Raw genomic sequence first — 56,870 nt, forward strand, 5'->3', positions numbered from 1 at the left:
GCGAACTCCATGAAGCGTTCCTGCCCATGGATGTGCTCCAGCACGTCCCGCATGATGATGATGTCGAACTGCCCGATGTCCTTCGTGTCGTAGATGTTCGACACGATCAGCTCCAAGTTGCCCTGGTTCGGATGCCCTGCGAAATAGGCCTTCGCGTTCGCGACCTTTCCCGGGGCCATGTCCACGCCCACCACGCGTTCGCACCCCAGGTCCATGAAGGGCTTCAGGTTGCCTCCCTCGCCACAGCCGATCTCCAGCACTGAGCTCTGGGCATTGATCTCCAGCACTTCGGAGATGAACGGTAGCACATGGTTGCGCACCGTGGTCTCTTGCTCCCGGAAATACTTCTCCCGGTCTATATGGCGCTCTTGCATGTAGTGGTCGGCCGCTTACAGCAGGTTCACTTTCTGCGCTTCTTTGCGGCGTGGCTCCTTCGGCATGGTGCCGAAAATGTAGTCCCAGAAGGGCGTGCTCACCCCGAAGGCACCGTCATCACCCACGTAATGGTGGAGGTTGTGGTGTTTCCAAATGATGCCGAGGAAGTTTTTGGGCTGCTTGTAGATGTGGATGGCGTAATGCGCGAGCAGGTACGTGCTGTAGCCGAAGAGGAAGCCGCCTCCGAAAGCATATCCGTTGGGACCGATCAACAGCCGGAAGAGGCTGATGAACAAGATCGAGAGCACGATGCTCACCAGTGGGGGCATGGCCAAGCGGGCCTTGTCGCGGGGATGTTCATGGTGTATCCCATGGATCACGTACTGGAAGCGCTTCCGCTTTTCGGACTGTGCGGGAATGTGGTAGAGGTAGCGGTGCATCACATATTCCACTAAGGTGAACAGCACAATGCCTCCGAGGAAGAAGACCAGGACCGTTTGCCAGGATATGGCCAGTTTGGCCATGGAATACCACAGGGTGATAATGCCCACCGACCAGAACAGGGCGAGCGGGATGGCGATGTGCGTTTTGGTGAACGCCTCAAGCACCGGGTTCTTAAAGATCCGACCGGCACCGGTTTGTGGTTTATTTACCATGATCGTCGTCCGCAAAATTAAGCATCAGGATATGCTCCGTGCCGATGATGCCGATATCCGCGGATCGAAGGTGAAGCTGAGCCCCCCGAAATAGCTGCGCCCCGGTGCCGGGTTGTAGTATCGTCCGCCGGGATCGTTCAGCTGGATGAATGAGGTGTACCGCGCATCGAGCACGTTCTCCACCAGCAGGAACGCCTCCAAGCGCATTCCTCTCCATTGCCATACGTGTTCGATCCGGAAATGCATCGTTCCATACCCGGGAACACGGTCGCCGTTCATACTGTTCGCTACCACGGAGGAATTGGTCCGGTACCCGAGCTCGGCGGCATCACGGCTCTTGGTGGACAGGCGTATCCGCGCACCCCCGGACCAGCGGGGCACGCCCGGGACATCCACATGGGCGGCGTTGTCCGGCGGATGCAGCCGGTGGTTTTGCCAGGCTCCGCCCAGTAGCGCAGTGAGCCGGCTTTCTCCCGGGAGTTCGCGCCGGGTTTGGGCGGTCAGTTCCACACCGTTCTGCCGGGCATCACCGGCGTTTGTGAACACCTCTTCGGTCCCGCCGTTCACCCGCTGCGGCAGGATCAGGCCTTGCGTGCGGCGTAGGTAGGCGTTCATGGTGAGCGAGATGCCTTTACGATCGAAGACCATTCCTGCCTCGGACTCCCGCACGCGCTCGGCGGCCAGATCGGTATTGGGCATGCCTGTTGAACCGAGCACCTCCCAGATCGTGGGGCGCGACGTACTTTCCGTGTAGCGCAGGTGGGCAGTGACATGATGCGAGAGCACACGTTCAACGCCGAGCATCGGATAGAACTGCGAGGCCGGCACGTCCTTGGTCTCCACCGCGCGCAACTTATCCTGATGGCGGAAGGCCGTTGCCTCGGAGCCGATATCCGCAAAGAAGGTGGTGTGATCGCCGAGAAGCAAACGGGTGGAAAGGAAGCCGTTGATGTTGCTGGTCCGTGTGTCAGCATCGGTCCGTACATCCGCAGGGACGGCGTTGACGAAGTTCCGTTCGTTCAGTTGGTCGCGTTCCAAGAGCGCCTCCAGACCCAGTTCCCAAGCGAACGAAACGGTATTGCGGTGGATCACCCTTCCTAAGGATAGACGCGTGCCGGCGGACCGCACTTGTTCGTCCTTGTAGCCGCTGAACCCCGGAGAGGTGCCGTACGGGTTGAGCTTGTCGATCGCATGCACGTGCAAGGATGAGCGCATCAGCAGCCCTTGCCACACCCGCTGTTCCACGGCGATCCCGGCGAAGACCTGGGATTTCTCCACCCGTGCATCGATCAGTTGCGAAAAAGGACGTGCAGCGCGCGGGTCATGCAGCGCGGTGAGGCTGTCGAGGCTTCCGGGCAGGCCCCACGCGGCTTTTTGCGCCGTGAGGTAGATGCTCGCGCTGCCGTTCTTAAGGGGGAAACGCTGGGTGAGGAAGGCCTGGTCCCGCCGTGCATATTCCTGTTCGCGGTAGCCGTCATTGCCCATGCGGAGCAGCCCTGCGCTCAGCGTTCCCCCGTTGTTCTGCCGTACGCGGGTGGTCGCAGAAAGCCTGAAGTATCCATCGCTACCGCCGATGGTGGACAACGTGGCATCGAAACCCGTGTCCGGACGCTCCGGGGCCGCAGCGAGGATGAGGCCCGACGGTGCGCTGCCGTACACAGGCCCGCCAATGCTCCGGACCGCATCGACAGAGCCGATCAGTGCGGGGTCCAGCAGTTCCAGCGGAGTTGATCCATCGGCCAGGGTAAGTGAGAAGGGGCCCCAGTACACCTTCACCCCGCGTACCCCGTACGGCGAGCGGAGCAGGCTGCCCCGGATGCTGAGCCGCGTGCTTCCGCCGTGGCCGCGTTCGTCCATCTGCACACCGGGCACCCAGAGCAATGCGCTTCGCATGGACGAGCCTTCATAAGCGGAAAGGTCCGTACTGTCCACGGTGCTGACGGCCGCCAATGCGCGCCGCTCATGCGGAGATGGCCAGGGCGTCACCGCCACGGACCGGAGCTCGATCTCCTTCCGCAGCGTACGCAGTTCGATCCGCCCGGTGCGGAGGGCATCATCCCAGGCGACCCGCAGCGCGTGCAGGTCCTTGCCGAAGAACACCACGGTGTCCGATCGGATATCCGGACAGAGCCTGCCGAAAGCGTCCACAGTGCCGATGGTAGCCCCGGTGCGGTCGCGGACCATCAGCCCGGCGGCGGAGCGGCCATCGTCCCGGGCCACCATCACACAGGACTGGCCGTGTGCGGAAAGCAGGAGGATGGTCCCGGTCAGGAAGGATCCAAGGCGCGCAAGCATATGGGCCGAAAGTACCTTCAGGTGGTCCGCTGAAAGAGCGGCGGAAGATGCCCGGTCGCCCTTTTGAAGCCGGATCTGCAGTAACGATTACATTTGCGCCCCATTATCCGGAGAATACTTGGTTCCGGGCGTTTAGCTCAGCTGGTTTAGAGCACTACCTCGACAAGGTAGGGGTCGCTGGTTCGAATCCGGCAACGCCCACTTCCACTTCCTGTCGCGACAGGAAAATGACCCGCCAGATCGGTACCGCGCAAGTGCTCTCCTCATCAAAAGATCGGTCAAGCCCAACGCGACTTCGCTCCTGCACACCGAACAACTGAGCCTTTCGGATCCTTTAACGTCATAATTCCGGTGCAGAAGGCGCCACTACAACCCCGTAACATGAAGAAGACCTCGATCTCATTGACCTTTCTTTTGATCTTCGCGATCACGGCGAACGCGCAGGAGGACAAGGCACAACGCGATGCCGCAGCCGCCGAAATGCAGGCGAAGACCGCTGCGGACACCACCGGCAAGATCTGGACAAAAGGCGGTACCATCCAGCTGAACATGAGCCAAGTGAGCCTCACCAACTGGTCCGCAGGCGGTTTCAGTTCGGTCAGCGGCATCGCCCAGTTCAATGCTTTTGCCAACCGCAAGAAAGGCCGTTTCGCATGGGACAACAGCGTGGCCTTGGCATACGGTCTGCTCGCGCAGGACGGCCAGGACGCGGTGAAGACGGACGACCGCATCGAGTTGAACACCAAGTACGGTTATGAGCTGAAAAAGTCCTGGTATCTCGCGATGCTGGCCCAATTCAAGACCCAGTTCACCGAGGGCAAGGACGCTGCCACCGGAGCCCGCATCTCGGACTTCATGGCGCCCGGCTACTTGATCCTGGGCCTCGGTGTCGATTACAAGCCGAACGATCACTTTTCCGCGTTCATCTCACCGGCCACGGCGAAGATCACCTTCGTGAACGATCAGGACCTGGCCGACGCCGGTGCTTTCGGTGTAGATCCCGCCACCTATGATACCCTCGGCGCCAGACTCACCATGGGCAAGAACAGCGAGTTCGAGTTCGGCGGCTATGTGAAACTGATGTATACGCACGACCTGGCAAAGAACATCAACTTCCTCACCCGTGCCGACTTCTTCAGCAACTATCTGAAGAACCCGCAGAACATCGATGTGAACTGGGAGACCCTCTTCACTTTCAAGGTGAACTCCTGGTTCTCGGCCACGCTCAGCACCTTGCTGATCTATGATCACGACACGCAGATCATGAAACCTTGGGAGGACACGCCTCAGCAGTATGTGGGCAAGGGTACCCAGTTCAAGGAGGCCATCGGTCTGGGTATCATGCTGAAGCTCTGATACCCGGTTCTTTGAGAAAAGCCCGTCCCGAATGCTTCGGGGCGGGCTTTTTTGCCATCTCTTTCATTGGGTTCTCATTTGCATGGCCATGCAAATGAGAACGGCTTTGCGCGCACGACCTTGATCATGTTGGAGTGTCTGCTTTTCAATGTCAGAGCAGGATCTCCGTGTGTTTTGATGTGGATCAGGACAGTCTGAGTCTTTTGCGGAGGTGTGAGGCCAATTGTTAAATCGACGTTTGCATGGCCATGCAAATGGGTAGGCGGTCCATTGCGGTAACCGGTTCCGAAAAATGGAACACTGCATCCTGAATGTCAGGTCTATCACTTCGTCCGTAGGATCCCGTCAGCAAGTGCAGCGTGTTCGGCAAGCGACCTGGCCTCCCCTTCGCCGAGTAAAAGCGAATATGCGATACGCAGCTTCTCCCATGCACTTGTCGCTTCAGCAGCCTTGCGCGTGCCTTCCATGGTGAGGAACACCTCGACAATACGGTCTTGACCGTTGCGGACGATCAGGCTTTCCGATGCCAGTTTATCCAGTGTTCGCGAGATCGTGGAGGCGTCCAGCTGATGGACGTAGGCCAAGTCGGTGATGTTGATGCCGGGGGCTGTCTTGGCGGACATCAGTACAAAGCCCATGGTCGGCGTGATCTCGATGTGTCGAAAATGCGCTTCCGCCATGCGGGTAAGGGATCGCCCCAAGGCGGCTCCGGCATGATATAGGCACGAGTTGTAGTGACTTCGGAGGTCGGACATGGTTGATGCAAGATAGCATTTGCATGGCCATGCAAATGAGCCATCGTCATGTGCCCCGGCAGCCTTCGGCTTGATACGAAACCCTCAAGGAAACCGTAGCGGCCCCTTCAATGGCTGGAACAGGCCGTACAGCCAAGGGTTGCCTTCCCGTACATGCACCGCGATGGAGGACACCTGCGCCGCCTTTCCGCCAGGGTTCCAGAGGTAGACCCTAAGCCGTGCTCCATGACCGTGCTCCGGCAGGTCTGACAACGGGATGGCCGTGAAGAGCGAGGACCGGCCGAGTTCGGGGCCATCACCGCTGGTGCGGTAAAAGGTCGAGCGGTCCCCCTCCTTCAACTCCATCACCAGCTTCAGCTCGCTGCCGGGTGCGGCGCTCATTACGTCCATCCGGGCCTCCAGGATGTCGTTGTCAGCCGAAGAGAGCTCGAAGACAGCGCGTTCGAATACGGCACCGAACTCCCGGCCGGCCACGTCCCAGCCCTTGGGGGCCGAGCCATAGGCTCCCGATGTATCGCGTGATAAAGGCAGGTCCGCGTCCACGTTCCACCCTTCGCCTTTCAGCGCTTCCGGGGTCACTACGCTGACATGCGAGCGGTCGTCCAAGTGTGTTCCGTTCGGCATGCCGGAGAACAGAAAGGTCTGGCCTTCCTCCATGTCATGCCGTTCCACCATGAAAGGGAAAGCCTGCTGGATGCGGACGAGGTTTTCGGGATCGGCACCGGCGGAAGCGCCATAGAATATCTCGGCCGCGGAGGTGGCGCTCAGCAGGCTGTCCACGAATTGCGATGTTCGTTCGTGCAAGTTGATGTAGGGTGCCGAAGCACTGTCCACGTGCCATTGCTTGAAATAGAAGCCGGGGATCTCTTCCGGCAGGTCCACCAGTGCCATCCGGTCCGGTCTTTTGGAAGCCGCTATGATACCACGGACGGAAGCCTCATACTTCGAGCGATAGAAGATCTCATAGTGCTTGCGCTGCTCCACCAGACCGAAAACGGAGGTGGCCGCGATCAACGCGACCAGCGGGAGCAAGAGGGCAGTGCTTGGGGATCGCCAGCCTGCGAACAATGGAAAGACAAGGAAGGGGAATGAAAAGAGGACCACGGAATATTGGAGCACCGGCGCGTGCAACACCGAATAACCGTATCCAACAACCAAAGGGACCAGCCCGAGCACCAGGCAGAGCGGGATGAAAGGTGAGGCTCCTTCGGTTTTGGAGCGGAAGGCCTGCGCCCATCCCAGAAGCGCAATGCCGGTAACCACCACTGCGAGCGGGATGCTGTACTGGAAGATCCAAGCGGCATGACCCGGCAGCCAGGAGGGCGTGGGCGGGGATAACCATTGGCCCACGCCGCCATAGCCCAATTGGCGCCAGGTGATGGGCAGTTCGGGCAAGTACAGCAACAGCGCCAAGCCACCGGCCAATAACACACGTTTGCGTTGCAGCGGTGCGGCGAGGAACAAAAGACAAAGTCCGGCCAGCAAGGCGAACAGCAGCGCGAAATGATGGACGTAGCCGCAAAGCGCGGCGGACAGTGCCACGCCGGCCCACGCCCATTTCCGGCCGCCCAAGGCGCGGGTGATCTGGTCCATCAAAAGGGCACAAGTGAAGAAGCCCGCCGCATAGGGACGTGCGATCTGTGCATACATCACCGTGTATTGCACCGTGCCGATAAAGGCCATCGAAAGCAGTGCCGCAGCGGGTGAGGTCCACGCTGCCGCAAAGCGGTACAGAAAAAAAAGTGCCGCGACGCCCATCACGATGAAGGGCAACTTCACCACCGATCCGCTTGTGCCGAAGAGGCCGGTCCAGATCCACTCGAACACCTGTACGCCCGAGGGGTGAGCATCGATGGCCACGCCCTTCGCTATCAGCTCGCTGAACGAGCTGAAGCGCACGCGCAACAACGCGCTGATCTCGTCGTGGGTGAACGGGATGTGCGGCAAGTCCCACAGACGCAGCGCACTGGCAAGCAACAACAGGGACAGTAGCGCCCAACGATGCACCGGGCCGCCGGGGATGCGGAGGGCGGCCGCTTCTTCCAGCCGCTTGCGCCAATGCGGTTGTTCAGTTGCCACGTTCCAGGTCGCGTTTAAGGTCCTTTTCCTTCAAGCTTTCCCGTTTGTCGTAAGTCTTCTTGCCCTTGGCCAGCGCGATCTCCACCTTCACCATGCCGTTCTTGGCGAAGAAGGAGCGTACCGGAACGATCGTCATTCCTTGGTCCTTCAGTTTGCGTTGCAGCTTCTTCAATTCCGTCCGGTGCAACAACAATTTGCGGTCGCGGATCGGTTCATGCGCGAAGCTCTTCGCCTTCTCGAACGGCTGTATGCGCATGTTCCGCAGGTACAGCTCATCGCCGATGAAGGTGCAGAAGGCCTCGGTGATGCTGGCGTCCCCGAGGCGCAGGCTCTTCACCTCACTGCCCACCAGCATGATGCCGCACTCGTGCGTTTCGAGAAAGAAATACTCGAACGCCGCACGGCGGTTCTTGATCTCGGGCATCACTAGGGCGGCCATGGCGCGAAGATGGGACGGATCCCCGGACTAACCGGAAATCACCGTGCAGTGCGATCGTGCATTCATGGATACCGGGGACGATCCTTTGTGGAGGGTGTGCGTAGGTTTGTTCTACGGTCCTTCGCGCGGCCTATCCTCCCTTCTTGTCGCCGAAGTATCCCTTCTCCTTGCCCATCCGGAAGAAGCCGATGAAGAGCAGGATATAGCTCAGGTAGAATAACGACTGGAGCGATGCCAGCGCCTTGCCGGCCGCCGTCACCGGATACAGGTCGCCGTAGCCGATGGTGCTGGTGGTCATGAAGCTGTAGTAGACCGGGTCGAACCAGTGGCTGAAGGGGACGTTGAGAAGGTCACCGGCCGAATAGATCGCCGCAAAGGCGAAGACGACCTCTAAGTAGTTGAGGAAGATCAAGATCTTGGAACGGCGGAAGGAGCGGGGCGTCGGAAAGGTGTCAGAGGCGAAGATCAACGTGGGGATGTAGGTCACTGTTTCCAGCATGAACCAGACCACCAACGCCACTATCCAAGGTTGATGGGTCCAGCCGAAATAGATCCCCACCAAGGGAAGGAAGGTTTTTGCCAGCACGAACACCTCAATGGCGAAGTCCTGCATCAACGGGCCCTTTCGCCAGAATAAATGCCGGATGTAGGTGCCGGGGAACAGGAACTGCACAGCGGCCAGGAACAACCTCACGGCCTTCTCCAATCCGGCGTCCTCCTGATAGGCGTTGTTCCAAATGGCCACCAGGTTGTCCCGACGTTTGCGCAGGGTGGGATGCAGGCCCGTATTCCTCGGCAAGCCTTTTCCGAAGATCAATTGGGACAGGGCTTTGCGGACCATGATCGTGTTTTAGTCGCGGAAAAGTACTGTGCACGGCTTTCGTGAAGATGATGTGGCCCAAGTCCGATCCCCGGAATCAGGCCTGGTGGCGAGGTACGACTATGTGCGCTCCACTTCACCCACCCACACGATGCCCTGCTCCTCGATCCGCACCTTGCGCTCCTTATACAGCGCCCCTAATGCTTTCTTGAAGGCCTTCTTGCTGATGCCGAACACCCGGTAGATCTCCTCCGGCGAACTCTTGTCCGTCAACGGAAGGAAGCCCTCGTGCTGCTTCAGTCGTCTGGCCAGTAGCACGACGTTGGCATCGTTATAGTGATCGTAACCGATCGGCTGCAGCGTGATGTCCAGCTTGTTGTCGGTGCGCACTGTTTTTACGAAGCCGCTGATGCGATCGCCCATGGAGATCGGCTTGAAAACGTCGTTGGCGTGTACCAGACCTTGGTGCTTGTCATTCACGATCACCGACCAGCCCATCTCGCTGCGACCGAAGACCAGGAGCTCCACTGCATCACCTTCTGCCACGGACAGTTCCGAATTGTCAAGGTGCTTATCGATGCGCGTGCTGCCGTAGAGCCGGTCGGTCTGCTCATCCAAGGCCATGTAGGTAACGTACCATCGACCTTCCTCCAATTTCTTCTGTTGTTCTTTGAACGGCACCAACAAATGCTTCTCCATGCCCCAGTCCATGAAGGCGCCAAGGCGGTCCACTGCAAATGTGCGCAGGCTGGCGAAGCCGTTCAATTGGATCCTCGGCTCCAGCGTGGTGGCCACCTGCCGGTCCTCGGAATCGCGGTAGACGAACACGCTGAGCGTGCTGCCTTGGTCGTGTTCGGCCGGGACGTATTTATTCGGTAGCAACACCTCGTTCCCTTCGCCATCACCAAGGAAAAGACCTACGCTGGTGTTGCGCAGAATGACGAGGTCCTGGGTCTGGCCGGTGTGGATCATCCGGCGAAAGGTAGGCCGTGCGTTGCCGTGCTTATTGTACGAAGTGGAACACCAGCAGCAGGATGATCGCCGCGATGCCGAGCAGGGAGACGATGAAAAAGTAGTCGGCTACCTTCTCCATCCGCATTTCCCGCTCCGGGTGGACCGTCCGGATGGAAGTGTAGGAAAAGAACGTGGAGATCGTGAGCAGCAACGCGATCACCGAAGTGAATTCGTCTATCAGGGTCGATTCGGCTGAATCGGAAACATGCAACGAAGTGATCACGAACAGGCAAAATCCCAGCAGGTTCGCCGAGGTGCCCAAGATGTGCTGCGAGGTGCTCTTCGCCATGTTTCGGTGGCGAATTTAGCGCGGTGCAGAGCGGGCGGAAGGAATATGGACGCCCGCCCGCGTTAAAACTGCGCAATAATCTGCTGACAGGCTCACCGACCAGTTCCGGCACCGCCTATTCCCGCGCCAGCACCACCTGCCGCACAATGCTGTTCCCGCCGTTGCTGAAGTGGATGAAGTAGCTGCCGCCATACAGACGCTGCGTGTCCAGGTGCCAGATGGTGCTGCCCTTCGCCAGCTTGGAGGTGTCCACCAGTTTGCCGTCGGCGCTGTACACCTGCACTTGGAGATCTTCTTTCAGCAAACCACCGACCTGCACCACGATGAGGTCCGTGGCCGGGTTCGGAAAGATCGAAAGGTGCAGTGCGTTCAGGTCGTTCCCTGAGACGTCGGTCGTGACATCGTACACGGTGGTCCCCTCACCTATGGAAGTGACGATGCGGTTCGCGAACGTGCCATGGAACGTGGGGCCCACCACGTATGGATAGGCCGAGTTCCAATTCGCCTTCACCGTGGCGAAGTAGGCGTAGGTGCCTTCGGGATATTCCGGGGTCACACAGAAGCGCCCGTTGTGGACATCCAAGTACTCTTCCTCTCCGGGGTGCGTGAGGAATTCGTAGTCCTCCCGGAAGTAGCCTAATGGATAGGTGCTGCTCACAGCGGGGCCGTCCGCGACATCGGTGCCGTCGGCCCAAACTGTCCGGGTAGTGATGTTGCGCATTTGGTACCCGGACTCGATCCTCGTGATGCCACCGCTGCCGTCCGCATTCATGAAGCCGTATGCCCCGTAGATCGGAAAGCCGTCGAAGGCGAAGCCGATAAGCGGCGAATGTTGCGTGCTGTCAATGCTGTATAGCCCGTCGGCATCGTAGAGGTCGCAGATGGTGGAGATCACGTTCAGGTCCAGCTTGAAGGCTGAAGGGTTCTGGTGGTGGTGGTAGTTGCCCATCGCCGGGTGCGCCTTTGAGCAATCAAAGCCGCCCTTCTCGGCCAGCACCGCGTCACGGTTCCAAGAGGAAGTGGCTCCCGGTCCGCCGGGGCAGGGTGGGTTACCGGGACCGCCACAAAGCGCGTTTGTGTTCGAGTTCCATCCGGTGCCGTCGCGGTAGTCGAAGAGCGCTACGCCGTTGATGAACACGCCGCAGTCTCCGCCGACGGTCGTGCTGGCTGTGCCGGTATTCTCCACCGGGTGCCGGGGCAGTTTCACGATCTTGCTTTGGTTTGTGGCGATGGACGGATTGCCGTCGAGGAACGGGCCGGTGGGGTAGGCCGGGATCCCGGTGGCGGTGACGTACACGAAGTTGTCCGAATATTCCACCTGCTGACAGTTCACCAGGATGCCGTTGGGGATCGCCGTGGAATTGCCGGACATGTAATAGGTGCCGGTCTGGCTGGTGTTCTGCAACCACGATGTGATCTCCGGGCCGGTCTGTGCATGGCTAGTGATCGCGACGCAGGCCAACAGGGCCATTAGGGAAGTTCGGTCCATCATCATCGTGTTTCGTCCGGGTTAGTGGTGTTGGACGACATCGTTGCATCATTCCTTCGAACGGCCGTTTCTTTTCGGGGGAAAGCATGTTCCGGCGCGAAGAGGAACGGTTCGTCGGTGAGCGTGAGCAAAAAAGCCACGAGATCCACCTTGTCCTCCGAGCCAAGGTCGATCTTTTGCTCAAGTACCGGCGCGAGCGTGGGCCCGTGCTGGATGCCGTCGCTATAGTGCGCCACTACTTGCGCAAGCTTCTTGAAACGACCGTCGTGCATATAGGGTCCGGAGAATTCCACGTTGCGCAGCGAAGGGACCTTGAACTTCAACGAATCCTGCGGATCACCGGTGATGTGCATCCGGCCGGTATCCTTCAGGAGCGTGTCGATCGGCAGTCCGTTGTTGGCAAAGGCGCCGCTGGTGAACAGAGGCTCGCGATGGCAGCTGTTGCAATGGGCTTGGAACAAGGCGTAACCGTGTTGCTCCTGCACATTGAACACCGCGCCCTCTTCATGGCGCATCATTTGGTCGTATTTGGAACCGGAGGAGATCAACGTCAGTTCGAATTGCGCCATGGCCTTCAGCACGGTCTCGCCGCTCACCTTTTTCCCGAACACCGCTTGAAATCGCTCCCGGTATTCAGGCGACCGTTCCAGCTTCTTCACCACGCCCGCCATGCTTTCGCCCAATTCCGCACGGTTCGAGATCGGCGCCAGCGCTTGCATGTCAAGGTGGTTCACCGCGCCGTCCCACATGAAGGACTTGGACCATGCGAGGTTCACCAACGTCATGGAATTGCGCGTGCCGATGCTGTCGTGGATGCCGTGGCTCAACGCGTGGTCAACATGAGTGAAGGCGGTGTAGGAGAGGTGGCAGTTCGCGCAGGATTTGGTGCTGTCCGCAGAGAGTATCGGATCGTAGAAGAGCTGTCGACCAAGCGCGATACCTTCCTCGGAAAGCGGGTTCCGGGTGAAGTCATACGTCGGCTTGGGCCAACCCTCCGGGACCTGCAGTTTCACGAAATGCGGCCCCGTGCCGGAAGCGGTGATCGCGATGTAGGTCGCGGCGATCAGGATGAATGGGACCACTTTATTTCGCATTGTCGCAACGAAAGATCGTGGCAGCGGTCCCGCCCAGTTCATGCGCTGCTTCACCGGGCGACATCACGTTGTAGCGTGTCCGCAGGTCGATGGCGCTGAGGAAGGCATCCAGGTCGATCGTGATGTTCTGCTCCCCGGCGCTGAACATCGCCAGGTCGATCGTCCGGAAGAATGCGAACGGCGGGAGATAGCCGCCCAAGTGGAAGAGGAAGCCCCCGTTCGGCCCCGCCGAACTTGGGCTGTGGCCTTCCAGCTTCATGCAGATATAACCGCTGTTCCATTCCCAATACATGCCTTTCGTTGGATCGAGATCACCGCCCAACGCACCGGATACCGAAGTCAGGCTGTCGATGCCTAACAAGAATTCCACATGGTCCCACGCCATCCTCAGCGGGACGGTGAGATGCACTTCCAAGGTCTTCGGATCTGAGGCATCGAGGAGGTGATAGCTGTCCGTCTCCTCCCAGACCACCTTCCCGTCGGCGATCAGCTTGAACGCACTGAGGTAGCACTTGAACGTCTCTATGTACGAGGATGATGTTGGCTCACCATCCTCGTACGGGACCAGTGCTTTGCCTTGGTACAACGGTGTGAAGTGCAAGTGCACCGGCTCCGACTTCTGTGCAGCCAAGGTGAGGCTCATGCAAAGCGCAGGGACGAAAAAAAGCGGCCGTGTCATGGCCTTTCTTGTCGTGGTGGCGGCCCACGGAACAGCTGCGTCAATTCTTGGCTCAGTGCGATGAAGTCCGCACGTTGTTCCGGTCGGCAGATGGCTTCGATCGCTTCGAAGTGCTTGAAGTGTATCAACTCGATCTGCGCCTGCACCACACCGATGGCCGTGGCGATCGAATCCGCGCCTTCACGGCCGGGTTTCTGCAACAAGGCGTACAGCTCTTCCCGTAAGCGCTTCTGCTGAGCCGTCTTTCCGTCCACCCATCCCTGATGTTCTCCGATGGTCTGCTCGTAGGCACTGATCTGCTTGGCATCGAAATGGAGCCGCTCGATGATGCTCCGTTTCGGACCCTCCTGCTGGGGCGGAGGTCCATGGCTGAGGAGGAACGCGACCAAGGCGACATTCAATAGGACCAAGGCCACCACGGCGAGGATCAATATGCGGACCTTGGTCATCGGTAGAGTTGTTCGGAGGGTGAAAGGGAAAGGTCCGTGGCTAACTGTTGGACATCACTGGTGGTATGATCGCCGGCACCGGCCTGATGATGGTACGCCACAGCGTTCGCAGTCACCAGTAGAAGCAACGTCAGGGCCATGCCCACGGCCCACGTCAGGGGCATTTTCTCCGCACGGACAGCGGCGATGCGCGCCTCGATGCGCGTCAGCAGGAACGGCGGCGGATCCACCATCCCGACGCGTCCTAAGGATCCAAATTCGTTCGTTCCCATCAGCTGCTTGGTTGCTTGGACGACGTTCCGGGGGGTCTTCCTTCGCTGTCCATCATTTTCTGTTTCAAATTGGCCTTGGCGCGCGAGAGCAGCGATTCCACCGCCTTCACGGAAAGCCCCAGGATCGCTGCGATCTCCTGCTGCTCCAGCCCGTCCACGGCCTTCAGGATCAAGATGCTCCGTTGGCGGGGTGGCAGCGTATCGATCAAGGTGAACAAGGAATGCACCGCCTCCCGGTCCTCCAGCAGCACGCCGGGGTGATCGTAGTCGGGAAGTGCAGCGGCGGGATCGCGTTCTTCTTCGCCGAAGAACCGCAGATGGAAGCCCGCGCGTTTCTGCCGTTTCCGGGCCTTCAGCCGATCGAGGCATTGGTTCACCGTGATCCGGAAGATCCACGTCCGGATGCTTGACCGCCCGGAGAAGCCCGCCAATTTCGCATGCACTTTCACGAAAACGTCCTGGGTCACCTCCTCCGCTTCCTCCCACTGCTGCAAATGGTTCAGCGCGATGTTGAAGACCATCTTGCCATGGTCGGCATACAGTTGTGCTATGGTGTCGGAGGCTTTCAAGGATCAGGCGGGGCGTAGGGTAATGATAGCGCCCGTTCGTTGAAGCGGATCAAAACATGCCGTTCCCCTTCGCGGGCACCATCGGCACCCGCTGGATCGGATCCCAATGTAGGCGGCATGCTCCCTGGTAAAGTCCGAATGGCCCGTTATTCTCCAGTGATCGTTTCCTCCTGTTCCGCGTCGTGCGGACCGGCTTCGGCCCTTTTCCTCCGCATGTCCATCTTCCGCTTGATCCAGTCGGGATGATCGCTCGCATCCTCCGCCTCGTAAATGTGTACGGTTGTAGGACCATCGGTCTTCAGCAGCTCCTCCGGGCGGCATCCGAGGATGACCGCCGCGGTCTGCACGCCGGAATACCCGGCATCCGCGACACCATGGGACTGGATGCTGGCGCCGTAGAGGTAGAGGTCGGCGATCTCGGCCTTTGGCCGGAAGGCGAAGGGCCCGATCTGCTTGAGCACCTTCTCCGTGCCGTAGACCGAACCGTTGGTGGAATTGATGTAGAACTCGTTCGTCAACGGCGTTCCGAGCTCCTTCTGCACCACGTGTTCGCTGATGCCCGGGACCACCCTTTCCAGGGTCTTCATCATCTTCCTCATCAGCAGGTCCTTGAGGGCTTGGTAGGCCGGGGAGCGGTCCGGTCCTTCTTCCGCGAAGTCCTTGAAGGCCCGGTGGTCCACGTAGGTGATGGCCTCGATGCAATGGTGCCTGCCGTCGAAGCTGGAGGGGTCCTTCAACGTGGTGCAACTGATGAACATACCGGGGAACTCCGCCCCGATCGTAAGGTCCGGCCCCATGAGCTGGGCATAGAGCTCGTCAGCATCGAGGTTTTCCGGGGCGATCCAGATGTTGCCGGAATCCAGGCCCGCCTTGCGCAGGTCCATGTCCACCGTGAGGAAGAGCATCAGCGAGGTGCAGGAGTAGGTCGTCCGGTCCAGCTTCTTCACCAATTTGGGGCTCAGGTGCTGCTCGCCCACCAAGTGCCGATAGGTGGTGGTGGGGTCCGCATTGCTGATCACCCGTTTGGCCCGGATCTGCTCGCCGTTTTCCAGCTCAACCCCGACGGCATGCTTCTTCTTCGTCCCTTCCACCAGAATGCGCCGCACCCGCTGCGAGGTGCGCACTTCGCCACCTTGGCGTTTGATCGCATTGGTCATGGCTTTTACCATGGCACCACCGCCGCCCATCGGATAGTAGGCGCCCTCGAAGTAGTGTGCCATCACCGCGCAGTGCAGGGGAAAACTGGCCCGTCCCGGCGGTAATCCATGGTCGCCGCACTGGATGTTCAGGATGTTCTTCAGCAAGGGGTCTTTGATGTACCAGCCGATCACCCGCTTCAGGCTGAACAAGGCATACTTGCCCATGTACCGGGTGCGCCAAGGGATGGTGACATTGTCCCAGAATCCGCTCATCTTGGGGATCAGCATCAGCTGCGCGGCCACGGTGCGCACCATGTTCAGGTATTCGGTCAAGTTCTTGCGCTCCTTCGGAAAGCGGGCCGACAAGTGCTCGATCAGTTCATCGTGTCCCGCAGGCAGGTGGAAGCGCTCATCGCCGATCCAGCAGTGCTCATAGCCTGCCGGGTTCATACGGAAGAACACGAGGTCGTCCGCGATCCCAAGGCCTTCGTACAACTCACTGGTAGACTCCCCTTTGCCCAGAAGCCCGACGTAATGCACACCCGGTGTGAAACGATGCCCGTTCAGGTAGAAGCTGTGGCACCAGCCGCCGGGCACATCGTGCTGCTCCAGCACCACCACGCGTTGGCCCGCGCGGGAGAGGCAAATGGCCGCGGCCAGGCTGCCTGCGCCCGAACCGATGATGATGGTATCGATCTCTGCGTTGTTGTGCATGTGCTGTTCAGCTCTTTCCCGGCCATGGTCCATAGCGAAGCAACAACAGTTGCGGCGCTGGGTTTGCTTACCCGGCAAAGATGCTCCCTATTCCGTGGCGGCTCCAGTGAAGCGCAGGCAGAAATGTCAGCGCCCAATGATCGATCATACCCGCAACACCCCCCGAAAGCCCCGCACCCCATAGTACGACTGTGCCCCGTTGTGGTAGGTGAACACCTGGTCGTAGCGGCGATCGCAGAAGAGCGCGCCGCCAAGCTTGCGTACTGCAGGTGACGTCAGCACCCAGCTTGATGTCTTCAGGTCGAACTCACCGAGTTTTTGCAACTCCAGGTATTGCTCTTCGGTCAAGATCTCGATGCTCATCTCAGCGGCCATGTCCATCGCGCTATTCGCCGGCCGGTGTTCCTTTCGGCTCTCCAAGCTTTCGCGGTCGTAGCAAACACTGCGGCGGCCTTTCGGGCTTTCCGCGGAGCAATCCATGAAGATGAACGCACCGCTCTTCTTGTCCCGGCCCACCACGTCCGGCTCGCCTCCGGTCTCTTCCATGGCATCCAGCGCACGCAGCTTTTCCGGATGCGCCTTCAGCCGGGCTACCACGTCAGCCCATTTCAGGTCCTTGTGCCGGGGCATGTTCTTGTCAAAACGGGCTTGCAATGCGCTGAGCAATGCATCCCGCTGATCCACTGAAAGTTGTTTGTCCATTCGATCCGTTGATCCGCTCTTCGTGAGGACTTACTACCATCCGCCGCCACCGCCGCCACCGCCGCCGCCGCCGGAGAACCCACCACCGCCGGAACCCCCGCTGCTGCTGGAAGGCGGTGTGCTCGAGGACCGGACACTGCTGGAAAGTGAGGAGTTCATATGCTGGGAGAACATGCCGTAATTCATAATGGAACCACTGTACCAGCCGGGATGGTAGCTCTTGTCGATAAGGGCCTTGCCGATCATGTCTTGGAACCGGTCGCCCCAGATCTTTTCCACCTTGAACGCAATGGCATAGGGGAGGTATTTCTCAAAGACCTCGGGCGTCATCGTGGGCGGGTTGAAGTGCTGGATCTGCTTTTCCTCCGCCGCGCCCAAGTACATCTTGAACCCCAGCAGCCTCGACCGCAAGGCCTGCTTTTCAAGGCTGGGCTTCTTGATGAGAATAATGTAGATCAGGAACAGGATGAAATTCACCGCCACGAAAGCGATCATGTACACTGCGTCATATCCGTCCCAACGTTCGCTGTGCAGGAAAAAAATGGCCACTACACAAGCGATGACGGTGAGGATCGGGATCAGCCAGAATTTCAAATTGTTGCCCTTATTGAGGAATGCGTTCCACTGCGATGTGAGCGAGGATTTGAACTCGGCGGCCATGCTTTGCACACGCGGGTCATACGTGCCGTCGAAAACAAAGCCTTCCGGGCCTGAGTTGAACAACCGGCCATAGAGCTCCTGCTCCTCCTTGGGCAGGCCCGTGCCTCCCTTCAACCTCACGATAGTATAGATCTCCTTGGTGATCAGGCCCAGTAGCTGTTCCTCTTTTCGCTCATCGATCCGGATCAGTCCCTTCACGGCAAGGTCGATCATGGCAGGGGTGATCAAGTAGTTCTGGAACTTTCCTTCCATCACCATGCCTACCGAGGCCGGTGACATGGCATCAGGTGGCTCGAAGAGCGGGATCACGGTCGGCAGGTCCGGGTCCCGGCCGAACCGGATCCACGTCACGATGTAGTAAAGCAGGAGCAGTAGTGTGATGATACCGCCGATGATCGGCACGGCATACTGCTCGAAAAAAGTCGGTGGCGGCGGTTCGGCCACCACGCCTTTCTGGAAGCCCACGGCTACGGTCAATCCTTCGTAGTTCTGCAAGGCGCGCCCTTGGAAGTTGACCGTGTGTCCATTGATGATGGAATCCGTGCAAGCGCTTTCCGTGGAGCCGTATTCCCCCGTGTAGCATGCGGTCTGTTTCACTTGGGCCGCAGGGGGCAAATGAATGCTCGCCGAAACGCTGTCTATCCGGAAGTCCCAGCCATTGCCATTGACGTTCCAGTAGATCTCATCGTAGCTGGGGAAGAAACCGACCTGGCCCTTTGTGGAATAGGTGATCCGGTAGCGGTAGTCCCCGGGTTCCAGCAAGGTGTTCTTTTCGCCTATGTAAATGACGAACTGCCCGGCTTCCTTTTCGGTGTGGTAAGTCGCAGCCTCACCGTTCACTTGGATATCGCTGATGTCATACCGCACATGGATCTCCTTGCCGCTGTGGTCCACGAAGGAAAGCGGCAACGTCCGGACGATACCGCGTTTGAAGTCGATGCCCTCCACATGCGCATTGATGTCCTCCGTCACCGTTAACCGGCCATCGGGTGCGACCGTCAGGTCCGTGTGGAACGAATTGATCTTCTCGGTCTGTCCGAAGGCGGACAACACGCCCAGCACCGATGCCAGCAGGAGCCAGCGCCGCATCACGAGAACTTTACCGAAGGAGCCTTCTTCTCTGCTTGGTCGTCCAGCTCGAAGAACGCGGACTTGGCGAAGCCGAACGAATTGGCGATCACGTTGCTCGGGAATGTCTCGATCAGCGTGTTCTGGTCGCGCACATTGCCGTTATAGTAACGCCGCGCCTTCTCGATATCGCTTTCCACTTCGGTCAATTTGTTCTGCAGGTCCAGGAAGTTAGCGTTCGCCTTCAAGTCCGGATAGCGTTCCGCCACCGCCATGAGGTTCACCAGCGAGCCTTTTAGCGCGTTCTCCGCAGCCTGCTGCCCTTCCACCGTGGTGGCCTGCTGCGCTGCGGCCCGGGCGCGGGTCACGTTCTCGAAGGTCTCCTTCTCGTGCGTGGCATAGCCCTTAACCGTTTCCACCAAATTGGGGATCAGGTCATAGCGCTTCTTCAGTTGCACATCGATGCCGCTCCACGCCTCGGCCACCAGGTTCTTCAACTTTACCAACTGGTTGTAGATCCCGATGGCATAGAATGCTACGATCACTACAAGGGCAACGAGAATGGCTGCGACGATCATGTGGTGGGATTTTGGGTGGAAGGAAGGTCGAATATAGCGCGATGCGGACTTGCCCGAGCGCTTTGGCAATGATCCCCTCAAGCGAAAACCGCATACAGCCCCCAGTAGGCGAACAAGGCGACCAACGCCACATAGATCGTACTGTTGAGGGTGAACAGCCATCTGGATGTGCCTCGCCAGGCCTTCTCCTTCACCACCTTCCGGTTGATCAGGAGCAAGGGGATGATCGCAAGCAGGATCACGAAGGGGAGGTAACCCGCAAGGGTCAATAGCATGGATCCGGGATCCCGGTAAGGGGCAGGGAAATAGAAGATGCCCATCTCCGTAGCTAATTTGAAAACGTAATACATCAAGACCAAGCTCACCGCCGCTAGCATCCATTTGTACCCGGCATAGGGCGCCGTTCTGTTGCGGAAATAGCTCAAGGGAAAGTAGATCGCTGAAAGCAGGAACAGGATGAAGCAGAAGCGTAAAAACCCGTCCAGGGCGGAACTGTTCAACGGTGTTTTGAAACGCAGCAGTTGCTGGTACTCCTTGTTCGGGGGGAACAAGGACGATATTTCATAGGAGTGGTCACCTCGTGCAAGTTCCGCGGCCAGATCGAATTGAACAGGATGCGCGTAGTCATGATAGAAGAACAGGTCTACGTTCCCCTTCTGCAAGTCCCAGATCGACGTCAGCAGGGTGCCGTCCCCGTGCTTCGCGCGGCAGACGTGCATGGTGTCCGAAAGCGCGGTGCAGAAGGCAAGTGAAGTATCGATCTTGTATTGCAGGAAAGCGGTCCCGTTGATGTAGCGTTGTTGCGTGATGCTATGGAAGTCACTGACGGTGGAAGGACAGAAATTCGCGATCACATAGGAGGCATCATCGCCGAGTGTCAGCGTGTAGGGTTCCACCACGAGGTACCTTCCTGAGCGGTCGGTGTAGAGGAACACATCGTTGCTGAGCACACTATGATCGTATTGCTCGATGTAGGCTTTTACCTCCTCCACCGTCCTGCACGCGTGCAGGATGTCCTTCAGGTATTGCACTCGTCCGGGGATCGGCTTTTTGCCCACGGCGGGTGCGCCGTTGTCAGGCGTTCGCGTGGCAAGGGTTCCGAATGAAAGGCCGTACACGTTCATGCCGGCCTGCGGGGAGAAGCCTGCCGCACCCATGTCGTTCGCGCCCGTGAAAGCCGCCCCGAATCCGGTTGTTTCGAACCAGATGCGCGGGTGTTCGAACCACGTATCGTAATTCATGCCATAACGGGTGGCTCCCCCGACGGTGACTTTGTATGCGCTGCACGCAGGAACCCGGTCAACGGAGAAAAACAACACGATCGCCAGCAGCGATACCTTGATGATCTTGGATCTGTTCATGGAGCGATCGGGAACGATGTTCCAACGGGATCATGAAGGAAAGATTATCAAAGGCCTGTCGATCTACTCACTGTCGCTCGGTTCCCACAGCTCCACCTTGTTGCCTTCAGCATCCAGGATGTGTACGAACTTGCCGTAGTCGGATGCCTCGATCTTGTCCACGATCGTCACGCCTTCCTTTTTCAGTTGCTCCACCAATCCTTCCAGGTCTTCCACCCGGTAGTTGATCATAAAGTCTTTGGTGGAAGGTTCAAAGTAGGTCGTGTTTTCGGCGAACGTGCTCCATTGCGTCACCCCTTTTTTGCTCGGGTCGGCTTCCTCTCTCCACTCAAAGCTCGCCCCGTACTGGCCCGCGTCCAATCCCAGGTGCGTGTTGTACCACTCATTCATCTTCTTGGGGTCTTTGCACTTGAAGAAGACGCCGCCGATGCCCGTTACTTTTTTCATGGTTGCCTGTTGGTTGGGTGGTTCAGTCGTGACGGTTTTGGATGCGAAGCCAAGTCCGAAAGTAACGGCACATGCCAGCGTTATCAAGAGCGGCTTTTTCATGTCTAGAAGATGGACTTGTTCTGTGTTGCATTCCTCCTCGCTGCCAGATAGAAGGACACGTCGAATATAGACGTCACTTGTCTTCGCAGATAAGAGATGTACCCGAAATGGTCTGAGGACATGGGAAGCCTTTGCTCCGTTGATCACCGGCCCACGGCCAATGTCGTACCTTGGATGTGTCATTAGCAAACCGTTCAATCCTGCAACTGAAATGAAAGCCATGATCTGGATCGCCGCACTGCTATTCCTCACCGTGGATGCCACTGCCCAAACGCCTGCGGGCGCCCCTTCCAGCGCGGTGCTGCAGAGCTGCTTCATGGGCACGCCCGCGGCCACTTGGACCAAGTTGAAGCTCACCAGCGATCAGATGGAGCGCTTAGGCCGGGTGCAGGAGGCCTGCAAAACGGAATGCGACCTGCCGAACGTGAAGAAGGAGGAGGACCCGATCTCCCATTCGGGTGGCGACATGATCATGACCGAGGTGAAGAACATCTTGACGATGGACCAGTATGCGGCTTGGTTGGCCTATTGCGAAGGGGGCGGCGGGGCGGCCCCGAAGTGAAGGACGCAGTGCAACAGTCTGAAGAGTGCCGGAAGCGTTTTCGTTTTGAGCGATCGCTCAGCATGCCCCCACAAGTCCTACCGGCCTGTTTCTGTCAGGAGCGCCCTTTAGTATAGGGGTCCGAAGGACTTGCGGGAGCGGGGTCTATCTTCGGCGGACCAATGGGTACTACGCACAAGATCATTACCGGGGACAGCCGGACGATGGGCCACCTTCCGGACGCTTCTGTCCAATTAGTCGTCACCTCACCGCCGTACTGGCAATTAAAGGACTATGGCTCAGTCGACCAGATCGGTTATCATGGCAGTTATGAGGAGTACATTAACGACCTAAACTTGGTTTGGCAGGAATCCGATCGTGTGCTCTCTCCGGGCTGCCGTCTGTGCGTCAACATCGGCGACCAGTTCGCACGCACGGTTTACTATGGACGTTACAAGGTGATCCCGATCCGCACGGAGATCATCCGATTTTGCGAAGCGTTGGGCTTGGATTACATGGGCGCGGTGATCTGGCAGAAGGTCACCACCACCAACACCACCGGCGGAGCGGCCATAATGGGCAGCTTCCCGAATCCACGGAACGGAATTTTGAAAATCGACTACGAGTTCATCCTGATCTTCAAAAAGCCCGGTACCGCGCCCAAGCCGACGCCGGAGCAGAAGCAGCTTTCCGCAATGACCACCGAACAGTGGAACCAATACTTCGCCGGCCATTGGAGTTTTGCAGGGGCCAAGCAGGATGGGCACTTGGCGATGTTCCCAGAAGAGCTGCCGGCTCGGTTGATCCGCATGTTTTCCTTCCACGGCGAAACGGTGATGGACCCTTTCCTAGGCAGTGGCACCACGGCCATGGCTGCAAGAAACCTCGGCCGTTCCTCGGTTGGGTATGAGATCAATCCGGACTTCATCCCGGTGATCAAGAACAAGTTGAACGTGGCTCAAGGCGACTTGGCGGGAAGCCGCTATGAATTTCTTCACGAAGAACGCGCCGCAGTTTCCGAAGAACGGACGGCCCGCTTGCCATACGTCTTCACCGATCCGCATAGGATGGACAAAAAGATAGATGCGCGGAAATTGACCTTCGGGTCGAAGATCGCCGAAGGCAACGCTGCCCGGGAGGAGTTCTTCACAGTGAAGGAAGTGCTTTCGCCCGAAATGGTGCGCCTGAGCAACGATTTGGTTATCCGCTTGATAGGCGTGAAGCAACGTCCTGAAGATGCATCCGCTGCGAAAGTTTGGTTGGAAGAAAGCACTAAAGGCCAGCGAGTGTACTTGCGGTACGACAAGGACAAGCACGACGAACAGGACCGTTTGCTTGGCTACCTCTACTTGAAAAATAAGACCTTTCTCAACGCCCACCTGATTAAGAAAGGTTTCGTGGACGTTGATCCCATTCGTGATTTCAAATACAAGGAACGATTTGAACGCTATGCCGAAGAAGTTGAAGCATAATTCCAAACATTACTCGTTGGAGTTCGGCAAGAAGGAAAAGGTGCTCAACTATACGAGCCAGACCTACCAGCTTACACGTCCGGCGAAAGTGGGTGCAGTGATGTCACTAATTCGCGAATGTCAACCAGCGACCATCGAAGAATGGAAGGACTGGTTCTTCGAGCACGCGAGCACAGCGGCTAAACAACCTACGCGAGTAACGGAGGATAGCCTGAGAGAGCTTGGAGAACGCCTGTACGAGAAAATCGTGGAAGTGGTAATCCCGGACTGGACCATGGCCTTCCAACAGGTGACCAAGCAGGATTGCATCGACTACGTGTACAACCTCACTATCAATCGCACCTATGACGGCTACCTGCGGGAGAAATCCGTCGTGTTTGATGAATTGGCGGATCGCTTTCCATTTGTTAGGTTCGAGGAATCTGACGCGGAACTGGACCACGCTGGGGACATCGACTTCCTCGGTCATGTGGGTGAGCGTGCGTTCGGCCTGCAGATCAAACCCGTAACCGCAAAGGCCAACTTCGGCAACTATTCTCCGAGCGATCGCATGCGGGCCAGCTTCAGCGAATTCACGCAGCACTTCGGCGGCAAGGTGTTCATCATTTACAGCTTGGGCGGTGAAGTGGCGAACGAGGATGTTGTCGAGTTGATCGAGGCGGAGGTGGGGCGGTTAAGCGCATGACGACTCGTTTGTTGGACCGTGCCATTTGTTGAGGATAGTCCCGAACACGAGCATTATCACCGGAAGGAAATAATGGTCAAAACGCACACTTTTGAGTGTCCCCAACAGCTCGCCAATTGTATCGTGGCAGCTGATCACTTCACCACCAGCACTGGCACCTTCACCCTATGCCTTACCGCATCCACGGTAGCGCCGAAGAGCAGGTCCTTCAGGCCGCGGTGGCCGTGCGAGCCCATTACCAGGAGTTCGGCCTCGCTCTTGTTCACCAATGTGGCGATCGCTTCCACCGGGCTGCCTTGCCCCACCACGGCCTTAGCGGTATAGCCGGCTTCGCGGAGCTTTATGGCATAGTGCTCCAGGTTGGTGGCATCGTCCACGGCCTCGCGGTCGCTGGTGAGTTCGCCTAGGTAGCGCGCGGCAGCGCTCTCGGTGATGTGGATCAGGATGTACTCGGCCACCTTTCCGCCTTGGGCGATGGCCGCGTTCAGCACGCGCTCGTCCAACGGCTTGAACTCCACGGTGATGGCGATGCGTTGCGGTGGGCGCTGCTCCTGCACCTTCAGCTCGGGCAAAGTGCCGTCGATATGTCGCTTGGCGGGTCTCAGTTTCACAAAGAACGGCTTCACGGTGATGTAAAGCAGCAGGATCCCGGACAGTACGATGATCGGGATCACGAGGAACTTCACCCAGATCACATGTGAGCCACCTTCTTTCAGCCAGCCTTGCACCTTCTGTACCACTAACTGGGCGTTCAGTACCACGATGATGAGCGCGGTGCTCCACGCCAGCAGTTGCACCCAGGGCTTGATGGCGAAGGTGCCCATGCGCTTTTTGTCCGAGGTGAAGTGGATCAGCGGGATCACGGCGAAGCCTAATTGCAGGCTGAGCACCACTTGGCTGAATACCAGAAGTTCGCCCAAGGATCCCGGACCGAAATAGATGATGCTGACGATGGCGGGAATGATGGCAAGCAAGCGGGTGATGAGCCGTCGCAGCCACGGGCGGATGCGCAGATCGAGGTAGCCTTCCATCACGATCTGCCCGGCGAGCGTGCCGGTGATGGTGCTGCTCTGCCCCGCGCCGATGAGGGCGATGGCGAAGAGGGCCGGCGCCATGGTGCCGAAGAGCTCGCCCAGCAGTTCGTGCGCCTGGTCGATCTCGGCGACATCGAAATGGCCTGCGGTGTGGAAGGCGGCGGCGGCGAGGATGAGGATGGCGGCGTTGACGAAGAAGGCGAGGTTGAGCGCGATGGTGGTGTCGAAGAAGTTGAAGCGAATGGCTTCGCGCATGCCCTTGTCGGTGCGCTCGAAGCGGCGCGTCTGCACCAGCGAGCTGTGGAGGTAGAGGTTGTGCGGCATCACGGTGGCGCCGATGATGCCGATGGCGATGTAGAGCGCCTTGTCGGAGAGTGTGGAAGGGATCAGGCCTTGGAGCACATCGCCCACGACGGGTTCCACGATGAACATTTCAGCAAGGAAGGAGAAGCCGATGAGCGCGACGAGCGAGAGGATGAAGACCTCCATTAAGCGCATGCCCTTGTTCATCAGGAAGAGGATGAGCAACGTGTCGAGGCCGGAGATCAGCACGCCCCAGAGCACGGGGAGGCCGAAGAGGAGGTTGAGGCCGATGGCCATGCCGATCACCTCGGCGAGGTCGCAGGCGGCGATGGCGATCTCGGCGAGCACGTATAGCGGGATGTTCACCAGTGGCGGATAGGTGTGCCTGCTGGCCTGTGCGAGGTCGAGGCCGCGCACGATGCCGAGCCGGGCACTGAGGCTTTGCAGCAGCAGCGCCATGAGGTTGCTCATCAGCAGCACCCAGATGAGCTGGTATCCGAAGGCGGATCCGCCGGCGATGTCAGTGGCCCAATTACCGGGGTCCATGTAGCCCACGCTCACCAAGTAGGCCGGTCCGAGAAAGGCGAGAAGCCGGCGCCAGCCCTTCGCCACGGGAATGGCCACGCTGGAATGCACGTTGCCTAAGGAGCGCCGGTCGTGCGTCATGGCTTCCGGTTTTTCCCCGTGGGAAGGATCTCCACCAGCAGGTGCGCGGCCACTAGCGCCGAGAGGGTGAGGTGAAGCGCTTTTCCGCCTTGCAGTTCCACGCTGTCATCGAAGGCATGGCGGGCGACCACCTCGAAGCGCATACCGATGCCGACGCCTTTTTGGTCAAGCAGGTGCAGCAGGGTGTCGCTGCCGTCCTTCACGGCGGCGATGCGGACGTGCGTACCTGAGGCGCACTCCATGAGCGAGGTGGTGTCGCGCGTATGCATGCGCCCATTACGATCAGGGATGGGGTCGCCGTGCGGGTCGAAGGCCGGGTCGCCGAGGTAGCCGGCCAGTTTATCGGTGAGCTTTTCGCTGTGGACGTGCTCCAACTGTTCGGCCACTTCATGCACTTCGTTCCACTTGAATCCGAGCCGTTCAACTAAGAAGGTCTCCCAAAGGCGGTGCTTGCGGACGAGCTTCAACGCGGCGACCTTGCCTTTGGCGGTGAGCTTCACACCGTAGTAGGGCTCATGCTTCAAGAGGCCCTTCTCGGCGAGCTTCTTCAGCATCACAGTGACGCTGCTGGCCTTGATGTTCAAGCGTTCCGCGAGGTCCTTGGTGCCTGCGGTGGCACCATCCTGCAGAAGGGTATGCACGGCCTTGATGTGGTCCTCCTCGCTGCGGGTGAGCATGGCGACAAATGTATGGTGAAATAAAATAATTAGATAAAGCTAAATTGATGATCAGTGATCGGGGCTCCGTAGGTCACAGGGATAGCCGCCATTTTCCATTCAGTAGCGTACTGCTCCGCGCACAGTGCGAGATCCTGTCAATCCTGAAATCCTGTCATTCTCTTGTCGGCAGGCCCGGTCGGCAGTAGGCAGCAGCAGGTGGCAGTGAGCGTTGGCAGTACCCGGTACCCTGTACCCTGTACCAAAACTCCGATCATCCTTCTCCAATAGCATTCTCTGCGCCTCCGCGCCTCTGCGGCCCCTCAACATCCACTGATCACCACAAGCAGAAACTCCGTCAACCTCCCCACCCGCACCACCGGCTACTTTTGCGGGCCGATGTACAAACTGCTCCGCCCATTCCTCTTCCGCCTGTCGCCGGAGCGTGCGCACCACCTCACGTTCGCAGCATTGGAAATGGCGAAGCACATCCCCGGTGCGCTGGCACTGGTGGGTGGTGAACGTCCTTCGGCGGAAGCCGCCGTGGAAGTGATGGGATTGAAATTTCCCGGTCCCGTGGGCCTTGCCGCCGGCATGGACAAGGATGCCACGCACGTGGACGCGTTTTCGCGGATCGGCTTTGGATCCGTGGAGATCGGCACGTTGACGCCCGTGGCACAGCCCGGCAATGAGCGACCGCGGCTCTTCCGGCTGAAGGCCGATCACGCATTGATCAACCGCATGGGCTTCAACAACGGCGGCGTGCAGGCGGCAGTGGAGCGCTTGAAAAAGCGCAGCCCCGGCATCATCGTGGGCGGCAACATCGGCAAGAACAAGGTGACACCGAACGAGCAGGCCATCGACGACTACGTGAAATGCTTCGAGGCATTGCATGCCGTGGTGGATTACTTCGTGGTGAATGTGAGCAGCCCGAACACGCCTGGTCTGCGCGCGCTCCAGGAGAAAGGTCCGTTGTTGGCCATTTTGAACGAATTGAAAAGGCGCGATGCCGCAAAGCCCGTGCATCGTCCGATCTTGTTGAAGATCGCGCCGGACCTCACGGACGAACAGTTGGACGACATTGTTTCCGTAGTGAAGAAAAGTGGAATCGCGGGCGTGATCGCCACCAACACCACCATCTCGCGTGAAGGCTTGCAAATGCCGAAAAGTGAGGTGGACGCCATAGGTGCGGGCGGTGTGAGCGGCAGGCCCGTTCGGCAGCGCAGCACGAAGGTGGTGAAGTATTTGCGGCAGCGCTTGCCGAAGCCGCTCGTCATCATCGGCGTGGGCGGCATCGACAGCGCCGAGGCCGCGATGGAAAAGCTGGACGCCGGTGCGGACCTTGTGCAGGTCTACACGGGCCTGATCTATGAAGGTCCCGGGCTGCTGAAGCGCATCAATGCAGCCTTCGCTTTGCGAAAGCTGAATTCTTAAACCACGGATGGACACGGATACACACGGATCAGCCTAGGGATAAAGATGCTGCTGAACACGGATGGCAATGCTGAAAATGTGAGATGGAAAGCTTCGTTTTGCGAAAGCTGAATGCTTGAACCACGGATAAACACGGATCGGCCTAAGGATAAAGATGCTGATGAACACGGATGGCAATGCTGAAATGGGAGATGGAAAGCTCCTCTTTGCTGCGGATACCGAAGCGATCATTGGTGCGGCCATGGAGGTCTTGAATGTGCTTGGTCATGGTCTGCTGGAGAAGCCTTATGAAAATGCCTTGGCCGTGGAATTCCGTCTTCGGGGCATCGGGTTCGAGCAGCAACCGCAATTCGATGTGATGTACAAGGAGGTGCGGGTGGGACTCTATGTTCCTGACCTCATCGTTCGTGGTAATATTGTCGTGGATACCAAGACGATCGACAAGATCGGTGACCACGAGAAAGGCCAGATGCTGAACTACCTTGGCCTTACCGGTTTGAGGGTGGGTCTCATTCTGAATTTCAAACGTGCCAAACTTGAATGGAAAAGAGTTGTTCTATGAGTTTATCCGTGTCGATCCGTGTCCATCCGTGGTTCAAAACGACCCGAGGTTGAAATGACCGAAGTGAAACTGATCGAATGCCCGCGTGATGCCATGCAGGGCATCCACGAATTCATCCCCACGGAAGTGAAGGTGAACTACCTCAACGGGCTGCTGCGCGTGGGCTATGATACCATTGACATCGGCAGCTTCGTAAGCCCGAAAGCCATTCCGCAGATGGCCGACACCGCCGTGGTGCTTCAGCGCATCGACCTCAGCGCCACAAAGAGCAAGCTGCTGGTGATCGTGGCGAACGAGCGCGGCGCGGAGGATGCGGTGAAACAGGAAAGCGTGCACTACTTGGGCTATCCCTTCAGCATCAGCGAGACTTTCCAGCAGCGCAACACGAACACCAGCATCGAAGGCAGTTGGGCACGCACGGCGCACATAGCGGAACTGGCGCGGAAGGCGGGGAAGGAGCTGGTGGTCTACATCAGCATGGCCTTCGGGAACCCGTACGGCGACCCGTGGAACGCGGAGGTCGCGCAGCACTGGACGGACAGGCTGGTGAACGAGCTCGGCGTGCGCATCATCGCGCTCAGCGACACCGTGGGCGTGGCCAAGCCCGAGGACATCGCAAGCATGTTCAGCGCTTTGGTGCCGGCCATGCCGGAAGTGGAGTTCGGTGCGCACCTCCATGCCCGCCCGGACAATTGGAAACCGAAGACCGATGCCGCGTGGGACGCAGGATGCCGCCGCTTCGACGGTGCGCTGAAAGGCTACGGCGGCTGCCCCATGGCTGAGGATGACCTCGTTGGCAACTTGGCGATGGAGCAGTTCGTGCGGGACCTGGAAAAGCGCGGGATCCGGACGGGACTGGATCTGGCGCAGCTGGAGCGCAGCGTGGTGGAAGCGGGAACGGTGTTCCCCTAAAGCACTCGTTCCTCAGGGTCCGCTGCGCGGGACCGCTGAGGGAACTAGTCCCATCAAGGTCTCACGGAGTGGGCCTTGATGCCGCAATGACGAGAACTCCGTCATTTGGAATCCGGATATATCGTCAATATATTTGGCGCACCAATTCATTGCGCCATGAGCCCACATCCCCATTTCGGAAGCAACCTGAAGCTGCTGCGCGCCCGCCGCGGCCGCTCACAGGAAGAGGTCGCCGTTGGCCTCGACGTGAAACGCTCCAGCTGGAGCGGGTATGAGAATGGTAGCGCGGAACCGCCCTTGGACCTACTGGTACGCATCAGCGGCTACTTCAGGGTGAGCTTGGACAAGCTGCTGAAGGATGACCTCACGCTGTTGAGCGAAAGCCAGCTCGGCATTCTGGAGCGCGGCGGCGACGTGGACCTCAGCGGGCGCCGGTTGCGCGTGCTGGCCACCACCGTGGACGCCAAAGACCGGGAGAACATCGAGCTGGTGCATGAAAAGGCCAAGGCCGGCTATGCGCTGGGCTACGCCGACCCGGAATACATCAGCGTGCTGCCGGCTTTCCAGATGCCCTTCCTCAGCCGCGACCGCAAGTACCGCACCTTCCAGATCAGCGGCGACAGCATGCCGCCCGTGAGCGAAGGCTCGTGGGTAACGGGCGAGTACGTGCAGAACTGGCAGACCATCCGCGACGGCCAGCCCTACATCATCATCACCAAGGAGGACGGCATCGTGTTCAAAGTGGTGTACAACCAACTGAAGACCACCGGCGGCCTGTTGCTCTGCAGCACCAATCCCGTCTACCAACCCTACGAGGTGCCCATCTCGGAAGTCTTCGAGGTATGGAAGTTCGTCCACTTCATCAGCCATGAGCTGCCCGAGCCGAACCTGAGCCGGGACGAGCTCGCCAGCAGCGTGATGGACCTGCGCAAGGAAGTGGGCCAACTGCGGATGACCATGGAGAAGCAGGGGAGGCTGGCGTTGTAACGAACGCTCGTAATTCCTCTTTTAGCCGCAAGCCATAAGCTACAAGCCCCAAGCTTGTGGCTTGTAGCTTATGGCTCGTAGTTCATAGCTGACGCGCTGCGGATACCTTTGGCGAAAGTCATCCAGACCAAAGATGAGATCCCTGATCCATTCCCTGCACCCCGTTCGAAGTTGGGCGCTTCTCGCCGTGATCCTCTTCGCCACCGGCTGCATCACCATCGAGGAGCACTATACCTTCAAGAAGAACGGCTCCGGCACCATGGAATACGTGATGGACATGAGCGCGATGCAGGGCATGATGGACGCTTTGGACTCCGGCGGCGGGAAAGCCAAGAAGGAGAAGGCCGACGGCCCGATCACTGGAACGGAGGAGCGTATCAAACAGCTCAAGGAACTGGAAGGGGTCAAGCGGGTGAAGCTGAAGGAAGAGGAGGATGGCTATGTGCAGCGGATCTCCTTCGCCTTCAAGGACCTGGACGCATTGAACAAGGCGCTGAACGTGCTGATGGCCGACAGCAGTGGCGTACAACAGACCTTCTTCCGCTGGGAGGGGAACACGTTGGTGCGGACGAACAACCAATACGCCGAGAAGATGGGTAGTGACATGACCGGCGGGACGGACTCCACCGACCTCACCAGTATGTTGGAAAGCATGAAATACAGGTACAGTTTCAAATTTCCGGATGCGATCCGCGACATCACCTTGGCCGACGGGGTGACGCGGGAAGACCCGAAGCCGAAGCAGGTGAACCTCTCCACCGACTGGTCCGTGATCATGAAGGACCCCAAGGCGCTGGACCTGCGCATCACCTTGGACAAGTAAGGGCAGGACATGGAAGAGCATTTGCTGGAGCGCGCCATCCGCCTGGCGGCGAAGGTCCACAAGGGCCAGAAGGACCGGGCGCAAAAACCGTACATCCTGCACGTGCTGCGGGTGATGATGCGCGGTACCGACATGGAGGAACAACTGTTGGGCGCACTGCACGATCTGCTGGAGCGCTCCGACCTCACCACCGCCGATCTGGAACTGAAGGGCTTTCCGCCCCGCGTGCTCACGGCCTTGGAGCATATTTCCAGGCGGAAGGAAGAGGACTACATCGGCTATATCGACCGGGTGGCGAAGAACGGATTGGCCACGCGGGTGAAGCTCCACGACCTCTCGGACAAGATGGACATCCGCCACCTGAGCGTGCTCGACCAGTCCGATATCAAACGCTACAACCGGCAATTGGCCGCCTACCACAAGCTGCGGAAACTGGCCGAAGAGGCACGTTCCGAGGACGGCCAAGGCAACGGGCGGAAAACACCGTCGACTTGAGGCCTTGGGCCTTGCGGCTATATTCGCGATCCGAAAATCATTGATCATGCGTCATTTCCTTCTCGCCTTTTTGGCACTTCCCCTCCTTTTCTCCTGCAGCGGCTCCGGTGACGGGTCCACGGATGCGAACAAGAACGATACGCTGGCCGCGGATTCCTTCAAATGGGAGGCGGACCAGTTCGGCGACACGCGCGTGCTGCGCTACCAAGTGCCGGGTTGGGAACAATTGAGCCTGCAGCAAAAGACACTTGCCTACTACCTCACCATGGCCGGCCTCAGCGGCCGCGACATCATGTGGGATCAGAACTACAGTCGGAACCTGGAAGTGCGCAAAGCATTGGAATCCATCCTGAAGAACTACAAAGGCGAGCGCTCCGGCACGGACTGGGATAAGTTCATGCTGTATGCCAAGCAGGTGTTCTTCAGCAACGGCATCCACCATCACTACGGCATGGAAAAGTTCGTGCCCGAATTCCCGCGCACATACCTGGACAGCCTTGTCGCAGAAAGCGGCGCGACCCTTTCCAAGGAAACGGCCGACATCCTCTTCGACCCTTCCATCGACATCAAGAAGGTGAGTTTGGACAAGGACAAGGACGTCGTGTTGGCCTCTGCCGTGAACTTTTACGGGGACGACATCAACGCCAATGAAGTGGAGGCTTTCTATGCCGCCAAGGAGGTGGAGGGCGACAGCACCCCGGTGAGTTTTGGCATCAACAGCAAGTTGGTGCGCGGCACCGACGGCAAGCTGATGGAAAAAACTTGGAAGATCGGCGGCATGTACGGCGCCGCGCTCACCGAGATGAACAAGTGGCTGGGCAAAGCGAAGGAAGTGGCGGAGAACCCGCAGCAGGCCAAGGCCATCGGCCTGTTGATGGACTACTACAACACCGGCGACCTGAAGACCTGGGATGATTTCAATGTGGCCTGGGCGAAGGACACCACCGGCACGGTGGACTTCATCAACGGCTTCGTGGAAGTGTACAACGATCCTTTGGGCAAGCGTGGTTCCTTCGAAAGCATCGTGGAGGTCACGGACCCCATCGCCACCAAGAACATGGTCGTGATCCAACAAAATGCGCAATGGTTCGAGGACAACTCGCCGCTGCTTCCCCAGCATAAGAAGAAGAACGTGGTGGGCATCACCTACCGATTCATCAACACCTGTGGCGAGGCCGGGGATGCGGCGCCCAGTACGCCGATCGGTGTGAACCTGCCCAACGCGGACTGGATCCGCAAGGACGTGGGCAGCAAGAGCGTAAGCCTCGGCAACATCATCGATGCGTACGACCTCAGCTCCGGGGCCAGTTCCTTGAAAGAGTTCTGCTACGATACCGCTGAAGTGGCCCGTGCGGAGAAGTACGGCTCGGTCGCGGGGAAAGTGCATACCGCACTGCACGAAGTGATCGGTCACGCCAGCGGCCAGATCGAGCCGGGCATCTCCGGCCCGGACGTTACGCTGAAGACCTACGCCAGCACTTTGGAAGAAGGCCGCGCTGACTTGGTGGCATTGTACTATATGCAAGATCCAAAGCTGGTGGAATGGGGCGTAATGCCATCGCTGGACGCGGGCAAGGCTGAATACGACAGCTACATCCGCAATGGCTTGATGGTGCAGATGCGCCGCCTGAAGCTTGGCAACCAAGTGGAGGAGGCGCACATGCGCAACCGCCAATGGGTAAGCGCCTGGGCGTATGAAAAGGGCCTGCCGGACAGCGTGATCGTGAAAGTGGTGCGCGACGGCAAGACCTACTTCCATATCCGCGACTACGCAAAGCTGCGCACCATCTTCGGTGACCTGCTGCGCGAAGTGCAGCGCATCAAGAGCCAAGGCGACTACAAAGCCGGGCACGATCTGGTGGAGGACTATGGCGTGAAAGTGGACGCGGCGCTGCATGCCGAAGTGCTGAAGCGCGCGGAGAACATCAAGACCGCACCGTATTCCGGCTTCATCCAGCCGCGCTTGGTGCCTGTGGAGGACGCCAGCGGCAAGATCACTGACGTGAAGGTGGAATACCCGGATAACTTCATCGACCAAATGCTGGAATACGGCGAGAAGTACAGCTTCCTGCCCGTAACGAATTGATCGAAGGGGCCTTGTCCCGGTCGGGATCACGACTATATTTGCGGCCCCTTGGGAAAATTGGACTCCTTACCGGAGTGGCGGAATTGGTAGACGCGCACGTTTCAGGGGCGTGTAACCGTAAGGTTGTAAGGGTTCGAGTCCCTTCTTCGGTACAGACAGAGCGGCACGGGCCGCTCTGTTGGTTTTAGGCCCCCGCACGCGTCGCAGCAAAAGTGCCGATCAGCCCTTTTAGCCTCCCCTGCCCGCGGAAGTCATCGTTCCGTCCGATCGCGGTTATCTTTGATCGGAACGTGATGTCCGTAAAGAAATTCCACAGCCGACGCTCCTATCGAAGGATGATCCTATGGGGTGGCATCTGTTTGTTCTTGGTCATGCTCGGCCTTTTAGCCATGAACATGACCGGCTCCACCGTCCTGTTGTTCCTTGTTGCCGTGATGGTGGCATCCGGGGTGATCGTATTTGCCAGACAGGGCAAGAAGGATGTCATCGAGTATGAGCTGGGCGTGGATACCTTATTGCTTAGGCGCGGCGTGCAGGAAGAACGGTTGCCTTTGGAACATGTGATCGACGCCAATCTGATCGATCTGGTGAGCGCCAAGGACTACGTCCAACAACACGGAAGTACCGACGTTGAAGCGGGCCAAGGCCGGAGGGGCGGCCCGCACCGCACCTCCACGCACTATTGCGGGGTGCCCATTGCCACGGGGCGCCTGAGCGCCGTCGTGGCCGGGCTTAGCAGCTTGAGCACGTACAACTTCGGGAAGAGCTTGGTCCTGCTGCGGATCCGGGACGGTGGTGTGAGGTTGCTCTCGCCGAAATACAGTGAACGGATGGTCATGGCCATCGGCAAGGCGAAGCGGGGCGGTAACTAGCGTCCCGGAATGGGTGGAACTCCCGCACCTACTGCAGCCGGATACGCTGGCCCACGCGCAGCGTGCTTCGCGAACTGATCCGGTTGATCCGGCAAAGACCGGCCACCGTTACACCGGTCTTGCGCGAGATGCCGTAGAGCGTATCGCCGCGCCGCACACGATAGGAGCTGCTGCCCGCCGAGGCCGTGATGTTGAAGGTGGTGGGCGTAATGGTGAGGCTATCACTGTGCAGCGTGCCCATTTCGAGGTTGAAGACCTTTTGTGGATCGATCGGATGGCCCAAGTAGCGCGTCTCGAAGTGGAGGTGGCTCCCGGTGGACCTTCCCGTGGAACCGCCCAGGCCGATCTCCTCTCCCGCTTCCACATGATCGCCCACATCCACCAAGCGCTTGCTCATGTGGCCGTATAGTGTTTCCAGTCCGTTGGCATGGCGCACCACCACCACATTGCCAAAGTCGCGATGATAGCGGGATATGCGCACCATCCCCGGGAAGGCGGCCATAACGGGGTCGCCCACTTGAAGCTTGATGTCCGTGCCGTAATGGTGGCGGCCGCGGCGGATGCCGAACGGAGAGGTGATACGCCCACAGATCGGCATCTCATGATCGCACGGTGCATAGGCCAAGCGCAGGGCAACGGTGTCCGTGATGGCTGGCCCTCGTTCGAAGATCTGGTCGGTGTTCCAGTCCCCGTAGGTCTCATAGGCCGGAATGTGGTAGGCGGAGTCGGCCGAGGTCCAGAGGTCCGGCGTGGGCGCCTCGTCCACGATGGGGCCGTCACCGGTCTCCACGTAGGTCTCGGGGTCCTCCGGCCCGCCAATGGCGCTGGGATCATCCTGCGCGACGGCGGACGCATGCATCGCGGCGAAGACCACCAAGAGCAGGGCGGAGATCGTCGTTTTTCCGTTCATGGAGCGCAAATCTATCAGCACAGGCCAAGCGTTCGACCCCGGATGCCCTTTACATAGCTGACAACGCCATGTGTGCGACCGGGTAACTGCGAAGATTCCCTTTATCCATGCGCAGGTGCGGTGCATCCACCATCTTTGCGCCCCCCGGTTAATGATCGTTAATCATGAAACACAGCCCCACCGCCTTCCTCCTTGCATTGACCTTGCTCATCTCCGCTTGCGGGTCACCCACGGAAGAGGCGCAACACGACACGTTGGGCGTTGACAGTGCCCGGATGGATGCGCGTGTGCGGCCTTCCATCTATGTGCCGGTGAAGCTTAACACGGACCTGAGCGTGCTCAATGCGACCGACCGGCAATTGCTTCCATTGTTCATCAGCGTGGCGGACATCATGGACAGTCTCTTCTGGCAAGAGGCCTGGGGACGGCCGGACAGCATCCCGATGAAGCATCCGGATATCGATGCCAAGGCGTTCTTCACCATGAACTACGGTCCATGGGACCGGCTGGCGGGCGACAGGCCCTTTATCGACGGCGTGGGGGAGAAGCCCAAGGGGGCGCGCTTCTATCCCAAGGACATGACCGCAGAGGAGTTCGATGCATGGGGCGACAGCGCGAAGCAAAGCCAATACACCGTGGTGCGGCGGGACGGACAGGGAAAACTCGTCGCCATCCCCTATCATGAATTTTTCGAAGGGGCGGCGGGCCGCGCTGCCCACCTGCTCGACAGTGCGGCGGCGATCGCCAAAGACGCGGGCCAGAAGAAATACCTGAGCGCCCGGGCCGAGGCGCTGCGCACGGACAATTACGACCCGAGCGACATCGCGTGGCTGGACATGCGCCATAACACCATTGACCTGATCGCGGGACCCATCGAGACCTATGAGGACCAGCTCTATGGGTACAAGGCCGCGCATGAAGCGTACGTGCTTGTGAAGGACAGCGCATGGACCGCCCGGCTCGATCGTTTCGCCAAACTGCTTCCCGGCCTGCAGCGCGGCCTGCCCGTGCCCGATGCATACAAGCGTGAGAAGCCCGGCAGCGATGCACAGCTCGGGGCCTACGACGTGGTCTTCTACGCTGGTGATGCCAACGCGGGTGGCAAGACCATCGCGGTGAACCTGCCGAACGATGAGGCGATCCAATTGAAGAAAGGCACGCGCCGCCTGCAGCTGAAGAACGCGATGAAGGCCAAGTTCGACCAGATCGTGGTGCCCATCGCGGACATGCTGATGGCCGAAGACCAGCGGAAACACATCACCTTCGACGCCTTCTTCCAGAACGTGATGTTCCACGAGGTGGCGCACGGCCTGGGCATCAAGAACACCGTCAACGGCAAAGGCTCCGTGCGTGATGCACTGCTCGATGAGGCGGGTGCCTTGGAAGAAGGCAAGGCGGACATCCTGGGCCTATACATGGTGGAGCAACTGCGGGGCAAGGGTGAGATCACCGACGGTGAAGTGATGGACAACTACGTCACCTTCATGGCCAGCGTGTTCCGTTCCGTGCGCTTCGGCGCCAGCGATGCCCATGGCCGCGCGAACATGCTCCGTTTCAACTATTTCATGAACGCCGGGGCCCTTCAGCGGGATGAGGCTATGGGCACCTACCGCGTGGACGCGGAGAAGATGCACAAGGCCATCGCTGACCTCAGTGATTTGATCTTGAAATTGCAAGGCGACGGGGACTTGAAAGGCGTGCGCACACTGATGGAAAAGGAAGGGTCTATCAAACCACGGCTACAGAATGATCTGGACCGCCTAAAAGCCGCACATATACCCGTGGACGTGGTGTTCGAGCAAGGGCTTGACGTGCTGGGCCTCGGTCCGGCACGATGATCGTGGACCTGTTGATATGACCGGTGGGAAAGCAATGGCGGAAGCACGGGGCCGGGTAAGCGGCCTGCTACGGACCGCGCCCCATGTGCTGGTTGCCTTGGTGGTGGCTTTGCCCATCTGCATTTTGGTGTGGCCCCATTTGCCGTTGATGCCGCTTCCGTCCGTGGCGGGGATCGGCCTGGACCGGTTGCTGCTGTTCCTGGTGGTGTTCGCCGCGGTGTTCTTCCTGCTGCGGAAATTGCCGTTGCTGGGCTATGGCGTGCTGGTGATCGTCCTGGCCGTGGTCACCTTCCGCGCCTTCCAAGGCGGGCATGGCTTCCGGTCCCTGTTCGACGATTATGGGAAGATGCTGTCCTCGCTCCCGCAGAGCACCAATGCGCTTCCGGAAGTGAAGGAACTGCGGCCGTTCAACGGGGCCGAGGAGTTGCGCACGGCCATGAACTATATCGATCCGGTGGTGCGCTCCTTCGCCGTGCGTTCCGCCACCACTTGGTTCAAAGTAGAAGCGGAAGAGAAGGGGGATCGCACCTTGGTCCAGGCCTTTTCCATCTTCAAGGTGATCAACTCCTCCTGGATCTACGTGAGCGATCCCGCCGACGGGGAGTATTTCGCCAAGGCCAGTGAAAGCGTGCCCTTGCTGGCGGGCGATTGTGACGACCATGCCGTGTTGATGGCTTCCTGCATCAAGGCCATCGGCGGGAAAGTGAGACTTGTGCGCACCACCGGGCACATCTATCCGGAAATGTGCGTGGGCGATGTGAAGGGTTTACAACGCGCCGTCCATCTCATCCGCAACGAGCTCTTTCCGGAAGAAGCCCGCCGTGCCGACCTCTACTACCACACGGACGCCAACGGCGACCTCTGGATCAACCTCGACTACACAAGGCATTATCCCGGTGGGGAGGTGATGAACGAAAAGATCATCGGGATCCTGCACGTGTGAGCGATCCTTCCGGCCCTACATTTGACAATATGTCGGAAGACCGCAAATTGATGAACCCGGCGGAGCTGGCGAAAGCCAGCCACATGAAGCCGGGCGACCCACGGTTCGCGATGTTGGCCGAGGTGAGCGGGTTGAACCGTCTGGAGCGCCTCTACAACGAGATCCAGATCGGTCCCGGCGAGGACTTCATCACGGCCTTGTTCGCGCATCTCGACCTGCGCTTGGAAGTGGACCCCGCCGATCTGGAACGCGTTCCGAAAGAGGGCGGCGTGGCCATCGTGGCGAATCATCCTTATGGTGCCATCGACGGTTTGGCCATGCTGCATGTGCTTCGCGACCGCCGACCGGACCTACAGGTGATGGCCAACTTCATGCTACAGCAATTGGAACCATTGCAAGGCCGCTTCATCGGGGTGAACCCGTTCGAGCAGCTCACCACGCGCAGCAGTTTCCAAGGCATGCGGCAGGCGCGCCAACATCTGGCCGATGGCGGGGCCTTGGGCGTATTCCCCGCCGGCGAGGTGAGCAGCTACCGCAACGACCTCGACGCCGTTGCGGATACCCGCTGGAAGACACCCGTGATCAAGCTGATCCGCCATGCTAAGGTGCCCATCGTACCGCTTTGGTTCGACGGGGCCAACAGCGTGGTTTTTCAGATCCTTGGCATGGTACATCCGAGCTTGCGCACCCTGCAGCTACCGCGCGAGATGCTGCGGATGCACGGCCGCACCGTCCGGATGCGTATCGGCAATCCGCTCACGGAGAAGGAGCTCGGGCAGTTCACTTCCATGGATGCGCTCGCCCGTTTCCTACGTGCCAAGACCTATTCGATCGGTAGCGGCGTCACGGTCAGGCGCGAACATTTCAGGCCGCTCTTCTTTCCCCGCCGGCCTAAGGCCATCGCATCCCCCGGACCAGTGGAGGCCATGGAGGCGGAGCTTGCCCAACTGGCGGACAAACGCCTGAACACACAGGGTGAGTTCGACCTCTACCTGGCGCCCAGCGGGCGGATCCCGAACATCCTACGCGAGATCGGCAGGCTTCGCGAGGAGACATTCCGCACAGTGGACGAGGGCACGAACAAGGCGATCGACCTCGACGAGTTCGATCACTACTACGATCATTTGTTCCTCTGGGACCGTGAGCAACGCAAGCTCGCCGGTGCCTATCGCGTAGGCGATGGCAAGGTGATCATGGAACGCTATGGCAAGCGCGGCTTCTACCTCAACACACTGTTCAAGCTGGGCCGGCCGATGCGCGCCGTGCTTGCCAGCAGCTTCGAGCTTGGGCGTTCCTTCGTGACGCCCGAATACCAGCGGCACCGCATGCCCTTGTTCTTGCTCTGGCGCGGGCTGCTGTTGCACATCACCTCGCATCCGGAGCATCGCTACCTCATCGGCCCGGTCAGCATCAGCGGCGGTTATAGCAAGTTCTCGCGTCGTTTGATCACGGAGTTTGTGCGGAAGTATCACTACGACGAGGAACTGGCCAAGTACGTGAAACCGCGTAACCGCTTCCATGTCGGCATCGACAAAGAGGATGGCGATGCCTTGCTCGAGGCCTCCGGTGAGGACATCAAGAAGCTGGACCAGGTGATCTCGGACATCGAAGAGAACGGGTCGGCGGTGCCCGTGCTGCTGAAGCGTTACCTCTCGCTGAACGCGAAGATCATCGGCTTCAATCGCGACCCGCACTTCAACGATTCGCTGGACGGGCTGGTGCTGCTGGACCTTTCCAAGGTGCCACCGGCGACGATCGAGGGGCTACGGAAGGGGATGGCCTGAGGCTTTGGCCGTAAGGTTCCATTCCACAATAGCCTTGTCATCGCTGCCGGTGATCAACGTTTTCCCATCGAGCCAGAGCACCGTGTTCACGGAGTAGCCATGGCCACCGGCGTTGCGGTCCAGCTTGCGGAGCAGGTCGAAGCTGTTGCCGTCCCAGACCTTGGCACTTTTGTCCCGGCTGGCGGAGGCACATCGGCTGCCGTCGGGGTTGAAGGCGATGTGGTAGATGGTGTCCTTGTGCGCGGGGAAGGCGTGGAGTTGCTGAAATTCCGCGTCCGTGCGCCAGAGGCGGAGGTGACCGTCCTTGCCACCACTTACGAGCACAGGCTTAGAAGGATGCCAAGCCACGCAGTTGGCGCCGATGTCGTGACCGGGCAGGGTGAAGTGCTCGTTGAGCTCCGAGCTATCGAGGATGTGGATGCTGCCATCGCCGCAGGCCACGGCCAGCAGGCTGCCATCGGCATTCAAGGCGAGGCCGCGCACCTTGTCATCGGTGAGGGGGATCTTGCGCTGCAGCGTGATGCGGGGGTCGCCGTCGCCGTCGCCGTCGCCGCCGGTTGTCCAGATGGAGATCGCACCATCACCGCCGGCCACGGCGAGCCGGCCGTCGGGCAATTCCTCGATGGCGAAGATGCCTTTTACATGGGCGCGCTCCAGTTGCAGTTCGCGGCGTTCCGCAAGGCCCACAAGGTGCAGGCCACCATCCTCGTCACCGATGTAGAGCAATTGTTCATTGGCCCGGTGCAGGGCGAAGATGGCGCGGTTCACGCGGGCCTCGGTGATGCCGTTTTCGGGATCCTTCAGGATCCAGCGTACCACGGAGCCATCGCCGCTGGCACTGAGGAAGCTGCCGGGCGAAGCAGTGGGGCAGAGGGCGTACACGGAGCCCTTGTGGCCGGTGAAGCGGGTGTGGGCGGGGACAAGAGCCATGTTGCAATGTAGTTCTGCTCCGGATCGCAGATCCGTACCAACCAAGTCGTTGGCGCGGATCTGCGGTCCGTGACGGTATTTCTTTTAGATCAAAATGACATCTAACATCGAAGGCAGGCCCAAGTAGCTGCCAGCACTGGAATAGACGTAATGCTCAGGTTCCTTAACCAGCCCTGCTGCCACCGGATTCCTATGGAGGTAATTCAGATAGCGCTCAACGACTTCCGGTGTCCGTATCCAGATCGGATGCAGGTCATGTTGCCAGAATTGTGAGGACCCACCGCTCTTGCGAAAGTGCTTCAACATCCATTCTCGCCGACTTTCCTTGCCGTTCTCCGCGATGGCCTTCATGAGTGCTTTGGATGTGTGCTTTTTATGGTCGCGCATGATGTCCTCCAGTTTCGGGCCGGGATCCGCCTTGGCGATCAGGTGTACGTGGTTGCTCATGATGCACCAAGCGTAGAGCTGCAACCCCTTTTGTTCCTGGCAGAAGCGGAAGCTTTCTACGATGATGTCTTTGTATGCAGGTCTTGATAGAGCATCCACCCAATCCACGGTGGCATAGGTCATGAATTGCAGATCTGCTTGGTCGTAGATCCTGTATTTGCGGCTCATTTGGGCAAGGTATGTATGGTTATTTGGTCCGGATCGCAGATCCGAACCAACGATCCGAACCAACTATCCGAACCAACGATCCATGCCGGACAACTGCGCTGCCTGCCGTTCGTGTGATCCTGATGGAACACTGGCGGTCTTTTCGCACCTTTCCACCCGAAATCCCATCTTCCTACCCATGGACCTGATCATCGAAGGACTCAGTAAGACGTATGGCAACGGCGTGAAGGCGCTGGACAACGTGAGCCTCAACATTCCCAAGGGCATGTTCGGCCTGCTGGGCCCCAATGGTGCGGGCAAGAGCACGCTGATGCGCATTCTTGCCACCTTGCAGGAGGCGGACGCGGGCACGGTGCGCCTGGGCGACATCGATGTGCTGAAGCAGAAGGAGGAGGTCCGCCAAACACTGGGCTACCTGCCGCAGGAGTTCGGCGTGTACCCCAAGGTGAGCGCCTACGAGATGCTGGACCATATCGCCCTGCTGAAGGGCGTGACGGTGAAGCGTGAGCGCAAGGCCTTGGTGGAAGCCCTGCTGCACCGGGTGAACCTGTGGGACCAGCGGAAGCTGCGGCTCAGCGGCTTCAGTGGCGGGATGAAACAGCGCTTCGGGATCGCACAGAGCTTGATCGGTGAGCCGAAGCTCATCATCGTGGACGAACCCACTGCGGGCCTCGACCCCGGTGAGCGCAACCGCTTTTACAACCTGTTGACGGAGATCGGGGAGAACGTGGTGGTGATCCTCAGCACGCACATCGTGCAGGACGTGAAGGAGCTGTGCAGCAACATGGCGATCATCAACAAAGGCAAGCTTCTCTATGCCGGTCCGCCGGACGAATCATTGCGGAGCATCCAGGGAAAAGTGTGGGAGAAGAGCATCGCCAAGAGCGAGCTGGAGGGCTATGCGGCCAGCGGCAAGATGATCAGTAACCGATTAGTGGCGGGCCAACCGGTGATCCACATCCTGAGCGATGAACGGCCCGGGGAGGGCTTCGTCACGGCCGAGCCGAGCTTGGAGGACGTCTTCTTCGGGGCCATCAGCCGCAGCAACGCTGAAACCGCCACGAAATGACGCGGCGCTTCTTCCTCTTTGAAGTCCGCTATTGGCTGCGGCAGCCGATGGTGTACATCTTCCTGCTGATCATCGGCCTGTTGCCCTTCTTCGCGATCATCTCGGACAACGTGCGCATCGGCGGCGGCATCGGGAACGTCTTCAAGAACGCGCCTTTCGTGGTGTACCAGTTTTACGGGGCGATGTCCTTCATCGCGGTGCTGATGGTGACGGCCTTCGTGAACGGCACCGCGATCCGCGACTTCACGAGCGACACGGCGCAGATCGTCTTCTCCACGCCGGTCTCCAAGCGCAGCTATCTCGTGGGCAAATTCCTCGGGAGCACCTTCATCGCTTCGCTGCCGCTGTTGGGCGTTTCCATCGGCATGGTGCTGGGCAGTTGGTGGCCTTCGGTGGACCCTTTGCGGCTGGGGCCGAACCTGTGGCTGCCGCACCTGGAAGCCTTCTTCGTGATCGCGCTGCCGAACATCCTCTTCTCAGCTGCCATCATCTTCGCGGTGGCTGTTTTGCTGCGCTCCACGATGGCCTCCTTCATCACGGCCATCGCGCTGTTCGTGGGCTACTCCATCGCCGCCAGCTTCATGAGCGACATGGACAACCAGACGCTCGGCGCTTTGCTGGACCCCTTTGGCGGCGCGGCGGTGGACCTGATCACCAAGTACTGGTCCGTGGCGGACAAGAACGCGCGCCTGCTGCCATTGGACGGTGTGCTGCTGTGGAACCGCCTGATCTGGATCGGCGTTGCGATGCTGGTCTTCCTGTTCGGTTATGTGCGCTTCCGCTTCACGGACCGTGCGCAGAAGGCCAAGCCGCTGGACCCGGACGAACGCGCCCCCGTGGGTATCGGCGCTGTTGCGCTTCCACGTGTGCAACTGCGGCACGACGGCCATGCAGGGCGGCTCCAGTTCCGCACCCTCTTTATGAGCGACTTCCTCGGCATGCTGAAGAGCACGCCCTTCATCATCATCATGACGTTGGGCTTGGCGCAGCTGATCACCTCGCTGGTCTTCGTCACCAGCATGTACGGCAACACCACCTACCCGGTGACCTACAACGTGGTGGACATGATGCAGGGTTCGCTCACCATCTATCTGTTGATCGTCGTGGCCTTCTATGCCGGGCAGCTGATCTGGAAGGAACGCGACCCGAAGATGGACGGTATCGTGAACGCGCTGCCCATGGCCACACGCACGGGACTTCTCGCCAAGCTGGCGGCGCTCATCGGGATCGTCCTCGTCGTTCATCTCTTTGCCGTACTGGCGGGCATGACCACGCAGTTGTTGCACGGCTACACCCGGCTTCAGCCTTGGGTGTACCTCAGCTACTTCGTGGTGCCCGGTACCCTCAGTTTCGCCTTTTGGGGAGCCATGGCCATCCTGGTGCATGTGCTGGTGAACAACAAGTACCTCGGCTACTTCGTCTTCATCATTCTCTTTGTGCTGAACATTTTTGGCTGGCAGGCGCTTGACATCTCGTCAAACCTTTTGAAGCTGAACACTACCTCGGGGCTTACCTATTCGGACATGAACGGCTTCGGCCCCTTCCTCAAGGGCTGGGTGTTCTTCAAGTCTTACTGGTTGCTCTTTGCAGTGCTGGTGATCTACAAATCGTACCTCTACGTGGTGCGTGGCAACGACACGGCATGGCGCTGGCGGATCCGCAATGCGATGGGCCGGCTCAAACGTTCGTGGCCGGTGGCCGCGCTGTTCGGAAGCGGGTGGCTGGTGATGGCGGGCTTCGGATACTACAACACCAAGGTGCTGAACACCTATCAGTCCGATGATGAGCAAGAGAAGCTGCAGGTGCGCTACGAGAAGGACTACAAGAAGTACGAGCACATGCCGCAGCCGCACTACACGGACGTGTCCTACTTCATCGACCTGGACCCCGCCGCGCGCTCCATCGTCTATTCCGCAGGGATCGTCCTGAAGAACAAGGACAAGGTGGCCATCGATACGCTCTATTTCAACGTGCCGAACCGCATGCAAGTGAAGCTGGACATCCCCGGTGCCGAGCTGGTATTGAACGACAGCGCACTGGACCAGCGGATGTACCGCCTGTCCACACCGCTACAGCCGGGGGGGACGATCAAGTTCACCTGCACGGGAAGCTGGAAACCGAACGGGATCTCCAACAACGTGGAGTTCACCGGGCTGGTGGACAATGGAAGCTTCTTCAACAACATGGACCTCATACCCGGCATCGGCTACGACCCGAACGGGGAGATCCACGACCGTGAGAAGCGCCGCAAGCACGAGCTGCCGCCCAATGAACGCATGCCGAAACTGAGCGACGACCCAACGAAGCGCATGGACAACTACCTCATGCGTTACAGTGACTGGGTACATGTGCGCACCACGATCGGCACGGCACCGGACCAGATCGCCGTGGCACCGGGCTCGCTCAAGAAGGAATGGACGGCGGACGGCAAGCGCTGGTTCACCTACGAGCTGGACTACAAGGCGCTCAACTTCTACTCCTTCCTCAGCGCGCGCTACGAGGTGGCCCGCGAAACGTGGAAGGACCCACGGGGCAAGGAGCCGGACGTGGCGCTGGAGGTGTACTACCAGAAGGAGCACGGTGTGAACGTGTCGCGCATGCTGAACTCGTTGCGCAAGTCGCTGGACTACTACACGGCGCACTTCGGCCCCTACCGCCAGAAGGAGGCGCGCATCTTGGAATTCCCGCGCTACTCGTCCTTCGCGCAGGCCTTCCCCGGCACCATGCCGTACAGCGAGAGCATCGGCTTCATCACCGACCTCACGGCCAAGGAGGACATCGACATGGTGTTCTACGTGGTGGCGCACGAGACCGGGCACCAATGGTGGGCGCACCAAGTGATGGGCGCGGCCATGCAGGGAAGCACGTTGCTGAGCGAGAGCATGGCGCAGTACTCCGCATTGATGGTGATGGAGAAGGAGTACGGCAAGGACCACATGCGGAAGTTCCTGAAGTACGAAGGCGACAAGTACCAGAACGCGCGCGGCTCCGAGGCGCTTGGCGAAACGCCGTTGATGACCGTGGAGAACCAGGGCTACATCCACTACAACAAGGCCAGCGTGGTGCTTTACGGGCTGCGCACCTTCCTCGGCGAGGACACGTTGAACAAGGCCTTCAAGTCCTTGGTCGATTCCTTCGGCTACGTGGATCCACCATGGCCCACCTCGCTGGAATGGTACAGGGCGGTGAAGAAGGTGATGCCGGACAGCCTGAACTACCTGCTCCAGGACGGCATCAAGTACATCACGCTGTACGACAACAAGATGATCGAGGCCAAGGGGAAGATGAACCCCGACAGCACCTGGACGGTGACCATGAAGCTGACCGCAGAAAAAGAACATGCCGATTCACTGGGCAAAGGGACCTCGGTGCAGATGAACGACTGGATGGACATCGCCGTGGAGCGGTGGCCCACCTTCGGGAAGGACAAGGAACTGAACGAGGTGCCGCTGGTACAGGAACGCCTGAAGCTCCATACGGGCGAGAACATGTTCACCTTCCAAGTGAGCGGGAAGCCCTCGGCCGTGACGATCGACCCGGACCATCTCTTCTTCGACCGCCACCCGGACGACAACCGGATGATGGTGGATGTGGAGAAGAAGGAGTGAGCGGATCATACGGGAGGCGCATCTGCGGGCGATCGCGGTTTTCGTGGGGCTCCAATGTTGAGCGGCCTTTGATGCGGGACGGATCAGCTGATCATCTGATCACACTATCTTCGCCGCGCTGATGATCCCCGTCTTAACAACCGGGGTTAAAAGGGAATCAGGTGCAATACCTGGGCTTTTCCTGAAGCTGTAAGCCTGAGAGCCGAACCGGCAACAAGCCACTGTCAACCGCGAGGAAGATGGGAAGGCGCCGGGGAGGAAGGCGAGCCAGAAGACCTGTCACCGGCACAATGGATGATCGCTTCCAGGAAAGAGGCGTGCTCCTGTGCCCTCGGTCCGCGTCGGCATGCAAGCACGAGTATTCCTGGAGGTTTTTGAAAGAAACCTCAACAAGGAATACCATGAAAACAACCGGACACTTTCTCACACTTCTCGCATTAACCGCAAGTACAGCGTCACACGCACAATTCGAATTCTCCCAGGTGCAGTACTGGGCCGGCGCAGGTGCGGACAGCTCCGTGCTCGTTGTCGATTTTCAGGACGGCACGGGCGCTTCCTCCTTTGCCTGGGGCTATCTGCATGATGGCCCGGTGACGGCGGAGATCATGTTGAACGACATCACCGTTGCCGACCCGGCTTTCACGGCGGTCACCACCGGAGGATTTCTTGGCGACGCCACATACGGCGATCATGCGGGGATCGGTGGCAGCCCGGACTACTGGTCCACGTGGAGCGGGAACGACCAAGGCGGTTGGGACTCGAACATGGGCATCGGTGAAACGGTGGGCAACGGCGGCCTCTTCGGCTGTTCGTACACGGATTTCAATCCCGCGATCGAGCCGGGGGCAGCGGTGCCTGCCGCGATCCCGGCCGGCATCCATGAGGTGCGTGCCGCCGTTGTTCAGGTCTGGCCTCAGCCCGCTACGGACATCCTGCATGTGCGATCCAATGCCGCCGGACAACAAGCCGTCGTGCTGTACGATATGGCCGGAGGCACCATGGCCCGTGAGACCGTCAACAGTGCGGTCGCCACGATCGATGTGCGATCACTTCCTGCGGGGATGTACGTGCTTCAAGTGGGCGATGCCAAACGCTTGATCGCCGTGCAATAACGGAAACAGGGAGGGTGAAGTGCGATCGCTTCCCCATCCGTATTCCATTCCCATCCGATGTGTCCCCGTCGCTTGATCCTTCCGCTTGTGCTTCTTTCAGGGAGCATTGCGTCCGCGCAGCAGTCCTTGGACACGGTTCGTTTGGGCCATGTGGTGATCAGCGCGCAGCGGCTCACGGGCTTTGATGCGGGCGTGAAAGTGCAGACCATCGACAGCGTTACACTGGCCCGTTACCAGGCCACGGACCTCGGCGAACTGTTGCGCAACGAAAGTCCGATCTTCATCAAGTCCTACGGCTTGGGCAGCTTGGCCACCACCTCCTTCCGTGGCGGCAGCGCGAGCCATACGGCCATCCTGTGGAACGGCTTCAACCTCGGCAGCCCCATGAACGGTCAGCTCGATCTTTCCTTGGTGCCTGTGAGCTTGGCGAACAACGTCAGCATACAATACGGCGGTGCCGGTGCGCTGTGGGGAAGCGGTGCCGTGGGCGGCGCGATCCTGCTGAACTCGGAGCCGGAATTCGATCAAGGCTTGACCGTGGACGCCGGTACCGCCTTCGGAAGTTTCGGGGATCTCAGGCAGCACTTTGGTCTTTTGTTCAGCAAGAAGAAATGGGCCTCCTCCATCCGTGGATACAACATCGCTGCACGCAATGATTTTTCGTTTCGCGACAATACGTTGAACGGAGATCGCGAGCGGCGACAACGCAATGCGGAGCTCGCACAACAGGGGATCCTTTCGGAGAATTATTACCGCATCAACAACCGACAGAACGTCAACTTACGGCTCTGGTACGCGGACGGCGATCGCCAGATACCGCCCACGCTGCTGCAGACGAACAGCACGGACCACCAGCAGGACCGCAGCTTACGCGCCACTTCCGAATGGCAACGCAGTGGTGAAAAGGTCACCAGCTTCGTGCGCGCCGCCTGGTTCGATGAGCAGCTGTGGTGGCATGGTCCAAGTACCGACAGTGCGGCATTCAGCCGGTCGCGCTCAGTGATCGCCGAAGCGGAAATGCGTATCCGTCCGAAGGAACGACAACTGCTGGCGATCGGTCTCAACAACAACTTCGCTGAAGCGCTTTCGGACGGTTACCCGGAACGGCCGATGCAGAACCGCGCCGCGCTCTTTGCTTCCTATCGCTTCACCACCAAGGACCGGCGTTCCGTCACCACGGCTTCGTTGCGGCAGGAGATGGTGGCACAGGAACTTGTGCCCTTCACCTGGTCGCTGGGGAGTGCATACACATTGCGAAAGGGACTTACGGCAAAGGTGAACCTGGCCCGGGTGTACCGCATCCCCACCCTGAACGACCTGTACTGGCAGCCCGGTGGCAACCTCGACCTGTTGCCGGAAAGCGGATACAGCGGAGAGGTCGGTCTGGCGGCAAAGACCGTCACCGCGAAGGCTGTGTCGTTCAGCGGCGAGGCCACGTGGTTCCAGCGCACGATGGACAATTGGATCATCTGGCTGCCCACCGGTGCGTACTGGAGCCCGCAGAACCTGATGAACGTTTGGAGCCGCGGGGTGGAACTGCGCGGAGGCCTGGCCTGGCGCGTGAAAGGCACCACCATCAAGCTGGATGTGATGACGGACTATGTGGTCTCCACCAATGAGCATGCAAAGTCGGCGAACGATGCCTCCGTGGGCAAGCAGTTGATCTACGTGCCGACGTATAGTGGGCATGGAACGCTTAGCGTGGGCTGGAAGAACCTCACGGTGACCGGTAGCGCCCACTACACGGGCTATCGCTACACCAGCACGGACAACCGTGATTTCCTCGAGCCCTATCTGCTGTTGAACGCCGCGATCTCCTATCGCCTCGCATCGGGTACCAAGTATGTGCTCGGCCTCACCGCGCAAGGCTTCAATCTGCTTGACGAGCCCTACCAAGTGATGATGAACCGGCCGATGCCGCTGCGGAATTATCAAGTAGGCATCGATCTGCGGTTCAACCGGCCGAACAAGGCCGGGAACGAAAAACCATGATCGGAAGGTCGATACGGAAGATGAACAGAATGCATCAACTACCGGTGATCGCCTTGATCGTGTTGTTCGCGATCACCGGCTGCCGCAAGGACAAGCCCGAAAGCCCGGTGGAAACGCCGGTGACCATCGGTGAAGGTCGTGGCGTGTACATCACCAACGAGGGCAACTTCCAGTGGGGCAACGCGAAGGTGAGCTACTACGACATCACATCGGCCACCGTCACGGAGGATCTCTATGAGCCTGCGAACGGCGTGTCCATCGGCGACGTTTGCCAGTCCATGGTGCTGCACGACAACAAGGCATACGTGGTGGTGAACAACTCCGGCAAAGTGGTGGTGGTGGACCCGAACACGTTCACGGCCACGGCGACGATCACGGGTTTCACCTCGCCGCGCTACATCCTGCCCGTGAGCAATGGCAAAGCCTACGTCTCGGACTTCTATGCCAGCAGCATCGCGGTGGTGGACTTGGCCAGCAACAGCATCACCGGCCATATCCCGAGCTCTGCCGCGACCCAGGAACTGGCACTGGCTGTCGGCAAGGTCTTCGTCACGAATGAGACACGGGGTGAGGTCCACGTGGTCGATCCCGCCACGGACGTGGTGTTGGACACGATCGCGGTGAGCCGCGGTGCCAACAGCATCGTGGAGGATGCCGACGGAAAGCTCTGGGTGGCCTGTACCGGCGGTGGCGGCACACCGTCGGCCTTGTATCGGATCGATCCGCAAACGGCACAGGTGGAAGCGTCGTTTCCCTTTCCGAACGCTTCTGATAGCCCGTGGCGCTTGAGCATCACCGGTGGCAAGGACACGCTGTACTTCCTCAACGGCGGCGCCTACCGCATGGCGATCACCGACAGCAGCCTGCCCGCCTCAGCCTTCGTCCCTGCTGATGGCCGCAACCTTTACGCCTTGGGCGTAGACCCCGTTGACGGCACGATCTACCTCAGCGACGCCATCGATTACGTGCAGCGCGGCATGATCTACCGCTACCGTCCCGATGGAAGCCTACTGAACACCTTCCACGCAGGGACGATACCGGGGAGTTTTTGCTTTCGGTGAGCACACTGCATACGAGAGCACGGCCGTTGCGAACTTTGTACCCCTCCGCGGAACGGCGGAGTAAAGACCTGCATGGACAAACAGCAATACGCCTCTTCGCCCAACTTCGAGAACGGGAAATTCAAGAACCTGCTTCCCACCAGCATGTCGATGTCCGCGAAGGACATGATGAAGACCCTTGCGGGATTCATTGCCGGGGGAGAGGACCGCGCGCCGAAGGAGAAGATCCAAGTGCGGCACCCGGATCCCGCTGAGATCGCTTCACCCAACGGAAGCACACGCTTGGTCTGGTTCGGTCACTCGGCGTTCCTGTTGCAGATCGACGGCAAGAACCTGTTGATCGATCCCATGTTCGGTTCCACGCCTGCGCCTTACCCGTGGATGGGCCGGTCACGCTTCACCGACGGCCTGCCCATCGCCATCGCCGACCTGCCGCAGATCGATGCCGTCCTGCTCTCACACGATCACTATGATCACTTGGACCATGGTTCCATCAAGGCGTTGAAGGCGAAGACGAAGGAGTTCTTTGTGCCCTTGGGCGTGGGGCTGCATTTACGCGCGTGGGGCATAGAAGCATCGCGGATCCACGAGCTGGACTGGTGGGACGAGGCCGATCACGAAGGGTTGCATTTCGCTTTCACACCTGCGCGCCACTTCTCAGGCCGCAGGCATACGGACCGCTTCTCCACGCTCTGGGGCGGCTGGGTGATCCGGGGGAAGAAGGACAACATCTATTTCAGCGCGGACAGCGGCTACGGGCCGCACTTCGCGGAGATCGGTGCCAAGTACGGGCCTTTCGACTTCGCCATGATCGAGTGCGGGCAGTACAACGAGAAGTGGGCCGACATCCACATGATGCCGGAGGAATCGGCACAGGCTGGCTTGGATGTGAGAGCGAAGGTGATGATGCCGATCCATTGGGGCAGCTTCGTGCTGGCCATGCACAGTTGGACCGATCCCATTGAACGGGTGACGAAGAAGGCGGACGAGCTGGGCATGCCGATCATCACGCCGCGCATCGGGGATGTGATCGCGCTGGATGCGTTGTCCGAGTTCCACGAGCGGTGGTGGCGGGAGGGTTGATCCTCAATTCACTTCATCACGATCACCCGCAGCACGGAACGGCCGATGACCAGTGAATACATCCCATTGGACAGCGTAGACAGGTCGATCTCGGTCTCGCTCTGCCGGGTTTCACCACGCAGAACGGCCCGGCCCCATGGGTCAATGATCGTGTAATGCTCACGGCTTTGGGATCCGCGAAGGGTCAGGCGGTCGGTAGCGGGAACGGGAGCGACACTTATGGGTACCCTTGGGGCGTGGTCATCAATGCGCATGGAACCCTCGCAGCTTCCTGTCGCCGGAAGAGGGTAGTAGCTCATGTTGCCAAGCCCGAAACACCCCAAGCTGTATCCACAATCAAAGGCGATTGAAATGGGCTCAAACAACCCGTGGTCCGTGCCTATGCCTTCGATCAAGTACTGCGCCCAGCTATTGCCCATCTCATAGCGTGCCCTCATCTCGGAGCCGACTAGCACACTGTCCACGGCGATAACGGTGATTTCCTCATTCCAATTATTCCAACTGATCGGCAAGGTGTCGCCCACCTGCAGGTCGAAGTCGTAGAGCAGTTGGTCCGAACTGCCGTCCCAAATGTGCATCTGGCGTCCTTCCTGCCGAATGAGCTGGACCGGGTAGAACTCGGGTCCATAGCTGGTGGAGCCTTCGCAGCTCTGCGGTACCGGGGGAAGGGATTGCCACATATAGCTGATGGTCCCCTGGCGCGTGATCTTGGTCCAGTTGATACCGGCGATCACCGAATCCCCAGCGGTGTGATAGCTGTAATTATCGATGGCGATGCAGGGTACAGGCACTGCACAGATGGACTGAACGCGCCAGACCGGGTCATTGGCGAGGTAGTCCTGTGCCTGTACCCCGAAGGCGGCGAGGAGCCCAAGGAAGGTTGTGAAGCGACGGTTCATTGGAGGGATTTACTACAACGACATTGCAGAGGGCAATAACGCTGCCTCCGCTGCCACGCCGCGCAAACTATTCTGGGCACGGCCCGGAGGCCGGGGCACCCCGGATCACCAATATGCTTTCACGCAGGCATCACATCCACCGGCGCAGGTGCTCCATGAAATCCTTCCGGAGCTCAGCGAACAGCCGTTCAAAGGTCTCGAACTGCTCGCGTTCCGCGGCGTGGTCGTGGTGCAGGCGGTGGTCGCTGGCCACGGGGTTCTTCGTGACGTCCTTCTCCAAGGCATCCGCATGCAGGTGGATGGAATGCAGGAAGCGGTCGATCACGTCACGTTGCACGGTGAACTGGTTCTGGAATTGCTCCACCTCGCTGAGGATGTCCTTATCCGTGTTGCGCAGCGCGATCTCCTCCAAGCGCTTTTGGAAGTAATGCAGTTCGCTTTTGTAGAAATCGAATTGCCGGGTCCAGGTCAAGTGTTCGAAATGAAGGTCAGCGAGGTGCTTTGGGGGTGTGCTTGTTGCGTTGGACATGGTATGGTTTGGTTTGATATTGCTCGAAGTTAGGGAAGGTCCCGGACCAAAACCTGACGGAAGTCCTGTATGTGACGAAATCGGTGTTTGGCTGCTTTCTGACCGTGGCCGGGCCCTCTATGAAGGTGTCTTTGCCCTGACTTTCCTGCGGGTTCTCTCTTTGTTCGGGATCTTCTGCTCAAGTTCGAGTGGCCCGGCCCGTGCATCAGGCTAAGCTGATCGGCCGCCCATCAGCCCCATCCCCAATATCTTCGCGCCATGTCCCACACTATCATCAAGCCCTACGTCCCCAAGAACAAGACCTAACCTGCGGCAGGCAGGTCCGCGTTGTTACCCCGGCGTCGCTGTTCGATGGGCATGACATAGTGTGGAGGACATGGTCTCAAGAATGCATCAAGCGAACAACGACCGGTCCAATCCGCTTTGCCGGATAATGGACATCAAGGTGCCGATACGTAACTCCTTGTGGTCGGGAACCGGCACCGTTACCGTTGACCCCGGTATCTGCTTTTGCATAATGATGTGACTGCCGCGCTGGCGTACCTGCTCAAAACCGTGCTTGTTCAGGATCGCACAAACCTCTCGGCCGCTGAGTGTCCGCATCAGACTGCAACACGCACTCGCGTGACCAGCACTTCCTCATGGAGCCGGTCGCCGACCTCAGCTGGGGAAGCGGTCTCGAAGAAGAGTTCCAAGGCTTCGATCAAGTTGGTGCGGGCTTCTTCGATCGTATTGCCCTGGCTGGCCACATCCAACTCCGGGCAAAGGGAGGTATAGCCATCGCCATCACGTTCGATGATCGCAGTGAGTTCGCGTGTGGTCTTCATGTTCTTGGATATCGAACCAAAGTTAGCGTTCCGGGCGTGATATCCCCTGAGACGGGAGCGACGGCCCCAGTCACTTATCACCAGCCACCAATCACCCGCCCCTCCAATATCTTCGCGCCATGTCCCACATCGTTATCCCGCCTTACGTCCCCAAGCACAAGATCCGCATCGTCACCGCCGCATCGCTGTTCGATGGGCACGATGCCGCGATCAACATTCCCACCTGCGTGGGACATCGCTTCGTTCAGCATGCTTGGCGCATCCTGAGCGGCACAGGAAAAGACCATATCACCCGGTAACTTCCCACTTATGTCCGCTTTCGTACAACTCCAACGCTACGTCCCCAGACACAAGATCAGTGTGGGCACCACTCAGGGCTTTGATGTGCCGAGCTCGAACGACCACGGGAAGTATGGGGTTTCCCTGGCTTTCGTATTGTTGAGTTGTTCCTTGGTTGCGCAGCTCCAAGTGGAATGGTCAGGCCAGCTCCGAACACATCCCCAGCCTTATGGTCGCGTTTCGGGTGCTGCGGCCGGAGCGCAGCATGATGCCAATACCTGCACTGTGGATCCTTGGGGAGCACTTTTTGTCACCGGCGTCGTCGCCTCAGGGCCAGATAATGGTGTGCAGGTATCGGGTCCGGGAGGGGCAGTGGTCTCAATCGACTCCTCAGGGGGAAGCCAGACCGTCCTGGCACGCTTCACTGCGGCTGGCACACCTTCCTGGGCATTTCTTCTCGGTGGAGGTGGGACCGAATGGCCGCTGGGTATTACCACGGACGGTACCGGTGCGGTCTATTTGGCTGGTAGGCTGGAATACACCTTGGATGTGGATCCCGGGCCGGACAGTACCGTAATCTCACAAGCGGATGGCAATGAGGATGGATACATCGCCAAATACGACAGCCTCGGGCATTTCCAATACGTCATCCATTTCAAGTCCGCCGATGGAACACCCACTTTCGCTCAAGTGGAACGCATGGCCTGCGATGCGATGAACAATCTCTACGTGATCGGCTACTTCGAAGGCAACCTCACTCTGGACAGTGGGCAGACCGTCTTAGCCGCCAATGGCAATTGGCAATGTGCCTTCGTTGCGAAATATGATCCGGATGGGCAGCTTCTGCAGTATCTCCATCTCCGCGCCGACGACTCTGGATCAACGGGCTACGATCTGGTGGTAACGGATGATGGCGGGGTTTTCATAACAGGGGATTTTAGGCACAGTATTGATATGGACCCCGGTCCGGGTACCGAGATCCTCAGCGGCTATAACGTGTGTTTCTTCATGGCCAGGTACGATGCCGATTTCGGGTTGGTGTGGGCCCATACGTTCAATGGCGGCTGGGAGCACATGGGCCTGCTCGCATGTGAAGGAGAAGCGAATGGCTATATCGTGGGTGGTGAGTTCAGGGGGGAGATCTCGGTGGAAGTGGCTGGTGTGATGCACCAATATCAGGGGGGGACGAACTTTCGCCACCTCCTGCTCATGAGCGTGAATGCGAACGGGGAGATCAACTGGTTTCGCCATTTTCCGGCGGAGAGCCCTTGTCATTTCCAGAAGCTCTGTGCCATGGATGACCGTACGTTCTATGCCAGTCTGGCGTACAGCGGTGACTTCAATTTAGACCCCGGTTTCAGTGATCTGACGGTCGCGACTGATGAACCGGATTACGATATGGGGTTCGCCCAGTATTCCATTAACGATGGGGAATTCCTGATGGGTCACGCCTATACCGAAGCTGGAAATGGGCCTCAATATGTCGGCCTAGCATCGTTCGATGGCGTGCTCTACGTTACCGCAGACTTCCATAGCGCGATCGATATCGCGGTACCGGCTATCGGTGATGTCCTTACCGAAGCAGCGGATGGAGCTTTGGCGGTCATCAAGTACAACTCACCGTCCTTGGGGATCCACGACCCGGCGAATGGGGCACACTTGAAGGTGTTCCCTATTCCAGCTTCAACCTTCCTGCAAGTAGAGAGCGGTGAGAGCGCAGAGGCAGTGGTCCGGCTGATCGTGTTTGACCATCTCGGAAAGGCCATTGTTGACCAGCCTATAGGCCGATCGAAACGGATGAATTTGTCCGTGGAGGAGTTGCGCAATGGTCCGTACGTGCTTCAGGCCGTATTCGCTGACGGGCACACTGAACGCGCCAGGATCATAGTCGTTCATTGACGACCGGGCCTGGACGAAACGCCCGGCCCGAGTGATAGGCCAGAATGGGTAAAGGTCGAACGGCCAAGAGGCGATAGCTTCGCGCCATGTCCCATCCCGTTATCCCGCCCTACGTCCCCAAGCACAAGATCCGCATCGTCACCGCCGCGTCGCTGTTCGATGGGCACGATGTCGCCATCAACATCATGCGGCGCATCCTGCAGAGCTCCGGCGCCGAGGTGATCCACCTGGGGCACGACCGCAGCGTGGAGGACGTGGTGAACACCGCCATCCAGGAGGACGCGCACGCTATCGCCATGACGAGCTACCAGGGCGGGCACGTGGAGTATTTCAAGTACATGTTCGACCTGCTGAAAGAGAAGGGAGCAGGGCATGACCCGTCCCGCCCGGGAAGCGGGATCAAGATCTTCGGCGGGGGAGGAGGGACCATCCTGCCCGAGGAGATCAAGGAGCTGGAAGCATACGGCATCACACGCTTATACCATCCCGACGATGGCCGTGCCATGGGCCTGCAGGGCATGATCAACGACATGCTGGAGCAGTGCGACTTCGACATCAGCGAT

54 protein-coding genes, 2 tRNA genes and 1 riboswitch (2 of these 57 cut by a window edge) are annotated in these 56,870 nt (G+C 59.1%); of the genes, 26 read left to right on the forward strand and 30 right to left on the reverse strand.

Annotated features, from left to right (window positions below):
• The 3 genes in view from IPP95_13215 to IPP95_13225 are tightly spaced (at most 24 nt apart) and all read right to left on the reverse strand, a layout consistent with a single transcriptional unit that may run on beyond the window.
• On the reverse strand, positions 1–374 hold the 5' end (the start) of the coding sequence (locus IPP95_13215) for a methyltransferase domain-containing protein (protein QQS72121.1). 430 nt of this gene lie to the left of the window's left edge; the window shows 374 of its 804 coding nt (coding positions 1–374); it begins with the start codon at positions 372–374; its stop codon lies beyond the left edge, outside the window.
• Between the two features lie 15 nt (positions 375–389).
• Positions 390–1,031, reverse strand: a complete 642-nt coding sequence (locus IPP95_13220; protein QQS72122.1) for a sterol desaturase family protein — start codon at positions 1,029–1,031, stop codon at positions 390–392.
• A 24-nt stretch (positions 1,032–1,055) separates the two neighbouring features.
• A complete protein-coding gene (locus IPP95_13225) occupies positions 1,056–3,326 on the reverse strand; it encodes a TonB-dependent receptor (protein QQS72123.1) in 2,271 nt (756 codons plus the stop codon).
• A gap of 126 nt (positions 3,327–3,452) precedes the next feature.
• Between IPP95_13225 and IPP95_13230 the strand changes: the two genes are divergently transcribed.
• A tRNA-Val gene (locus IPP95_13230) sits at positions 3,453–3,527 on the forward strand.
• A 180-nt stretch (positions 3,528–3,707) separates the two neighbouring features.
• Positions 3,708–4,682, forward strand: a complete 975-nt coding sequence (locus IPP95_13235; protein QQS72124.1) for a DUF3078 domain-containing protein — start codon at positions 3,708–3,710, stop codon at positions 4,680–4,682.
• Positions 4,683–5,005: 323 nt separating this feature from the next.
• On the opposite strand, the gene IPP95_13240 is transcribed toward IPP95_13235, so the two are convergent.
• The 18 genes from IPP95_13240 to IPP95_13325 form a co-directional block, all read right to left on the reverse strand.
• A complete protein-coding gene (locus tag IPP95_13240; GenBank protein ID QQS72125.1) occupies positions 5,006–5,362 on the reverse strand; it encodes a MarR family transcriptional regulator in 357 nt (118 codons plus the stop codon).
• Positions 5,363–5,521: 159 nt separating this feature from the next.
• Entirely contained in the window at positions 5,522–7,516 is a 1,995-nt protein-coding gene (locus tag IPP95_13245) for a glycosyltransferase family 39 protein (GenBank protein ID QQS72126.1), read from the reverse strand.
• Entirely contained in the window at positions 7,506–7,955 is a 450-nt protein-coding gene (gene smpB, locus IPP95_13250; GenBank protein QQS72127.1) for an SsrA-binding protein SmpB, read from the reverse strand. The genes IPP95_13245 and smpB overlap by 11 nt, the downstream gene beginning before the upstream one ends.
• Before the next feature lie 130 nt (positions 7,956–8,085).
• On the reverse strand, positions 8,086–8,796 hold the full coding sequence (locus IPP95_13255) for a two pore domain potassium channel family protein (protein ID QQS72128.1): 711 nt from the start codon (positions 8,794–8,796) through the stop codon (positions 8,086–8,088).
• A gap of 99 nt (positions 8,797–8,895) precedes the next feature.
• Positions 8,896–9,747 (reverse strand): GntR family transcriptional regulator, encoded by an 852-nt coding sequence (locus IPP95_13260; GenBank protein ID QQS72129.1) that lies wholly within the window; start codon positions 9,745–9,747, stop codon positions 8,896–8,898.
• A 31-nt stretch (positions 9,748–9,778) separates the two neighbouring features.
• On the reverse strand, positions 9,779–10,078 hold the full coding sequence (locus IPP95_13265; GenBank protein QQS72130.1) for a hypothetical protein: 300 nt from the start codon (positions 10,076–10,078) through the stop codon (positions 9,779–9,781).
• Between the two features lie 115 nt (positions 10,079–10,193).
• Positions 10,194–11,570 (reverse strand): YHYH protein, encoded by a 1,377-nt coding sequence (locus IPP95_13270; protein ID QQS74273.1) that lies wholly within the window; start codon positions 11,568–11,570, stop codon positions 10,194–10,196.
• Positions 11,570–12,661 (reverse strand): c-type cytochrome, encoded by a 1,092-nt coding sequence (locus IPP95_13275; protein QQS72131.1) that lies wholly within the window; start codon positions 12,659–12,661, stop codon positions 11,570–11,572. The genes IPP95_13270 and IPP95_13275 overlap by 1 nt, the downstream gene beginning before the upstream one ends.
• Positions 12,651–13,304, reverse strand: a complete 654-nt coding sequence (locus IPP95_13280) for a hypothetical protein (protein ID QQS72132.1) — start codon at positions 13,302–13,304, stop codon at positions 12,651–12,653. The genes IPP95_13275 and IPP95_13280 overlap by 11 nt, the downstream gene beginning before the upstream one ends.
• Positions 13,305–13,336: 32 nt before the next feature.
• A complete protein-coding gene (locus IPP95_13285) occupies positions 13,337–13,789 on the reverse strand; it encodes a hypothetical protein (protein ID QQS72133.1) in 453 nt (150 codons plus the stop codon).
• Positions 13,786–14,061, reverse strand: coding sequence for a hypothetical protein (locus tag IPP95_13290; GenBank protein ID QQS72134.1), 276 nt, complete (start codon positions 14,059–14,061; stop codon positions 13,786–13,788). The genes IPP95_13285 and IPP95_13290 overlap by 4 nt, the downstream gene beginning before the upstream one ends.
• A complete protein-coding gene (locus IPP95_13295) occupies positions 14,061–14,630 on the reverse strand; it encodes an RNA polymerase sigma factor (protein QQS72135.1) in 570 nt (189 codons plus the stop codon). The genes IPP95_13290 and IPP95_13295 overlap by 1 nt, the downstream gene beginning before the upstream one ends.
• Positions 14,631–14,776: 146 nt before the next feature.
• On the reverse strand, positions 14,777–16,483 hold the full coding sequence (locus tag IPP95_13300) for an NAD(P)/FAD-dependent oxidoreductase (GenBank protein QQS72136.1): 1,707 nt from the start codon (positions 16,481–16,483) through the stop codon (positions 14,777–14,779).
• Positions 16,484–16,627: 144 nt separating this feature from the next.
• Positions 16,628–17,185 carry a DUF4256 domain-containing protein gene (locus tag IPP95_13305; GenBank protein QQS72137.1) on the reverse strand — a complete coding sequence of 186 codons (558 nt, stop codon included), beginning with the start codon at positions 17,183–17,185 and terminating at the stop codon, positions 16,628–16,630.
• A 33-nt stretch (positions 17,186–17,218) separates the two neighbouring features.
• Positions 17,219–18,934: a DUF2207 domain-containing protein gene (locus IPP95_13310; protein QQS72138.1), complete on the reverse strand. Its 1,716-nt coding sequence runs from the start codon at positions 18,932–18,934 to the stop codon at positions 17,219–17,221.
• The gene (locus tag IPP95_13315) at positions 18,934–19,491 is read right to left on the reverse strand and encodes a LemA family protein (protein ID QQS72139.1); all 558 of its coding nucleotides are present in this window, start codon (positions 19,489–19,491) and stop codon (positions 18,934–18,936) included. Before IPP95_13315 ends, IPP95_13310 begins: the two co-directional genes overlap by 1 nt.
• A gap of 77 nt (positions 19,492–19,568) precedes the next feature.
• Positions 19,569–20,852 carry a hypothetical protein gene (locus tag IPP95_13320; GenBank protein QQS72140.1) on the reverse strand — a complete coding sequence of 428 codons (1,284 nt, stop codon included), beginning with the start codon at positions 20,850–20,852 and terminating at the stop codon, positions 19,569–19,571.
• A 63-nt stretch (positions 20,853–20,915) separates the two neighbouring features.
• Positions 20,916–21,299 (reverse strand): VOC family protein, encoded by a 384-nt coding sequence (locus IPP95_13325; protein ID QQS72141.1) that lies wholly within the window; start codon positions 21,297–21,299, stop codon positions 20,916–20,918.
• Positions 21,300–21,612: 313 nt separating this feature from the next.
• Here IPP95_13325 and IPP95_13330 point away from each other — a divergent pair, with 313 nt between their 5' ends.
• The 3 genes from IPP95_13330 (at position 21,613) to IPP95_13340 (ending at position 24,099) form a co-directional block, all read left to right on the forward strand.
• Positions 21,613–21,963, forward strand: a complete 351-nt coding sequence (locus IPP95_13330) for a hypothetical protein (GenBank protein ID QQS72142.1) — start codon at positions 21,613–21,615, stop codon at positions 21,961–21,963.
• 203 nt (positions 21,964–22,166) lie between these two features.
• Entirely contained in the window at positions 22,167–23,414 is a 1,248-nt protein-coding gene (locus tag IPP95_13335; GenBank protein ID QQS74274.1) for a thermonuclease family protein, read from the forward strand.
• Positions 23,392–24,099 (forward strand): MjaI family restriction endonuclease, encoded by a 708-nt coding sequence (locus tag IPP95_13340; GenBank protein ID QQS72143.1) that lies wholly within the window; start codon positions 23,392–23,394, stop codon positions 24,097–24,099. Before IPP95_13335 ends, IPP95_13340 begins: the two co-directional genes overlap by 23 nt.
• 134 nt (positions 24,100–24,233) lie before the next feature.
• On the opposite strand, the gene IPP95_13345 is transcribed toward IPP95_13340, so the two are convergent.
• Positions 24,234–26,102 (reverse strand): Nramp family divalent metal transporter, encoded by a 1,869-nt coding sequence (locus tag IPP95_13345; protein ID QQS72144.1) that lies wholly within the window; start codon positions 26,100–26,102, stop codon positions 24,234–24,236.
• Positions 26,099–26,779, reverse strand: coding sequence for a metal-dependent transcriptional regulator (locus tag IPP95_13350; GenBank protein ID QQS72145.1), 681 nt, complete (start codon positions 26,777–26,779; stop codon positions 26,099–26,101). The genes IPP95_13345 and IPP95_13350 overlap by 4 nt, the downstream gene beginning before the upstream one ends.
• A 378-nt stretch (positions 26,780–27,157) precedes the next feature.
• Between IPP95_13350 and IPP95_13355 the strand changes: the two genes are divergently transcribed.
• The 9 genes from IPP95_13355 to IPP95_13395 all read left to right on the forward strand — a co-directional run bounded on the left by IPP95_13355 (position 27,158) and on the right by IPP95_13395 (position 34,929).
• Entirely contained in the window at positions 27,158–28,192 is a 1,035-nt protein-coding gene (locus IPP95_13355; GenBank protein QQS72146.1) for a quinone-dependent dihydroorotate dehydrogenase, read from the forward strand.
• A gap of 184 nt (positions 28,193–28,376) precedes the next feature.
• The gene (locus IPP95_13360; GenBank protein ID QQS74275.1) at positions 28,377–28,754 is read left to right on the forward strand and encodes a GxxExxY protein; all 378 of its coding nucleotides are present in this window, start codon (positions 28,377–28,379) and stop codon (positions 28,752–28,754) included.
• Between the two features lie 54 nt (positions 28,755–28,808).
• Complete coding sequence (locus tag IPP95_13365) at positions 28,809–29,666, forward strand: hydroxymethylglutaryl-CoA lyase (GenBank protein ID QQS72147.1); 858 nt, start codon at positions 28,809–28,811, stop codon at positions 29,664–29,666.
• Positions 29,667–29,822: 156 nt separating this feature from the next.
• Positions 29,823–30,653 (forward strand): LexA family transcriptional regulator, encoded by an 831-nt coding sequence (locus tag IPP95_13370; protein QQS72148.1) that lies wholly within the window; start codon positions 29,823–29,825, stop codon positions 30,651–30,653.
• A 133-nt stretch (positions 30,654–30,786) separates the two neighbouring features.
• Positions 30,787–31,476 carry a hypothetical protein gene (locus IPP95_13375; protein ID QQS72149.1) on the forward strand — a complete coding sequence of 230 codons (690 nt, stop codon included), beginning with the start codon at positions 30,787–30,789 and terminating at the stop codon, positions 31,474–31,476.
• Positions 31,477–31,485: 9 nt separating this feature from the next.
• Positions 31,486–31,971 carry a hypothetical protein gene (locus IPP95_13380; GenBank protein QQS72150.1) on the forward strand — a complete coding sequence of 162 codons (486 nt, stop codon included), beginning with the start codon at positions 31,486–31,488 and terminating at the stop codon, positions 31,969–31,971.
• Between the two features lie 46 nt (positions 31,972–32,017).
• Positions 32,018–34,057, forward strand: a complete 2,040-nt coding sequence (locus IPP95_13385) for a dihydrofolate reductase (GenBank protein QQS72151.1) — start codon at positions 32,018–32,020, stop codon at positions 34,055–34,057.
• Between the two features lie 68 nt (positions 34,058–34,125).
• Positions 34,126–34,209, forward strand: a tRNA-Leu gene (locus tag IPP95_13390).
• Positions 34,210–34,350: 141 nt separating this feature from the next.
• Positions 34,351–34,929: a hypothetical protein gene (locus tag IPP95_13395; GenBank protein ID QQS72152.1), complete on the forward strand. Its 579-nt coding sequence runs from the start codon at positions 34,351–34,353 to the stop codon at positions 34,927–34,929.
• Positions 34,930–34,957: 28 nt separating this feature from the next.
• Here the strand turns inward: IPP95_13395 and IPP95_13400 are convergent, their stop codons facing one another.
• Complete coding sequence (locus IPP95_13400) at positions 34,958–35,839, reverse strand: peptidoglycan DD-metalloendopeptidase family protein (protein QQS72153.1); 882 nt, start codon at positions 35,837–35,839, stop codon at positions 34,958–34,960.
• A gap of 164 nt (positions 35,840–36,003) precedes the next feature.
• Here IPP95_13400 and IPP95_13405 point away from each other — a divergent pair, with 164 nt between their 5' ends.
• The 3 genes from IPP95_13405 to IPP95_13415 are packed head-to-tail and all read left to right on the forward strand — an operon-like array spanning position 36,004 to position 40,404.
• Positions 36,004–37,677: a Zn-dependent hydrolase gene (locus IPP95_13405; protein QQS72154.1), complete on the forward strand. Its 1,674-nt coding sequence runs from the start codon at positions 36,004–36,006 to the stop codon at positions 37,675–37,677.
• A gap of 34 nt (positions 37,678–37,711) precedes the next feature.
• Entirely contained in the window at positions 37,712–38,620 is a 909-nt protein-coding gene (locus IPP95_13410; protein QQS72155.1) for a transglutaminase family protein, read from the forward strand.
• Between the two features lie 29 nt (positions 38,621–38,649).
• Entirely contained in the window at positions 38,650–40,404 is a 1,755-nt protein-coding gene (locus IPP95_13415; protein QQS72156.1) for a lysophospholipid acyltransferase family protein, read from the forward strand.
• Here IPP95_13415 and IPP95_13420 read toward each other — a convergent pair.
• A complete protein-coding gene (locus IPP95_13420) occupies positions 40,384–41,334 on the reverse strand; it encodes a hypothetical protein (protein QQS72157.1) in 951 nt (316 codons plus the stop codon). The genes IPP95_13415 and IPP95_13420 overlap by 21 nt on opposite strands.
• An 84-nt stretch (positions 41,335–41,418) precedes the next feature.
• Positions 41,419–41,949: a transposase gene (locus IPP95_13425; GenBank protein QQS72158.1), complete on the reverse strand. Its 531-nt coding sequence runs from the start codon at positions 41,947–41,949 to the stop codon at positions 41,419–41,421.
• A gap of 178 nt (positions 41,950–42,127) precedes the next feature.
• Here IPP95_13425 and IPP95_13430 point away from each other — a divergent pair, with 178 nt between their 5' ends.
• The 6 genes from IPP95_13430 to IPP95_13455 all read left to right on the forward strand — a co-directional run bounded on the left by IPP95_13430 (position 42,128) and on the right by IPP95_13455 (position 51,874).
• Entirely contained in the window at positions 42,128–43,018 is an 891-nt protein-coding gene (locus IPP95_13430; protein ID QQS72159.1) for an ABC transporter ATP-binding protein, read from the forward strand.
• The gene (locus IPP95_13435; protein ID QQS72160.1) at positions 43,015–46,626 is read left to right on the forward strand and encodes a hypothetical protein; all 3,612 of its coding nucleotides are present in this window, start codon (positions 43,015–43,017) and stop codon (positions 46,624–46,626) included. The genes IPP95_13430 and IPP95_13435 overlap by 4 nt, the downstream gene beginning before the upstream one ends.
• A 105-nt stretch (positions 46,627–46,731) precedes the next feature.
• A riboswitch (cobalamin riboswitch) is annotated at positions 46,732–46,925 on the forward strand.
• Positions 46,926–47,027: 102 nt separating this feature from the next.
• Entirely contained in the window at positions 47,028–47,738 is a 711-nt protein-coding gene (locus IPP95_13440; protein QQS72161.1) for a T9SS type A sorting domain-containing protein, read from the forward strand.
• A 57-nt stretch (positions 47,739–47,795) separates the two neighbouring features.
• Positions 47,796–49,730 (forward strand): TonB-dependent receptor, encoded by a 1,935-nt coding sequence (locus IPP95_13445; GenBank protein QQS72162.1) that lies wholly within the window; start codon positions 47,796–47,798, stop codon positions 49,728–49,730.
• 20 nt (positions 49,731–49,750) lie between these two features.
• A complete protein-coding gene (locus IPP95_13450) occupies positions 49,751–50,791 on the forward strand; it encodes a YncE family protein (GenBank protein QQS72163.1) in 1,041 nt (346 codons plus the stop codon).
• 72 nt (positions 50,792–50,863) lie between these two features.
• A complete protein-coding gene (locus IPP95_13455) occupies positions 50,864–51,874 on the forward strand; it encodes an MBL fold metallo-hydrolase (protein ID QQS72164.1) in 1,011 nt (336 codons plus the stop codon).
• An 8-nt stretch (positions 51,875–51,882) separates the two neighbouring features.
• Here IPP95_13455 and IPP95_13460 read toward each other — a convergent pair whose 3' ends face one another.
• From IPP95_13460 to IPP95_13475, 4 genes are all read right to left on the reverse strand, one after another.
• Positions 51,883–52,773 (reverse strand): T9SS type A sorting domain-containing protein, encoded by an 891-nt coding sequence (locus IPP95_13460; GenBank protein QQS72165.1) that lies wholly within the window; start codon positions 52,771–52,773, stop codon positions 51,883–51,885.
• Positions 52,774–52,903: 130 nt separating this feature from the next.
• The gene (locus IPP95_13465; GenBank protein QQS72166.1) at positions 52,904–53,302 is read right to left on the reverse strand and encodes a hypothetical protein; all 399 of its coding nucleotides are present in this window, start codon (positions 53,300–53,302) and stop codon (positions 52,904–52,906) included.
• 393 nt (positions 53,303–53,695) lie between these two features.
• Complete coding sequence (locus IPP95_13470; protein ID QQS72167.1) at positions 53,696–53,905, reverse strand: type II toxin-antitoxin system HicA family toxin; 210 nt, start codon at positions 53,903–53,905, stop codon at positions 53,696–53,698.
• Positions 53,905–54,129 carry a type II toxin-antitoxin system HicB family antitoxin gene (locus IPP95_13475; protein ID QQS72168.1) on the reverse strand — a complete coding sequence of 75 codons (225 nt, stop codon included), beginning with the start codon at positions 54,127–54,129 and terminating at the stop codon, positions 53,905–53,907. Before IPP95_13475 ends, IPP95_13470 begins: the two co-directional genes overlap by 1 nt.
• Positions 54,130–54,248: 119 nt before the next feature.
• On the opposite strand from IPP95_13475, the gene IPP95_13480 reads away from it, so the two are divergent.
• The 3 genes from IPP95_13480 to IPP95_13490 all read left to right on the forward strand — a co-directional run.
• Complete coding sequence (locus tag IPP95_13480; GenBank protein QQS72169.1) at positions 54,249–54,428, forward strand: hypothetical protein; 180 nt, start codon at positions 54,249–54,251, stop codon at positions 54,426–54,428.
• 10 nt (positions 54,429–54,438) lie between these two features.
• Complete coding sequence (locus IPP95_13485; GenBank protein ID QQS72170.1) at positions 54,439–56,307, forward strand: hypothetical protein; 1,869 nt, start codon at positions 54,439–54,441, stop codon at positions 56,305–56,307.
• Positions 56,308–56,393: 86 nt separating this feature from the next.
• Positions 56,394–56,870 carry the 5' end (the start) of a cobalamin-dependent protein gene (locus IPP95_13490; GenBank protein QQS72171.1) on the forward strand. 3,030 nt of this gene lie beyond the right edge of the window, so the window shows 477 of its 3,507 coding nt (coding positions 1–477); its start codon is at positions 56,394–56,396; its stop codon lies beyond the right edge, outside the window.

The organism is Flavobacteriales bacterium (assembly GCA_016700415.1).
GTDB lineage: Bacteria > Bacteroidota > Bacteroidia > Flavobacteriales_F > PHOS-HE28 > PHOS-HE28.

What these genes read in the sequence shown, in the direction of transcription:
- IPP95_13220 (QQS72122.1), bottom strand. Translation starts at nt 1,031, where the DNA reads ATGGTAAATAAACCACAAACCGGTGCCGGTCGGATCTTTAAGAACCCG.
- IPP95_13225 (QQS72123.1), bottom strand. Translation starts at nt 3,326, where the DNA reads ATGCTTGCGCGCCTTGGATCCTTCCTGACCGGGACCATCCTCCTGCTT.
- IPP95_13235 (QQS72124.1), top strand. Translation starts at nt 3,708, where the DNA reads ATGAAGAAGACCTCGATCTCATTGACCTTTCTTTTGATCTTCGCGATC.
- IPP95_13240 (QQS72125.1), bottom strand. Translation starts at nt 5,362, where the DNA reads ATGGCGGAAGCGCATTTTCGACACATCGAGATCACGCCGACCATGGGC.
- smpB (QQS72127.1), bottom strand. Translation starts at nt 7,955, where the DNA reads ATGGCCGCCCTAGTGATGCCCGAGATCAAGAACCGCCGTGCGGCGTTC.
- IPP95_13255 (QQS72128.1), bottom strand. Translation starts at nt 8,796, where the DNA reads ATGGTCCGCAAAGCCCTGTCCCAATTGATCTTCGGAAAAGGCTTGCCG.
- IPP95_13260 (QQS72129.1), bottom strand. Translation starts at nt 9,747, where the DNA reads ATGATCCACACCGGCCAGACCCAGGACCTCGTCATTCTGCGCAACACC.
- IPP95_13265 (QQS72130.1), bottom strand. Translation starts at nt 10,078, where the DNA reads ATGGCGAAGAGCACCTCGCAGCACATCTTGGGCACCTCGGCGAACCTG.
- IPP95_13270 (QQS74273.1), bottom strand. Translation starts at nt 11,570, where the DNA reads ATGATGGACCGAACTTCCCTAATGGCCCTGTTGGCCTGCGTCGCGATC.
- IPP95_13275 (QQS72131.1), bottom strand. Translation starts at nt 12,661, where the DNA reads ATGCGAAATAAAGTGGTCCCATTCATCCTGATCGCCGCGACCTACATC.
- IPP95_13280 (QQS72132.1), bottom strand. Translation starts at nt 13,304, where the DNA reads ATGAGCCTCACCTTGGCTGCACAGAAGTCGGAGCCGGTGCACTTGCAC.
- IPP95_13285 (QQS72133.1), bottom strand. Translation starts at nt 13,789, where the DNA reads ATGACCAAGGTCCGCATATTGATCCTCGCCGTGGTGGCCTTGGTCCTA.
- IPP95_13290 (QQS72134.1), bottom strand. Translation starts at nt 14,061, where the DNA reads ATGGGAACGAACGAATTTGGATCCTTAGGACGCGTCGGGATGGTGGAT.
- IPP95_13300 (QQS72136.1), bottom strand. Translation starts at nt 16,483, where the DNA reads ATGCACAACAACGCAGAGATCGATACCATCATCATCGGTTCGGGCGCA.
- IPP95_13305 (QQS72137.1), bottom strand. Translation starts at nt 17,185, where the DNA reads ATGGACAAACAACTTTCAGTGGATCAGCGGGATGCATTGCTCAGCGCA.
- IPP95_13310 (QQS72138.1), bottom strand. Translation starts at nt 18,934, where the DNA reads ATGCGGCGCTGGCTCCTGCTGGCATCGGTGCTGGGCGTGTTGTCCGCC.
- IPP95_13315 (QQS72139.1), bottom strand. Translation starts at nt 19,491, where the DNA reads ATGATCGTCGCAGCCATTCTCGTTGCCCTTGTAGTGATCGTAGCATTC.
- IPP95_13320 (QQS72140.1), bottom strand. Translation starts at nt 20,852, where the DNA reads ATGAACAGATCCAAGATCATCAAGGTATCGCTGCTGGCGATCGTGTTG.
- IPP95_13325 (QQS72141.1), bottom strand. Translation starts at nt 21,299, where the DNA reads ATGAAAAAAGTAACGGGCATCGGCGGCGTCTTCTTCAAGTGCAAAGAC.
- IPP95_13330 (QQS72142.1), top strand. Translation starts at nt 21,613, where the DNA reads ATGAAAGCCATGATCTGGATCGCCGCACTGCTATTCCTCACCGTGGAT.
- IPP95_13335 (QQS74274.1), top strand. Translation starts at nt 22,167, where the DNA reads ATGGGCCACCTTCCGGACGCTTCTGTCCAATTAGTCGTCACCTCACCG.
- IPP95_13340 (QQS72143.1), top strand. Translation starts at nt 23,392, where the DNA reads ATGCCGAAGAAGTTGAAGCATAATTCCAAACATTACTCGTTGGAGTTC.
- IPP95_13345 (QQS72144.1), bottom strand. Translation starts at nt 26,102, where the DNA reads ATGACGCACGACCGGCGCTCCTTAGGCAACGTGCATTCCAGCGTGGCC.
- IPP95_13350 (QQS72145.1), bottom strand. Translation starts at nt 26,779, where the DNA reads ATGCTCACCCGCAGCGAGGAGGACCACATCAAGGCCGTGCATACCCTT.
- IPP95_13355 (QQS72146.1), top strand. Translation starts at nt 27,158, where the DNA reads ATGTACAAACTGCTCCGCCCATTCCTCTTCCGCCTGTCGCCGGAGCGT.
- IPP95_13360 (QQS74275.1), top strand. Translation starts at nt 28,377, where the DNA reads ATGGGAGATGGAAAGCTCCTCTTTGCTGCGGATACCGAAGCGATCATT.
- IPP95_13365 (QQS72147.1), top strand. Translation starts at nt 28,809, where the DNA reads ATGACCGAAGTGAAACTGATCGAATGCCCGCGTGATGCCATGCAGGGC.
- IPP95_13370 (QQS72148.1), top strand. Translation starts at nt 29,823, where the DNA reads ATGAGCCCACATCCCCATTTCGGAAGCAACCTGAAGCTGCTGCGCGCC.
- IPP95_13375 (QQS72149.1), top strand. Translation starts at nt 30,787, where the DNA reads ATGAGATCCCTGATCCATTCCCTGCACCCCGTTCGAAGTTGGGCGCTT.
- IPP95_13380 (QQS72150.1), top strand. Translation starts at nt 31,486, where the DNA reads ATGGAAGAGCATTTGCTGGAGCGCGCCATCCGCCTGGCGGCGAAGGTC.
- IPP95_13385 (QQS72151.1), top strand. Translation starts at nt 32,018, where the DNA reads ATGCGTCATTTCCTTCTCGCCTTTTTGGCACTTCCCCTCCTTTTCTCC.
- IPP95_13395 (QQS72152.1), top strand. Translation starts at nt 34,351, where the DNA reads ATGTCCGTAAAGAAATTCCACAGCCGACGCTCCTATCGAAGGATGATC.
- IPP95_13400 (QQS72153.1), bottom strand. Translation starts at nt 35,839, where the DNA reads ATGAACGGAAAAACGACGATCTCCGCCCTGCTCTTGGTGGTCTTCGCC.
- IPP95_13405 (QQS72154.1), top strand. Translation starts at nt 36,004, where the DNA reads ATGAAACACAGCCCCACCGCCTTCCTCCTTGCATTGACCTTGCTCATC.
- IPP95_13410 (QQS72155.1), top strand. Translation starts at nt 37,712, where the DNA reads ATGGCGGAAGCACGGGGCCGGGTAAGCGGCCTGCTACGGACCGCGCCC.
- IPP95_13415 (QQS72156.1), top strand. Translation starts at nt 38,650, where the DNA reads ATGTCGGAAGACCGCAAATTGATGAACCCGGCGGAGCTGGCGAAAGCC.
- IPP95_13420 (QQS72157.1), bottom strand. Translation starts at nt 41,334, where the DNA reads ATGGCTCTTGTCCCCGCCCACACCCGCTTCACCGGCCACAAGGGCTCC.
- IPP95_13425 (QQS72158.1), bottom strand. Translation starts at nt 41,949, where the DNA reads ATGAGCCGCAAATACAGGATCTACGACCAAGCAGATCTGCAATTCATG.
- IPP95_13430 (QQS72159.1), top strand. Translation starts at nt 42,128, where the DNA reads ATGGACCTGATCATCGAAGGACTCAGTAAGACGTATGGCAACGGCGTG.
- IPP95_13435 (QQS72160.1), top strand. Translation starts at nt 43,015, where the DNA reads ATGACGCGGCGCTTCTTCCTCTTTGAAGTCCGCTATTGGCTGCGGCAG.
- IPP95_13440 (QQS72161.1), top strand. Translation starts at nt 47,028, where the DNA reads ATGAAAACAACCGGACACTTTCTCACACTTCTCGCATTAACCGCAAGT.
- IPP95_13445 (QQS72162.1), top strand. Translation starts at nt 47,796, where the DNA reads ATGTGTCCCCGTCGCTTGATCCTTCCGCTTGTGCTTCTTTCAGGGAGC.
- IPP95_13450 (QQS72163.1), top strand. Translation starts at nt 49,751, where the DNA reads ATGAACAGAATGCATCAACTACCGGTGATCGCCTTGATCGTGTTGTTC.
- IPP95_13455 (QQS72164.1), top strand. Translation starts at nt 50,864, where the DNA reads ATGGACAAACAGCAATACGCCTCTTCGCCCAACTTCGAGAACGGGAAA.
- IPP95_13460 (QQS72165.1), bottom strand. Translation starts at nt 52,773, where the DNA reads ATGAACCGTCGCTTCACAACCTTCCTTGGGCTCCTCGCCGCCTTCGGG.
- IPP95_13465 (QQS72166.1), bottom strand. Translation starts at nt 53,302, where the DNA reads ATGTCCAACGCAACAAGCACACCCCCAAAGCACCTCGCTGACCTTCAT.
- IPP95_13470 (QQS72167.1), bottom strand. Translation starts at nt 53,905, where the DNA reads ATGCGGACACTCAGCGGCCGAGAGGTTTGTGCGATCCTGAACAAGCAC.
- IPP95_13475 (QQS72168.1), bottom strand. Translation starts at nt 54,129, where the DNA reads ATGAAGACCACACGCGAACTCACTGCGATCATCGAACGTGATGGCGAT.
- IPP95_13480 (QQS72169.1), top strand. Translation starts at nt 54,249, where the DNA reads ATGTCCCACATCGTTATCCCGCCTTACGTCCCCAAGCACAAGATCCGC.
- IPP95_13485 (QQS72170.1), top strand. Translation starts at nt 54,439, where the DNA reads ATGTCCGCTTTCGTACAACTCCAACGCTACGTCCCCAGACACAAGATC.